The sequence below is a fragment of the Virgibacillus indicus genome, from assembly GCF_002266285.1.
GTDB lineage: Bacteria > Bacillota > Bacilli > Bacillales > Amphibacillaceae > Virgibacillus_K > Virgibacillus_K indicus.
Window position 1 is genome coordinate 1 of the sequence record NZ_NPMS01000012.1, and the last position, 57671, is coordinate 57671.

The window sequence follows — 57671 nt, forward strand, 5'->3', positions numbered from 1 at the left end:
TTAAGGAATGTCTGGCAGTAACAGCGGAGAGGTCACACCTGTTCCCATCCCGAACACAGAAGTTAAGCTCTCCAGCGCCGATGGTAGTTGGGGCTTTGCCCCTGCAAGAGTAGGACGCCGCCAGGCAAATACATAAAAGCGAAGAAGCAATTTAAGTTGTTTCTTTGCTTTTTTTGTTGTATAAAAAAACTGACCTGCATTCTAGAAAAAGGAGGTCACTTTTTCTGCATGTGATGTTTCCCACAGAAGCTCTCCTTTCACTGATGGAAGTAGCAGTACGTCGCTAAACGGATGTTAGCACTTTTGGCCATTTCAATTGTTCAACTATATATTTCTAAATTTGTTCATATATATAAATACAAATGAAAATCTCTTATCTATAATTTTCTAAGAAAATGCTGTAAAATAGTAAAATACAGAAAAAAGGGGTGATAAGGGAAATGGAAGTATTTATTGATCAATATCTTGGAGATCATTTTCTTATCATAATGACCCGTGTTCTTATAGCATTAGTACTATCCGGGATAATTGGATTTGAACGTGAATTAAAAAACCACTCTGCTGGCTTTCGCACACATATCCTTGTTGGAGTCGGAGCCTGTTTAATGATGCTGCTTTCTATATATGGGTTTGAGGCATTTATTGAAGCATATGATAATGTTCGGTTTGACCCTGCAAGAATTCCTTCTTATGTCATTAGCGGGATAGGTTTTCTTGGAGCTGGTACGATCATTGTTTATGGTGGAACGATTCGTGGGTTAACTACAGCGGCTTCTATATGGACAGTTGCTGGAATTGGTCTTGTTGTTGGTGCAGGAATGTATGCAGCAGCTATTTTTACAACGTTGGTTATTTTATTGAGCCTGGTTTTCCTAAATAACTTTGAGAAATTATTTACAAGAGGCAAAAGTTCAAATAACATAATTGAAATTGTGGCATTGCCCGAATTGAAAATTAATAATGTTGTTGCTATTTTTGAACAATATGATTTAACGATAAAAAATGTTGAAATTGTAAAAGTTGAAAATAATGTTAGAAATATCTTTATTAAAATTGAACGAAAACGGGATTTGGACCGGGTATCTTTATTTGCGGAGATTTCAAAGATTGATCATGTAAGAAATATTTCAGAACTGCAGTAAATTAAATTGATTGATCAGCAGGCAGTTTCCCTTACGTTGGAATCTGCCTCTATACTATACCAAAAATAAGCTGCCTGTTTTGTTTTCCTTTTTTTTGTCTAAAATAGAAGCAGGAACAGTCATTGGATTTGCATCTCGCATAATTTGGAGTATAATAAAAATATAGTCAAAGATAGTCAAAGTCAAAGACTCATCGATAGGATTGGAGGTGGGGGTTTTGAGTAATATTTCAGATATAATCGAGAAGCATTTAAAACAAATATTACAGTCCAAAGGGAAAAATGTGATTGAAATTAAACGAAGTGAAATTGCTGAACAGTTTCAGTGTGTTCCTTCCCAAATAAATTATGTGATTAATACGAGATTTACTGTGGAAAAAGGGTATATAGTAGAGAGTAAGCGAGGAGGGGGCGGTTATATACGCATCATGCGCATTATACATCAGGACCAATCTGAGCTCATCGATGAAATTATAGCAATGATTAATCCGACAGTAACACAGCAAGCCTCGTTAGATGTTTTGGAACGCCTCCTGGAACAAGATATAATTACGGAACGGGAAGCAAAAATCATGCTGAGTGCGATTGGCAGAAATACATTAGCTTTTCAGCTGCCGCTTCGGGATGAAGTCCGTTCACGTGTGTTAACTGCAATGCTGCATACTCTGAAATACCTAAACAAATAAGGGGGACGATAAAGTGAACTGTCAAGAATGCCAGGAACGGCCGGCTACACTTCATTTTACCCAGGTTATAAACGGCAACAAGACTGAAGTGCATGTTTGTGAAGTCTGTGCAAAAACGAAGGGGTATATGGCGTATCCCGAGGAAGGATACTCCCTTCATAATTTGCTTTCCGGGTTGTTTAATTTTGAATCGGTTAAAAAAGAAAACCAGCAAGGAAAAACATATAAACAAATGCAGGAACTACAATGTCCAAAATGCGATATGACATTTTCGGAATTTAAGCGGATTGGGAAATTTGGCTGTGCAGAGTGCTACGAAACATTTTCGAGCCGGCTGGATCCGATTTTCCGTCGAGTGCATTCCGGAAACACCAAACATTTTGGCAAGATTCCAAAACGCAAAGGCGGGGACCTGCACACAAAGAAACAACTGGACAGCTATAAGGCGGAACTGCAAAGTTTAATCGAAACAGAGGCCTTTGAAGAAGCGGCACAAGTGAGGGATAAAATCAAAGCATTGGAAAATCAAAAGGGAGATTCGAAAGGCGGGTGATCGTACATGACATTACAGCATTTTATGAATGAGGCAATCAGTCCATGGATGCGTGAGGAAGGGCCGGATAGTGATATTGTATTAAGCAGTCGGATTCGGCTCGCTAGAAACTTTTCAGATGTTTCCTATCCAATTTTGGCAGATTTGGAAAAACTTGAAGATATCCAGAGTTTTTTCAAAGAAGAATATGAACATCAAACATTTCAGGATTATGAGGATTTCGCATTTATTCCCATCAATGATTTAACCTCCACGGAAAAACGTGTTTTAGTGGAGAAACATTTAATCAGCCCACATCTTGCAAAAAATTCACAGGCAGCAGCTGCAATGATTTCAAAAAATGAGCAGGTGTCTGTTATGGTCAATGAGGAAGATCATATCCGTATTCAACTGTATTTTCCCGGATTTCAATTGAACAAAGCACTAGAGAAGGCGTTTGAGTTTGATGATTGGCTGGAGGAAAAAATTGATTATGCCTTTGATGAAACAAGAGGCTATTTAACAAGCTGTCCAACAAATGTTGGAACTGGCATGCGTGCCTCCGTTATGATGCATCTTCCAGCACTAACCATGACAAAACAGATTAACCGGATGATTCCGGCAATTAATCAACTAGGATTGGTAGTCCGCGGGATTTATGGTGAGGGCAGTGAGGCACTTGGAAATATTTTTCAAATATCCAATCAGATTACACTTGGGAAATCTGAGGAAGACATTATAGATGACCTGCAGAGTGTTGTCCGGCAGTTAATTGAGCATGAAAGAAAAGCACGCAGCCGGATCATGGAACAATCAAGCATAAAATTAGAAGACCGTATTTTCCGCTCCTATGGAGTGTTGAAATATAGCAGAATCATTGAATCTAAAGAGGCTGCAAGGTGTTTATCCAATGTCCGGCTGGGTATTGATTTTGGACTTATTCAAGATGTATCAAGGAATATATTGAACGAATTGATGGTTCTTACACAGCCGGGATTCCTGCAGCAGTATGCAAAAAAGACGTTATCAGCAAATGAACGCGATGTGTTAAGGGCATCACTGATCCGCGAACGATTACAATTGGAGAAATAGATAGGAGGAAAAATCTATATGATGTTTGGACGTTTTACAGAAAGAGCCCAAAAGGTATTGGCATTATCCCAGGAAGAAGCGGTGAGACTCGGTCACAATAATATTGGTACAGAGCATATTCTGCTTGGGCTTGTACGAGAAGGAGAAGGAATTGCTGCAAAAGCACTGCAATCATTAGGCCTTGAAGTAGCAAAAATTCAGGAAGAGGTAGAAAAATTAATAGGTGTTGGAAAACAGCCTATGCAATCCATTCACTATACACCAAGGGCAAAAAAAGTTGTGGAATTATCCCAGGATGAAGCACGTAAGCTTGGCCACTCCTATGTGGGGACAGAACATATTCTGCTTGGGCTGATTCGTGAAGGAGAAGGTGTCGCAGCGAGAGTATTAAATAATCTTGGGGTCAGCTTAAATAAAGCTAGACAGCAAGTGCTGCAGCTTTTAGGAAGTAATGAATCACAGGCAGGTAGACAGGGGCGCGGACAGCAGGCAAGTGCAAATACACCTACGCTAGATTCATTAGCAAGAGATCTGACTGTCAGTGCAAAAGAAGGAAATATTGATCCTGTAATCGGACGCAGCAAAGAAATTGAACGTGTGATACAAGTACTTAGCCGCAGGACAAAAAATAACCCTGTTCTGATTGGTGAGCCTGGTGTTGGTAAAACAGCTGTGGCTGAAGGGCTGGCACAGCAGATTATCGATAATGAAATACCTGAAACACTGCGTGATAAGCGTGTTATGACACTTGATATGGGTACGGTAGTTGCAGGAACAAAATACCGCGGTGAATTTGAGGACCGTCTGAAAAAAGTGATGGAGGAAATCCGTCAGGCAGGAAATATTATTCTGTTTATTGATGAACTGCATACATTAATTGGTGCAGGAGGGGCAGAGGGTGCTATTGATGCATCTAATATTTTAAAACCATCCCTTGCACGCGGTGAACTGCAATGTATTGGTGCAACAACCTTGGATGAATATCGAAAATATATTGAGAAGGATGCTGCACTTGAACGCAGATTCCAGCCGATTCAAGTGGATGAACCAACTTTGGAAGAAACGATTCAAATTTTAAATGGTCTGCGTGATCGTTATGAGGCCCATCACCGTGTCACAATTACAGATGAGGCAATTGAAGCGGCGGCAAATCTTTCTGACCGTTATATTACAGACCGATTCTTACCAGACAAAGCAATTGATCTGATTGATGAGGCTGGTTCAAAGGTTCGCCTCCGTTCCTATACCGTTCCACCAAATCTGAAAGACTTGGAACAAAAGCTTGAGGAAGTCAGAAAAGAAAAAGATGCAGCGGTTCAGAGCCAGGAGTTCGAAACAGCAGCTTCATTGCGTGATTCAGAGCAGCGGCTTCGCGAGGAATTAGAGGAAACGAAAAACGAATGGAAAGAGAAACAAGGGCAGACAGACTCGGAAGTAACAATGGAGGATATTGCAAGCGTTGTTTCCATCTGGACGGGTGTACCAGTTTCCAAGCTAACAAAGGATGAAAGTGAACGCCTGCTGAATATGGAAGAGATTTTGCATAATCGCCTGATTGGTCAGGAAGAGGCCGTTAATGCTGTATCAAAGGCCATTCGCAGAGCACGTGCAGGCTTAAAAGATCCGAAGCGTCCAATCGGCTCCTTTATCTTCTTAGGACCGACTGGAGTTGGTAAAACAGAACTTGCCCGTGCGCTAGCTGAGGTAATGTTTGGTGATGAGGAATCAATGATCCGGATTGACATGTCTGAATACATGGAAAAGCATGCTACCTCCCGCCTTGTTGGTTCACCTCCAGGTTATGTGGGATATGAAGAAGGCGGGCAGCTTACAGAGAAAGTTCGCAGAAAGCCTTACTCAGTAGTATTGCTTGATGAAGTTGAAAAAGCTCATCCAGAGGTATTTAATATTTTACTGCAAGTATTAGAGGATGGCCGATTGACAGATTCCAAAGGTCGTGTGGTAGATTTCCGCAATACAGTGCTGATTATGACATCAAACGTTGGAGCAAGTGAACTGAAACGCAATAAATATGTTGGCTTCAATCTTGAAGAAGAGGGTCAGGAATACAGCGACATGAAGAAAAAGGTAATGGATGAACTGAAAAAAGCATTCCGTCCTGAATTTTTAAATCGGATTGATGAAACAATTGTTTTCCATTCACTTGAGAAGAAACACATGAAGGATATTGTTGTTCTGATGGTTGAACAATTAAAACGCCGTCTAATAGAACAGGAAATAGACCTGTCTCTAACCGATAAAGCAATTGAAAAGATAGCAAATGAAGGATTTGATCCGGAATACGGAGCACGCCCGCTTCGCAGATCTATCCAGAAAAATATAGAAGACTTGTTATCAGAGGAAATGCTTAAAGAAACCATTGCTAAAGGCCAAAAAGTAAAAGTTGGACTGAACAATAAAGGAGAATTTATCGTTCTTCCATAGATTGAACTGAAAGCTAGAAGAAACTATTCTTCTAGCTTTTTGGCTATAAAATGACTGATAATACCATTAGAACTTACTTAACAGTTACTTTAGATTGCGACATACTGCCCTGTTGATTTCAAGTTTGGAAGGATGCTTCGCGGGTTAAATGGATTATCTGGATTTGGGGTATTTCTCTGAGCCCAACAGCTAGAAATCAATAGCCACTAGTCACATAGAGCGCCTCTCTAAGCCCAAATAGCCAGAAACAAGTAGCCACCGGTCACATAGAGAGTCTCTCTAAGCCCAAATAGCCAGAAACAAGTAGCCACCGGTCACATAGGGCGCCTCTCTGAGCCCATATAACCAGAAACAAGTAGCTACCAGTCACATAAAGGATATTTCGGTAGATGACATGATGACGGAAATGTGGTTATATTTCTTGAGCGGCCGATGGAATTATCATCGCTGATTTTAGTTCACGGTTTACATCAATCATGATGGCAAAACAGCATCATCATATAAATAATTTTCCTATAACCTGTGATACTATAAAATTGTGGCACGTCTATGGGATTTTTTAAATGAATTGATAGAAAGCTGTAACTTTAAGCTTGCGAATATCGTATATAATAGAGATATGGGAAGGGAACGAGAAATTTGGCTAAACGAAAAACGAAGTATGTCTGTCAGGAATGCGGATATGAATCACCAAAATGGATGGGAAAGTGCCCAGGTTGCAATAATTGGAATACATTTGTTGAAGAAATGGAAGCATCGAACACTGGAAAAAGGCATACATTTAATGTGGGCTTGAAATCAGCAGGCAAACCAGAAAAGATTACAGCAATTGAATCACAAAAGGAGCCGCGTGTTACCACATCGATGAAAGAATTCAACCGTGTGCTTGGTGGAGGGGTTGTTCCTGGATCTCTTGTTTTAATCGGCGGTGACCCAGGGATAGGGAAATCCACACTGCTGCTGCAAATCTCCTCTCAATTAGCAGACAAAGAGCTGCCTGTTCTTTATATCTCTGGTGAGGAGTCAACCAGACAAACAAAGCTTCGAGCCGACAGACTCGGTGTCAAAGCCGATTTATTATATGTGTTGTCCGAAACTAATTTATTTGATATTGCTAAACAAATTGAAGAGGTTCAGCCATCCTTTGTTGTCATTGATTCCATTCAGACAATTTTTCGTGAAGAGGTTTCAAGTGCGCCGGGAAGTGTATCACAGGTTCGTGAGTGTACAAGCGAGCTGATGAAAATAGCCAAAACCAATGGGATCCCGATTTTTATAGTTGGACATGTAACAAAGGAAGGTGCTATTGCAGGGCCCAGGCTGCTTGAGCATATGGTTGATGCTGTTCTTTATTTTGAAGGAGAGCGACATCATACCTTTAGAATTTTGCGGAGTGTAAAGAACCGTTTCGGCAGCACACATGAAATGGGTATTTTTGAAATGAAGGAAGAAGGCCTTCGGGAGGTCATGAATCCATCGGAAATATTTCTGGAGGAACGGTCTCAAGGGGCTTCCGGCTCCACTGTAGTTGCTTCTATGGAGGGTACAAGACCCGTTCTTGTGGAAATTCAGGCATTGATTTCGCCATCCAGTTTTGGAAATCCAAGAAGAATGGCTACAGGAATTGATAATAATCGTGTGCCGCTCTTGATGGCAGTTTTGGAAAAACGTGTGGGGTTAATGCTGCAAAATCAGGATGCCTATATCAAGGTTGCTGGTGGTGTGAAGCTTGATGAACCGGCAATTGATTTAGCGTTAGCTATAAGCATTGCATCCAGTTTCCGGGATCAGCCTACCCGACCGGATGATATTTTTATTGGAGAAGTAGGGCTTACTGGTGAGATAAGACGGGTATCGCGAATTGAACAGCGTGTTCAGGAAGCGGCCAAGCTTGGGTTTAAACGAGTCATTTGCCCGAAAAGAAACCTGGATGGCTGGACCATTCCTAAAAACATCGAAGTTATTGGGGTACAGACAGTCCAGGAAGCATTGGATGAAGGGCTTGCCCGGTAAAGCAATCTTTATTTGATATTGTCAAAAAGATGTGATAGAATATAACGTTTTACAAATTGAATGTTTGAGAAAGCTATGCTATGCTTTACTTGATATCATAGTCTTTTTCTCACTTTTGTAGGATTAATTTTATTTTGGAAGGCAATAATATAAGTTAGGAGGTGACAGTGGTGCTAAAAAAGATTGTTCATTTATTCTTTATTATATTAGGATGTACCATTGGTTATTTATATGTACCAGATATTATAAATTTATTAGATTTTACTGATGCAAATTGGGTGGCATCCCCATATTTAGGCACATTGATTGGTGCAATCATCTTTTTCATTCTTTCCTATTGGCTGGCTGATTATATTGTAGGGTTCTTGCGGTGGATTGAAGAAGCACTTATAAAAATACCAGCTATGGATTTGCTGTTTGGAAGTATCGGGTTAATTGTCGGTTTAGTTATCGCGTATTTTATCAATATGCCGCTGCAGGACATCAACATTGAAATCGTCTCACAGGTATTACCACTATTCATTATGATTTTATTAGGTTATTTCGGATTTCAGGTTGCTTTTAGAAGAAAAGATGAAATCGCAAATCTGATGAGCAAAAATAAAAAAGATCGCGACAAAAGAAAAGGGTCTGGAGAAGAGTCTGAAACGCAGCAGCCAAAAGCAAAAATACTTGATACAAGTGTTATTATTGATGGGCGCGTTGCGGATATCTGTCAGACTAACTTTTTAGAGGGAACGCTAGTTATTCCTCAGTTTGTACTAGGAGAACTTCAGCATATTGCTGATTCATCCGATGCGTTAAAGCGTAATCGGGGACGACGCGGCTTGGATGTGCTGAATCGTATTCAAAAGGAATTACCTGTTAAAGTAGAGATTTACGAAGGTGATTTTGAAGAGATTCATGAGGTTGACAGTAAACTGATTAAACTGGCAAAGGTAATCGACGGTATTGTTGTAACGAATGACTTTAATTTAAACAAGGTTTGCGACTTGCAAGGTGTGCCTGTGTTAAATATCAATGACCTTGCCAATGCAGTTAAGCCAGTTGTTCTGCCAGGGGAGGAATTGGTAGTTCAAGTGATTAAAGACGGTAAAGAACATAATCAGGGAATTGCTTATTTGGATGATGGTACGATGATTGTTGTTGAAGAAGGCAGAGATTATATTGGAAAAACAATTGAAGTATTAATTACAAGTGTTCTGCAGACATCTGCAGGGCGGATGATTTTTGCAAAACCAAAATTACTTGAAAAAGCACAATAAAAAGGGTATAACTTATAGAGGATACAGTAAAAGATGATAACAGAAATTGTTATCATTTTTTATTACCACTTGATAATGAAAAGAATAGATATATCTTTTAAAATACAGGAAGGGGCTCACGTCATGACAAAAGAAGTTCGCGTTAGGTACGCGCCTAGCCCAACAGGCCACCTGCACATTGGGAACGCTAGAACGGCATTATTTAATTATTTATATGCTAAGCATTTTGATGGGAAATTTATTATTCGTATTGAGGATACTGATGATAAACGAAATGTGGAAGGCGGCGAAGAAAGTCAGCTCACGTTTTTAAAGTGGCTAGGCATTGAGTGGGATGAAGGTGCTGATATTGGCGGAGATTACGGTCCATATCGTCAAACAGAACGACTGGAATTATACAATAATTATGTTAATGAATTGCTTGAGAAGGGCCTTGCTTACAAATGCTATATGACAGAAGAGGAATTAGAGGCAGAACGTGAAGAACAGCGTGCAAATGGACAAGTACCGAAGTATTCCGGTGCCCACCGAAATCTGACTTCTGAACAAATCGCTGCGTTTGAAGCACAAGGACTTAAACCGAGTATCCGGATGCGTGTCCCTGAAAATGTAACCTACACATTTAATGATCTGGTTCGAGGGGAAATTACGTTTGAGTCAAGCGACTTCGGCGATTGGGTTATTGTTAAGAAAAATGGTATTCCAACATATAATTTTGCTGTGGCGATTGATGATTATCTAATGCAGATCAGCCATGTGCTTCGTGGCGAAGAGCATATTTCAAATACACCGAAACAGATGATGGTCTACAATGCATTTGGCTGGGAAGCACCAACGTTTGGCCACATGACATTGATTTTAAATGAAGAACGCAAAAAATTAAGTAAACGCGATCAGCATATTTTGCAATTTATTGAGCAATACCGTAATTTAGGGTATTTGCCTGAAGCATTATTTAATTTTATTACACTGCTTGGCTGGTCACCGGTGGGCGAAGAGGAAATTTTCGATAAAGATACATTGATTGAAATATTTGATCCGGAGCGACTTTCGACTTCTGCAGCTATTTTTGACCGACATAAATTAAAATGGATGAACAACGAATATATAAAATCTACTGATCTAGACAAGGTTATTGATTTGGCATTGCCGCATTTAATTGAAGCAGGCAAACTCCCTGAAAACATGGGTGATGAGAAAAGAGAATGGGCCGAGAAGGTTATTTCACTCTACCGGGAGCAATTAAGATATGGTGCAGAAATTGTGGAATTGACAGAGATGTTCTTTACGAAAGAGCTTTCACTTGATGAAGGAGCGATGGATGTGCTTCAGGAGGAACAAGTTCCTGAAGTTCTCCAGGTCTTCGCGGATAAACTGATTCATTTGGATGAGTTCGACAAGGATTCCATTAAAGCACAGTTTAAAGCTACTCAAAAAGAAACAGGCCACAGAGGTAAAAGACTGTTTATGCCAATACGTGTTGCTACAACCGGACAAGCACATGGTCCGGAACTGCCATTTGCAATTGAACTGCTGGGCAAGGAAGTTATCCTGGATCGTTTGGATAAAATTTTAAAACAATTGGGAGCTTAATTAATTCACAAACCAGCAGATATGTAATATAGTAATAATACAATCTTGAACGTTGAAGAGGAAAAGTAGAAAACGAAAGACTTATCCAGAGAGAATCACCATTGGCTGGGAGTGATTCAAAGCATCGTTTTCGAAGTGCCCCTCTGAGTCCGTTATGGAAATTCAGTACATAACGGCGGCACTCTGCCGTTATCAGAGCTTGAGTTGGGAGGAGAATTATCCACCAAACAGAGTGGGACCGCGCTAACTATGAGCGTCTCTGTGTATATTACACAGAGGCGCTTTTTTTGTTTCCAAACGGAAGGAGGCTTACTAGAATGGGAATATTCAAACGGATGAAAGAAGATATGGATGTGGTATTTGAACAAGACCCCGCTGCAAGGACGTATGTCGAAGTATTTTTAACATATTCGGGTTTACATTCAATTTGGTCACATAGAATTGCCCATGCTTTTTATAATAAAAGATTATTTTTCCTGGCACGCGCAATTTCGCAGATAAGCCGATTCTTTACGGGGATTGAAATCCATCCCGGTGCGAAGATAGGCCGGCGTTTCTTTATCGATCATGGAATGGGTGTTGTTATTGGAGAAACCTGTGAAATTGGTGATAATGTAACTGTTTTTCAAGGAGTTACGCTGGGTGGAACCGGAAAGGAAAAAGGGAAGAGACATCCTACGATAGAAGATAATGCATTAATATCTACAGGCGCCAAAGTACTTGGGTCCATAACAGTTGGGGAAAGTGCTAAAGTAGGCGGAGGGTCTGTTGTATTAAAGGATGTGCCTGCACATGCAACAGTTGTCGGCATTCCTGGAAGAGTAGTCAAACAGCGTGGGGAAAAAGTAAGAAGAGATCTGGATCATCATAAAATCCCTGATCCAGTAGCTGATCGTTGTTCACAGTTGCAGGAGGAAATCGATGAATTAAGAGCAGAAATTGCAAAATTGAAAGAGGGTAATTCATATGCCGATCACAATTTATAACACATTAACTCGTAAAAAAGAAGAATTTACACCTTTGGAAGAAGGAAAGGTCAAGATGTATGTCTGCGGCCCAACAGTATATAACTATATTCATATAGGGAACGCCCGGCCAGCGATTGTTTTTGATTCGGTGCGCAGATATTTAGAATATAAGGGATATGATGTTGATTACGTATTAAATTTTACCGATGTAGATGACAAAATTATTAAAGCAGCGGAGGAAGTAGGGGAAGAGGTACCGGATATTGCAAATAAGTTTATTGATGCTTATTTGGAGGATGTTGGTGCCCTGGGTGTGAAGAAAGCAACACATAATCCACGTGTAATGGATACGATGGAGGACATTATCAGTTTTATTGATACGTTGGTTGGTAAAGGCTATGCCTATGAAGTGGATGGCGATGTTTATTTCAAACCACGTTCATTTGATGGCTATGGAAAGCTTTCCCATCAATCGATTGATGAATTGCGCTCCGGGGCGAGGATTCAAATTGGCGAGAAAAAAGCAGATCCCCTCGATTTTGCCTTGTGGAAAAAAGCAAAAGATGGAGAAATTTCATGGGATTCCCCTTGGGGCGAAGGAAGACCAGGATGGCATATCGAATGCTCAGCGATGGTTAAGAAGTATCTTGGTGAAACGATAGATATCCATGCAGGCGGACAGGACTTAACCTTCCCCCATCATGAAAACGAAATTGCCCAATCGGAGGCAATGACAGGGAAATCCTTCGCCAACTATTGGATGCATAATGGCTATATAAATATTGAAAATGAAAAAATGTCGAAATCACTTGGAAATTTTGTATTAACTAGAGATTTAATTGCTCAACATGATCCAGAGGTGCTTCGTTTCTTTATGCTTAGTGTACATTACCGTCACCCGATTAACTTTACACAGGAATTGCTGGAAGCTGCAAAAAACAGCTTGGATCGAATCAGAACAGCTTATTTGAATTTGGAACACCGGAAAAGTTCAAGTATGAATCTGGATAAAAATACAAATGAGTGGCTGACGCAAATAGAGGATTTTAAAGTGCGGTTTGAAGCGGAAATGGATGATGATTTTAATACAGCAAATGCTATTTCTGTTTTATTTGACTTAACCAAAGATGCGAACATTTACTTACTGTCTGAACAAACTTCAACGAATGTAATTGAGGCATTCCAAGGGACAATTTCTGCATTGCTTACAATACTCGGAATCAGTGTGCAGGAGGTATCTGGACTGGTTGACGCAGAAGTTGATTCACTTATCGAAGAAAGAAATGAAGCGAGGAAAACCCGCAATTTTGCCCGTGCGGATGAAATCAGAGATTTACTGAAGGAGAAAAATATCATTCTGGAAGATACAGCCCAAGGTGTTCGCTGGAAAAGGGGCTAGTGATGGAACTGAATGTTAAGCAAATGAAAAGTCTAGCACTGGCATATGTGGGAGATGCGGTATATGAATTGCATGTCCGAGAGTATCTCCTCCATACAGGTCAGGTAAAACCGAACCAGCTTCACCAAAAGGCAATTTCCTTTGTAGCCGGAAAGGCACAAGCATCAATCATATTGCACTTTCTGGATGCAAAACTTCTTACAGAAGAAGAAGAAAGAGTCGTTGCTCGCGGGAGAAATGCCAAGTCTGGTTCGATTCCAAAAAACACGAGTGTGCAAACCTATCGTTACAGTACGGCATTTGAGGCATTAATCGGCTATCATTATCTCCTGGGGAATCAGGAGAGGCTGACAGAATTGCTTGAAGCAGCTGTTCAATTTATAGAAGGGAGGAATGGATAGAATGGATCAGGAATTGATTATCGGAAAGAACCCTGTGATGGAAGCATTGAGAACAGGGAGATCGGTGAACAAGGTTTTTGTATCTGAACAGTTGAATTCAACCGCGCAGGCTAAACTGCATCAGCTGGCCAAACAAGCCGGAACGATTGTGCAAAAGGTACCAAGAAATAAGCTGGATCAGCTTTCAGATGGAAATCATCAAGGAGTGATTGCCTATGTCGCATCCTATGATTATGTATCATTGGAGGAACTGTTCCAGAAAGCGGAAGAAAGAGGCGAAGCTCCCTTTTTTATTATTTTGGACGAGCTTGAGGATCCCCATAATTTGGGATCCATTCTAAGAACTGCTGATGCCGTTGGTGCCCATGGTGTTATTATTCCAAAAAGACGTTCCGTCGGTCTCACAGCAACAGTTGCTAAAACTGCTGCAGGTGCACTGGAGCATATTCCAGTCGCAAGAGTAACCAATATTGCAAATACAATTGATGAATTAAAAGAACGAGATGTTTGGGTGGTTGGAACAGAAGCCGATGCAACAGAGGATTACCGTATGCTGGATGGTAATCTGCCGATAGCCCTCGTGATCGGAAATGAGGGAAAAGGAATAAGCCGGCTGGTTAAGAAAAAATGTGACTGGACCGTAAGTCTGCCGATGAAAGGTCATGTTTCATCCTTAAATGCATCTGTTGCCTGCAGTTTATTGCTTTACGAGGTTTACCGCAAAAGGTCTCCAATTGGTGATTAGGGATGATTGTACTGATAGTGGATGGATATAATGTAATCGGGGCATGGGATGAGCTGAATCAGCTAAAGGAAAAAGACATGGCTCAGGCTCGTGATCGTCTGATTGAGTTGATGGCAGAATATCAGGCATATTCCGGGCAGCGTGTGATTGTCGTTTTTGATGCATATTATGTAAAGGGTATGGCAAGCAAGCTGAAAGCACGCAATGTTGAAGTTATTTATACGAAAGAAAAGGAAACAGCGGATGAGTGCATTGAAAAGCTTGTAGGGAAAATAAAGAATGTACAGACTAAGGTGTATGTGGCGACCTCTGACTATGTGGAACAACGGACGATTTTTGGCCGGGGTGCTTTAAGGAAGTCTTCCAGAGAATTATATATTGAATTAACAGCGATCAAGAAAGAGATTGCCGAAAACATTAGAATCCATAAAAACGAACAGCCCCAAACAAAAATTGTATTGGATGAAGATATACTTAAAACATTTGAAAAATGGAGGCGGGGGGATATGTAAGAGGTCTCCCCGGGCAAACCTCACCGTAATAATAGATGATTTCCCAGGGACAGATCTGCTTCTTTATACTACAATAAATTGTATTTATTTTCCGAACTTGATACAAGATGTAGTAGGTGAAAAGATTTGTCCTTTAATTTATGGGTTTATTTTATGAAATCGCTTTTTTACTGTATTGACGCGGTTCGCAGGCTTATGTATAATGATTTTTAAAGTGACTGCATTGTAGTCAGGGGGTCTTTCTTGGTGAGTGTCAAGCAATTAGAGGGAGAAAATGACAGCTTAAGCATTCTTGATGATGATGAATTACTAAGTCTGATTCATCAGGGTAACAGCCATGCGCTCGATTTCTTAATACATAAATACAGGAACTTTGTCCGGGCAAAAGCGCGTACTTATTTTCTGATCGGTGCCGACAAAGAGGATATTATTCAGGAAGGGATGATTGGCCTCTACAAAGCGATCCGTGATTATAACGGGGACAAGCTTTCTTCGTTTAAAGGATTTGCGGAGCTGTGTGTAACACGGCAGATTATCACTGCAATCAAAACAGCAACCAGACAAAAGCACATTCCACTGAATTCATATGTTTCACTGGATAAACCAATCTATGATGAAGAATCTGACCGCACTTTATTGGATGTTATTGCAGGATCCAAAGCAATTGACCCACAGGAATTATTAGTTAACCGTGAGAAATTCGGAGATATGGAATTGAAGTTATCTGAATTATTGAGCGAATTAGAAAAGAAAGTTCTCCACTTATACCTTGATGGCCGCACCTATCAGGAGATTTCCGTCGAATTAAAGCGGCATGTCAAATCGATTGATAATGCACTTCAGCGTGTTAAACGCAAGCTTGAACAGCTGATGGAGGCAAATGAAGTGAGTTACTGACCAGTGTGCCAATGCACGGATAACGTTGACACACGAGTCAAGTCATGCTACATTTATTTAAGCAAAACCCTTTTGAGCGGGGTGTTAAAATGAGTAAGAAGATCACATTAGCGTGCGCCGTTTGTTCCAGCAGAAACTATGCTACGACAAAAAATGTATCCACAAATCCGGCAAGAATGGAAGTTAAAAAATACTGCAAAACCTGTGGGGAACATACACTGCACCGTGAGACAAAATAGATTGCGTATTTTTGCGAGTTGGGGGTACAAGCATGTTCAAGTTTTTAAAGAATGTTTCAAGAGAAATGAAGAAGGTCAGCTGGCCGAAAAGCAAGGAATTAACAAGCTATACGATAACAGTACTTGTAACCGTATCATTTGTTGCAATATTTTTCTTTTTAGTTGACCTCGGAATTACGCAGCTTTTAAACTTGCTTTAAAATATTAGTTGAATAATAATACAGTAATTATGCTATAATGGAAAATATAATATTGCTAATTGAAAAAACCCGGATTACCGGGTTTTTTAAATTGGTTAAAATATATGATTGAAAAATTTACTTAAAAATAAAATAAATTAAATAAAATTTACCTAAGGGAGGGAAGGACAAGCACATTGTCCTGTTCGAATGGAAAAAAACTGGTATGTTGTTCATACGTATTCCGGGTATGAAAACAAAGTAAAAATGAATTTGGAAAAACGTGTGGAAACTATGGGGATGGAAGATAAAATCTTCCGAGTGATCGTTCCAGAAGATGAAGAAACTGAAATTAAAAACGGGAAAAAGAAAGTAGTCAAAAAGAAATTCTTCCCTGGCTATGTATTAACAGAAATGGTCATGACTGACGATTCTTGGTACGTTGTGCGAAATACTCCTGGTGTAACAGGGTTTATCGGTTCAAGTGGCGGGGGAACGAAACCAACCCCATTACTTCCTGAGGAAGCAGAAACTGTTTTAAAACGAATGGGTGTAAATGAGTCGACTGTTCAGGTTGATTTCGAACTGAAAGAAAACGTTCGTGTTAAGGATGGCCCGTTTACTGATTTCGCAGGAACCATTGAACATATTGATGCAGATAAACAGAAGCTAAAAGTCCATGTTAATATGTTTGGAAGGGAAACGCCGGTAGAACTTGACTTTTCTCAGGTTGAGAAGATAGATTAAAAAATATTAGACAAAAACTTGCATTTTTTTTTGATTCATGCTAGAATTTTTTTGTTATTCCTGCCCTCAGCCATGAGGTTTGGGAATTAAAATTGAGTGGGAGGGGAGAAACCCCTATTACCACATCACGGACTTTAAGGAGGTGTGTCTCGTGGCTAAAAAAGTAATCAAGTTAGTGAAATTACAAATTCCAGCTGGAAAAGCAAATCCAGCACCGCCAGTAGGACCGGCACTAGGTCAAGCGGGTGTTAATATCATGGGATTCTGTAAAGAATTTAACGCACGTACGCAAGAACAAGCGGGTATGATAATTCCAGTTGAAATTACGGTATTTGAAGACCGTTCATTTACATTTATTACTAAAACTCCACCGGCAGCTGTACTGCTGAAAAAAGCAGCGGGTATTGAATCTGCTTCAGGTGAGCCTAATCGTAATAAAGTTGCTACAGTTAAACGCGATAAAGTAAAAGAAATCGCAGAAACTAAAATGCCTGATTTAAATGCCGCTGATGTAGATGCAGCAATGCGCATGGTTGAAGGTACTGCACGCAGCATGGGAATCGCAATTGAAGATTAATCTTCTGATTTAGCGGCGTACATTAGATTGGACGTACCTTGCTGCACAAAAATTTTAATACCGTACTGGTTGCGATTGTTTGCCTACTCGCAACCTTTTTCGTGAATATGATGACCGAATCGGAAATCATAGGTAAGCTTTGTAAAAGCTGATTTTAGCTTTTATAAGTGGGAGGTATTACCGTTATAACCACAATAGAGGAGGAAATAAAATGGCTAAAATAGGTAAAAAACATCAAGAAGCTTTGAAGCTTGTTGATCGTTCAAAAACGTATGAAATAGAAGAAGCTGTTACTTTAGCTAAAGAAACAGCGAGAGCAAACTTTGACGAAACGGTTGAAGCAGCTTTCCGTCTTGGAGTAGATCCAAAGAAAGCAGACCAGCAAATCCGCGGAGCTTTTGTTTTGCCTCACGGTACTGGTAAAACTCAGCGCGTGCTTGTATTCGCAAAAGGCGAAAAAGCAAAAGAAGCTGAAGCAGCTGGAGCAGATTATGTTGGAGAATCAGATTATATCAACCAAATCAACCAAGGGTGGTTTGAGTTTGATGTAATTGTTGCAACTCCGGACATGATGGCTGAAGTTGGTAAGCTTGGCCGAGTGCTTGGACCAAAAGGACTTATGCCAAACCCTAAAACCGGTACAGTTACTTTTGAAGTAGAGAAGGCTGTAAAAGATATAAAAGCCGGTAAAGTAGAATATCGAGTAGACAAACAATCTAATATTCATGTTCCAATTGGAAAAATTTCATTTGATAATGAAAAATTAGTGGAAAATTTTGCAGCTTTAACAGAACAGCTTGTAAAAGTAAAACCACAATCTTCCAAAGGGACTTACATGAAGAATGTTTCTATTTCTTCTACAATGGGACCTGGAATTAAAGTTGACGTATCTGATTATCGTTAATCAGATATTGACTTTTTCAAAAGTCTTAGTTATAATGAATTCCGTTGTATAAAAGAATACGTTGTACCGTAGACAGCAGGAGCGCTTGATGCGCTTAATATATCCTGCCGAGGTGTTTATAAACAGATTGAATGATCGGTAATGATTTTCAATTGATATAAAGAGCCTCCATGTCTAACGTGGGGGCTTTACTTATATGTCTATAATCATAGAGCCATGAGCTGAAACGGTATGATGAATCCTAATAGGAGGTGGAATAATGTCTGGTGTGATTGAGAAAAAGAAACAACTTGTTGAAGAAATTGCTGATAAATTCCGTGCAAGTCAAACAGTTGTTGTTGTTGACTACCGTGGTCTTGATGTTGCGCAAGTAACAGACCTGCGCAAACAGCTGCGTGATGCAGGAATCGAGTTCAAAGTTTACAAAAACACAATGACTCGCCGTGCGGTTGAAGCTGCAGAATTAAGTGAACTGAATGACACATTGGTTGGTCCAACTGCTGTTGCTTTCAGTAATGATGATGTAGTGGCACCTGCCAGAATTATTAATGATTTTGCAAAAGGCAATGATGCACTGGAAATCAAAGGTGGAGTAATAGAAGGCAAAGTAGCAACACTTGAACAAATCAATGAACTTGCAAGCCTTCCGAATTACGAAGGTATGGTTTCAATGCTGCTTAGCGTACTTCAAGCACCAATCCGCAACTTTGCATATGCAACAAAATCTGTTGCAGATCAAAAAGAAGAACAAGGCGCGTAAACGAACGCCTATATATTTAAAATAGAGGTTTAAAAGGAGGATAAAAAGGACCGAGAAGTTCGAGGCGACGTAGCTTTGAGTACCGGAACGTATGCAATTAATACGTGAGGAACGAAAAGCAAGTCAACGAAGAAATTCGAAGTGTCATTTTTACCGGACTTTTTAAACAACTGATAAAAACTAAAATGAAATCAGGAGGAAATATATCATGACTAAAGAACAAATCATTGATGCGATTAAAGAAATGTCAGTACTGGATTTAAACGATCTGGTAAAAGCAATTGAAGAAGAATTTGGAGTAACAGCTGCAGCACCAGTTGCAGTAGCAGGTGGAGCGGGAGCTGGAGAAGCTGCTGAAGAACAAACTGAATTTGATGTAGTACTTACAGGTGCTGGAGCATCAAAAATCAAAGTTGTTAAAGCTGTTCGTGAAATCACTGGTCTTGGTCTTAAAGACGCAAAAGACATGGTTGATAATGCACCAAAAGCAATCAAAGAAGCTGTATCAAAAGAAGAAGCTGAAGAAGTTAAAGAAAAACTTGCAGAAGCTGGCGCTGAAGTAGAAGTTAAATAAATTTATTTTCAATCTGAGCTCGTCGTCCTGCGGCGGGCTCTTTAACACAATTATGTTAACCCCATCCTTGGGGCATTACATATCTTCGCAAATCTATTAAAAAAGTAGGTGCCAAATGTCTGAGCATTACTTTTCGCAAAAACCTCAATCTAAAAGTTCACCCAAGAAATGGAATTATCAATTAAGAGGAAAAGTATATACATTTGCCAGTGATGTTGGTGTTTTTTCTAAAGATGAAGTAGATTTTGGCTCGCGATTACTGATTGAGCAGTTTCGTGCACCTGAAATTGCTGGTGACTTTTTAGACCTTGGATGCGGCTATGGTCCGGTAGGGATTGCACTTGCGGATCATTTTCAGGATCGTATGGTCATGATGGTTGATGTGAATGAACGCGCGCTGTCATTAGCCAAACAAAATGCTGAACACAACCAGGTTGAAAATGTTGAAATCGCAGAAAGTGATGGGTTATCCAATACAGGTAACCGCAAATTCGCTGCAGTTATAACAAATCCGCCGATCCGGGCAGGAAAAAAAGTAGTGCATCGCATGTTTGAAGACTCAAGAGATGCATTAATGGAAAATGGAGAATTATGGGTAGTTATTCAAAAGAAACAAGGAGCCCCATCTGCAAAAGAAAAACTGAAAGAGCTGTTTGGAAATGCAGAAGTTTCTGCAAGGGATAAGGGCTATTTTATATTGAAAGCTACTAAATATTTGACCCCGTAATTTCCTTGTGATAAGATAGGTAAATGCTAACATGGCGATTCTTTTGTCAAGGGGGATTTTCATGGTAAATGAAACGTATATTTAACAGGCTTTCGGGGACAATGGTAAAATCGAGAAAATTAAAGGATGGGGTTTTTTGTCTAAAAGCCTTTTTTCTATTTCATTTTATATGTTGAATCGGTTGCCAATGGGATATGCGAACCTCTCAGGTAAAAGATATTTATAGGGACGCTTGTAATTCTTTCAAATTACAGGTTTGTTCGGTATGTTTGTGAAAATTATAGGGTAATAAGTTATAGTAGGATTCGAAAAGCAGAACTGAAAAGGAACTTTCAGCAATGTTTTTCTTAATATAATAACCACATTAAACAGGTTTATCATCTGTAAAAATGTTTGATTTAAGGGGTGAAGCAGTTGACAGGTCAACTAGTTCAGTATGGACGGCACCGCCAGCGCAGGAGCTATGCGCGCATCAGTGAAGTGTTAGAGTTGCCAAATCTAATCGAAATCCAAACCGCTTCTTATGAATGGTTTATGGAAGAAGGTTTGAAGGAAATGTTTCAGGACATTTCTCCGATTGAAGACTTTACAGGAAACCTATCACTGGAGTTTGTTGATTATAGTTTAGGTGAGTCAAAATATCCTGTAGATGAATCAAAGGAAAGAGACGTCACTTACAATGCTCCGTTACGCGTGAAGGTTCGTTTAATTAATAATGAAACCGGCGAAGTAAAAGAGCAAGAAGTATTCATGGGAGATTTCCCGCTTATGACAGATACAGGAACGTTTATCATTAATGGGGCGGAACGAGTTATCGTTTCCCAGCTTGTACGTTCACCAAGTGTCTATTATAACGAAAAAATCGATAAAAACGGAAAAAGGGGCGTCGCAGCAACTGTTATTCCAAACCGTGGTGCATGGCTGGAATTTGAAACAGATGCGAAGGATGTTGTCTATGTCCGGATTGATCGTACCCGTAAGCTTCCAATTACCGTGCTTTTGCGTGCGCTTGGATTCGGAACAGATCAGGAAATTATCGATTTGCTTGGAGATAATGAATACCTTAAAAATACACTTGAAAAAGACAACACAGAAACTACTGAAAAAGCGTTGCTTGAAATCTATGAGCGCCTGCGCCCTGGAGAACCTCCAACGGTTGAAAATGCAAAGAGCTTATTAGTATCCCGCTTTTTTGATCCAAAACGATACGACCTTGCACATGTTGGTCGTTATAAGATAAATAAGAAACTGCACATTAAAAATCGTTTGTTTAACCAGGTTCTTGCAGAAACAGTTGTTGATTCGGAAACTGGTGAAGTTTTAGCGCAAAAAGGCGATAAGCTGGAGCGTAAACTATTAAATAAACTTATCCCATATTTTGAGAGAGAAGAAGAAAAACTTGGTGAAAGAATGCTTGAGCCACATGATGGGGTTCTTGAAGACCAGATTTCTCTTCAATCCATTAAAATTGTTGACCCAACTGACCCTGCTGGTGAAAGAGAACTCAACGTTATCGGTAACGGCAGTGTGGATAGAAGCATTAAGAATATAACCCCAGCTGATATTTTATCAGCCATCAGCTATTTCTTTAACTTGCTCCACCGTGTTGGTGATACAGATGACATTGATCATCTTGGAAACCGGAGACTCCGCTCTGTTGGAGAATTATTGCAGAATCAATTCCGTATTGGTTTGTCCCGTATGGAACGTGTTGTACGCGAAAGAATGTCTATTCAGGATACTTCCAGTGTAACACCACAGCAATTAATTAATATTCGTCCTGTGATTGCTTCGATAAAAGAGTTCTTTGGAAGCTCACAGCTGTCTCAATTTATGGATCAGACGAATCCATTAGCAGAACTTACACATAAACGCCGTTTATCAGCACTTGGACCTGGTGGTTTAACTCGTGAACGTGCCGGCTTTGAAGTGCGTGATGTTCACTACTCCCATTATGGCCGGATGTGTCCGATTGAAACGCCGGAGGGACCGAACATTGGATTGATAAACTCTTTATCAAGTTTTGCGAGAGTTAATAAATTTGGATTTATTGAAACACCATATCGAAGAATTGATCATGAAACCGGAAAAATAACAGCACACATCGATTATCTGACAGCTGATGAAGAAGATAATTATGTTGTTGCACAGGCAAATGCTCCTTTAACCGAGGAGAAAACCTTTGCCAACGAAGAGGTTATTGCCCGTTTCCGTGGGGAGAACACGATTGTTCCGCGAGAACAGATTGATTATATGGATGTTTCTCCTAAACAGGTTGTTTCAGCGGCAACCGCATGTATTCCATTCTTGGAAAACGATGACTCCAACCGTGCTTTGATGGGTGCAAACATGCAGCGTCAGGCTGTTCCATTGATGAACCCGGAAGCGCCAATTGTTGGTACTGGTATGGAGTATGTTGACGGGAAAGATTCTGGTGCTGCAATTATCTGCCGAGGCGAAGGTATAGTTGAACGTGTAGAGGCAAAAGAAATTCACGTCCGCCGTATATCTGAAGTGGATGGTAAAGAAGTACAGGGCGACGTTGACCGTTATAAAATGCAAAAATATATCCGTTCCAACCAGGGAACGTGCTATAACCAGCGCCCGATCGTAAGCGAGGGTGACCGGGTAACAAAAGGTGAAATCCTTGCAGACGGTCCTTCCATGGAAGACGGAGAGCTTGCATTAGGCCGCAACGTTCTTGTTGGATTCATGACATGGGAAGGCTATAACTATGAAGATGCCATCATCATGAGTGAAAGACTTGTAAAAGACGATGTGTATACATCTATTCATATTGAAGAATACGAATCTGAAGCTCGTGACACGAAGCTTGGACCGGAAGAAATCACAAGAGATATTCCAAACGTTGGGGAGGAAGCATTGAAGAACCTTAACGAACATGGAATCATCCGTGTCGGTGCAGAAGTTACTGATGGTGACATTCTTGTAGGGAAGGTTACTCCAAAAGGGGTTACGGAATTATCAGCAGAAGAACGCCTGCTTCATGCTATCTTTGGTGAAAAAGCACGTGAAGTTAGAGATACATCATTGCGTGTGCCGCATGGTGCCGGAGGAATCGTTCTGGATGTGAAAATTTTCAACCGTGAAGATGGAGATGAGCTTCCACCAGGGGTTAACCAGCTTGTTCGTGCATATATCGTTCAAAAACGTAAAATACACGAGGGAGATAAAATGGCTGGACGTCACGGTAACAAAGGTGTAATCTCGAAAATTTTACCAGAAGAAGATATGCCGTTCATGCCTGATGGCACACCTGTTGATATTATGCTTAACCCGTTGGGTGTTCCATCTCGGATGAATATTGGACAGGTATTTGAGATGCATCTGGGGATGGCAGCGAGACAGCTTGGTATTCATGTTGCATCACCGGTATTTGATGGAGCGACCGAGCAGGATGTTTGGGATACGCTTGAAGAAGCAGGTATGCCTAAAGATGCAAAAACAGTCCTGTATGACGGAAGAACAGGAGAACCATTTGATAACCGTGTGTCAGTTGGAGTTATGTATATGATCAAACTTGCTCACATGGTTGATGATAAATTACACGCACGCTCTACAGGTCCTTATTCACTTGTTACGCAGCAGCCACTTGGCGGTAAAGCACAATTTGGCGGGCAGCGTTTTGGTGAGATGGAGGTTTGGGCACTGGAGGCTTATGGTGCAGCATACACACTTCAGGAAATATTAACTGTTAAATCAGATGATGTTATCGGACGAGTGAAAACGTATGAGTCAATTGTTAAAGGTGACAACGTACCAGAACCTGGTGTACCAGAATCATTTAAGGTGCTGATTAAAGAACTGCAGAGTCTGGGCATGGATGTTAAAATGCTCTCCAGTGATGAAGAGGAAATTGACATGCGTGAACTGGAAGAAGAAGAAACCCAACAGGCAAGCAAGCTTAATTTAGAAGTGGAAGAAAGCTAAAAAGATAATATATGTGTCCGATAGAGATGAAAGGACGAAGGTTCATTCGCCATCGGACACAATTGCTGCAGTCAGGTTGATTTGTCAAAGGGCAACTGATTTCTTCGCTTTAAAAAGCTGCGGGTTGACTTAAAAAGCGTCAGCCCCCAGTTATATATAATGACAGCATATGCTGTGAGCTGTGGAAAAATCGGACACTAAAAGGGAGGTAGGCCCCTTGCTGGATGTAAATAACTTTGAATACATGAAAATTGGTTTGGCTTCACCGGAAAAGATCCGCTCTTGGTCCTATGGTGAGGTAAAAAAACCGGAAACAATTAATTACCGTACATTAAAACCAGAAAAAGATGGGTTGTTCTGTGAACGAATTTTTGGCCCGACTAAGGACTGGGAATGTCATTGCGGGAAATACAAACGGGTCAGATATAAAGGTGTTGTCTGTGATCGATGTGGTGTTGAAGTAACCAAAGCAAAAGTAAGACGTGAACGCATGGGTCATATTGAATTAGCAGCTCCTGTATCACATATTTGGTATTTCAAAGGAATACCAAGCCGTATGGGTCTCGTATTGGATATGTCTCCAAGAGCACTTGAGGAAGTAATTTATTTTGCCGCATATATTGTTACGGAAACCGGGAACACACCTTTGGAGAAAAAGCAGCTTTTATCTGAAAGGGAATACCGGGCATATTATGAAAAATACGGAAAATCCTTTAAAGCTCAAATGGGTGCCGAAGCGATTCGCAAGCTGCTTCAGGATATCGATATTAAAAAAGAAGTAGATGCATTAAAAGAAGAATTGAAAACTGCACAGGGACAACGCAGAACCCGTGCGATTAAACGACTGGAAGTACTCGAATCCTTCCGTAATTCCGGAAATGACACTTCCTGGATGGTGCTTGATGTTCTGCCTGTAATACCACCAGAAATACGCCCAATGGTACAGCTTGATGGCGGCCGTTTTGCGACTTCTGACTTAAACGATTTATACCGTCGCGTGATTAACCGCAATAATCGTCTGAAACGCTTATTGGATCTTGGGGCGCCAAGTATTATCGTACAGAATGAAAAGCGTATGCTGCAGGAAGCGGTGGATGCCCTTATTGATAATGGCCGCCGTGGACGTCCAGTTACCGGTCCAGGAAACAGACCATTAAAATCTCTGTCACATATGCTGAAAGGGAAACAAGGCCGTTTCCGCCAAAACTTACTCGGGAAACGCGTGGATTACTCTGGCCGTTCGGTTATTGTAGTAGGCCCTCATTTGAAAATGTATCAATGTGGTTTGCCGAAAGAAATGGCATTAGAGCTGTTTAAGCCGTTTATTATGAAAGAGCTCGTAGCTAAGGGACTTGCTCATAATATCAAATCAGCTAAACGTAAAATTGAACGTGTACACCCAGATGTTTGGGATGTGCTGGAAGAAGTAATCAAGGAGCACCCTGTCTTGTTAAACCGTGCACCAACTCTGCACAGATTAGGAATTCAGGCATTCGAACCAACACTTGTTGAAGGCCGGGCAATTCGCCTGCACCCACTTGTATGTACGGCATATAATGCTGACTTTGATGGTGACCAAATGGCTGTTCATGTTCCTTTATCTGCAGAAGCACAGGCAGAGGCAAGATTGCTAATGCTGGCTGCACAAAACATTTTGAATCCAAAAGATGGCAAGCCGGTTGTAACACCATCACAGGATATGGTTTTAGGAAACTATTACCTGACACTGGAAAGAGAAGGTGCTATGGGGGAAGGGAAAGTCTTCAAAGACCTTAATGAAGCATTGCTCTCCTATCAAAATGGATATGTGCACCTGCATACGAGAGTTGCAGTCCACGCGTCCAGTGTGAATAACATAACATTTAATGAAAAACAGCATAATCAGCTATTGCTGACTACTGTCGGCAAACTTATTTTTAACGATATTTTGCCGGATTCGTTCCCGTATATCAATGAACCTACAAAAGAAAACCTGGAAGTCAAAACTCCAGAAACGTATTTTGTGGAGAGCGGAACAGATATCAAAGAGGAAATTAAGAAGCGCGATCTTATCAAGCCGTTTAAAAAAGGATTCCTTGGAGATATCATTGCAGAAGTGTTTAAACGATTCAAAATCACAGAAACATCAAAAATGCTTGATAAAATGAAAGACTTAGGCTTCAAGTATTCTACAAAAGCAGGTATGACTGTTGGTATTTCAGATATCGTTGTACTTGCCGAAAAAGAAAAGATACTTGATGAGGCACAGGAAAAGGTTGATAGAGTATCCAAGCAATTCCGCCGCGGGTTAATTACGGACGAAGAACGCTACGACAGAGTTATCGCTATCTGGTCGCAGGCAAAAGATACGATTCAGGAAAAACTGATGAAATCATTGAGTGACAGAAACCCGATATTTATGATGAGTGACTCCGGAGCAAGGGGTAACGCATCTAACTTTACCCAGCTTGCTGGTATGCGTGGTTTAATGGCTAACCCGGCTGGAGAAATCATTGAACTCCCGATTAAATCAAGCTTCCGTGAAGGGTTAACAGTTCTGGAATACTTTATCTCCACGCACGGTGCACGTAAAGGACTTGCTGATACCGCGCTGAAAACTGCAGATTCTGGTTACCTGACACGCCGTCTTGTTGATGTTGCACAGGATGTCATCGTCCGTGAAGCGGATTGTGGAACAGATCGTGGACTGACGGTTTCAGCTTTAATGGATGGAACGGAAATGATCGAACCATTGCTTGACCGTTTGATCGGCCGGACTGCATTCCGTACTGTGAAGCATCCTGAAACAAATGAGGAAATTGTCGGATTTGATGAGCTTATTTCAGAGGATCAGGCAAAACAAATCATTGAAGCAGGAATTGAGGATGTAACAATCCGTTCGGCATTTACTTGTAATACGAAACATGGTGTTTGTCAGAAATGCTATGGACGAAACCTTGCAACAGGTTCTGATGTTGAGGTTGGAGAAGCTGTAGGTATTATTGCAGCCCAATCCATCGGTGAACCAGGTACACAGCTAACCATGCGTACTTTCCATACAGGTGGGGTTGCTGGTGACGATATTACACAGGGTCTGCCGCGTATTCAGGAACTCTTTGAAGCGAGAAATCCAAAAGGGCAGGCAGTTATCAGTGAGATTTACGGTACTGTCCATGAAATAAATGAAGTAAAAGATAAGCAGGAAATCGTCATCCAGGGTGAAGTGGAACAACGAGCATATGCCGTACCATATAATGCTCGTATGAAAGTCACTGTTGGCGATGAAGTAATTGCAGGTCAGGAGCTGACAGAAGGCTCTGTTGACCCAAAAGACCTATTACGTGTTCAAGGTGTCGAAGGTGTTCAGGATTATCTGCTGCGTGAGGTACAACGTGTATACCGCATGCAAGGTGTTGAGATTGGCGATAAGCACGTAGAAGTGATGGTTCGCCAAATGCTGCGGAAAATCCGTGTAACAGATGCTGGGGATACAGATGTTCTCCCAGGATCATTGCTTGAACTGCATCAGTTCAGGGATGCAAACAAAAAAGTATTAACTGATGATTTGCAGCCAGCAATAGGGAAGCCGGTATTGCTTGGTATCACGAAAGCTTCCCTGGAAACTGACTCATTCTTGTCAGCTGCATCCTTCCAGGAGACTACAAGAGTTCTTACAGATGCAGCGATTAAAGGCAAGCGCGATGAACTGCTTGGTCTGAAGGAAAATGTTATTATTGGTAAGCTTGTTCCAGCAGGCACCGGAATGCAGCGCTACCGCACTGTAAAAGGTTCTCTGGATGAGATAGAAGAGATTATTGAAGAAGCGGAAGAAACAGAAACGGTTCAATAACAAAAATAATGCGGAAGCGGCTGCGCCAAGATCAAAGGGGAAGCTCTTTGAGGGTCGGCTGCTTCCTTACCACATTATTTAGAAACAAGTAAATCAATCGAGAGTACTAAAAATATTGCCATTTTGTGTTGACATTAAAAAAAACGGATGGTAGAATATTCAAGGTGCTTCCGATAATGCTTGTTGCTTTGGAGGATATGAGGATGTCTTATGAAAAAGTAACACAAGTTAAGTCAAATGTAATTATCGGAACAAAACAAACGCTTAAAGCCATGAGAAATGGTGAAATAAGTGAAGTGTTTGTTGCTGGTGATGCTGATCAGCATATAACACAAAAGGTAGTTAGTTTAGCGAACGAGTTAGACATACCTTGTTGGCGGGTAGATTCTATGGAGAAGCTGGGTGCTGCCTGCGGTATTGAAGTCGGTGCATCTTCGGTGGCAGTTAAGCGGTAAGCTATTGACAGGATGATTTCTGTTGATGCTTTGTTTTTTGCCAAAAGATGAACCACCTGGATGTGTGGGATTACAAACTGGCTTCCTGGCCTGTACTGTCAGCTTTCATTTTCTAAACGAAACATGTATTTTTTCAGAAGGGAGGATAAATTCAATGCCTACAATTAATCAGCTTGTACGTAAAGGTCGCATAAGCAAACCTAAAAAATATGACTCTCCTGCACTTAACAGAGGGTACAATAGTTTTAAGAAAAAGATTACGAACCAAAACTCACCGCAAAAACGCGGCGTTTGTACTCGTGTTGGTACATTGACACCAAAAAAACCGAACTCTGCACTTCGTAAATATGCACGTGTTCGTTTGTCAAACAACATGGAAGTGACTGCATACATTCCTGGAATTGGACACAATTTACAGGAGCACAGTGTTGTATTGCTTCGTGGAGGCCGTGTGAAAGACTTGCCAGGGGTACGTTATCACATTGTGCGCGGTGCACTTGATACAGCAGGTGTAGAAGGCCGTATGCAAGGCCGTTCTAAATACGGTGCAAAAAAACCTAAAAAATAAGTTTTTAAAATAATATGCCGAAAAACCATTAGTTTTTAAGGCAGCACAGATAAGAAAGGAGGATGACATATGCCACGTAAAGGACCAGTACCTAAGCGCGATGTCTTGCCGGATCCGCTTTATAATTCAAAATTAGTAACTCGTTTAATCAACCAGATCATGATTGATGGTAAGCGGGGTAAAGCACAAAAAATTCTTTATAATGCATTTGAACTTGTTGGCCAAAGAAGCGGACAAAATGCAATGGAAGTTTTTGAACAAGCAATGAAAAATGTAATGCCAGTACTTGAGGTTCGTGCACGCCGAGTTGGTGGTTCAAACTACCAAGTGCCAATGGAGGTTCGTCCAGAACGCCGTCAAGCACTAGGCCTGCGCTATATCGTTAACTACTCACGCCTTCGCGGAGAAAAAACAATGGAAGAACGTCTTGCTAATGAAATCCTGGATGCTTCCAACAACACTGGAGCAGCAGTTAAGAGACGCGAAGAAATGCATAAAATGGCAGAAGCGAATAAAGCATTTGCTCACTATCGCTGGTAAAATAATCAATAGTTTTTTAATAGGAAGGAGAAGAATACATGGCTAGAGAGTTCTCCTTGGAAAAGACGCGTAATATTGGTATTATGGCTCACATTGATGCAGGTAAAACCACTACTACTGAGCGTATTCTTTTCTACACAGGACGCATTCATAAAATTGGTGAAACTCATGAAGGTGCTTCACAGATGGACTGGATGGAGCAGGAGCAAGAACGCGGAATCACAATTACTTCCGCCGCAACTACTGCTGCATGGAATGACCATCGTATAAATATTATTGACACACCTGGACACGTAGACTTCACAGTTGAAGTTGAACGTTCGCTTCGTGTGCTTGATGGAGCAGTAACTGTTCTTGATGCACAATCTGGTGTAGAACCACAAACGGAAACAGTATGGCGCCAGGCTACAACTTATGGTGTGCCAAGAGTTGTATTCATTAACAAAATGGATAAAATCGGTGCAGACTTCCTGTACGCAACAGGTACACTAAAAGAACGTTTAGGCGCTAATGCTCATCCGGTACAGCTGCCAATCGGTGCTGAAGATAATTTTGAAGGTATCATTGATTTGATCAACATGGAAGCACATTTCTATGTGGATGATTTAGGAACGAAAGATGAATCTCGCGAAATTCCTGCAGAATACATGGATAAAGCTCAAGAATTACGTGCTAGTTTAATCGAAGCTGTATCTGAACTTGATGAAGACCTAATGATGAAATTCCTCGAAGGTGAAGAAATCTCCAACGAAGAATTGACTAATGCTATTCGTCAAGCTACATTAAACGTTGAATTATATCCTGTATTTTGCGGATCAGCATTTAAAAACAAAGGTGTACAATTATTGCTTGATGGTGTAATTGAATATCTTCCTGCTCCAACCGACGTTGCTGCAATTGAAGGTATTGTCCCAGGCACTGAAGAAAAAGTTACACGTCCTTCAGATGATAATGCACCATTCTCTGCACTGGCATTTAAAGTAATGACAGATCCATACGTTGGTAAATTAACTTTCTTCCGCGTATACTCTGGAACTTTAGATTCTGGTTCATATGTGAAAAACTCTGTTAAGGATAAACGTGAGCGTGTCGGCCGTATCCTGCAAATGCATGCAAACTCCCGCGAGGAAATTTCAAGAGTTTACTCTGGTGAAATTGCTGCAGCAGTAGGCTTGAAGGATACTTCAACAGGAGACACATTATGTGACGAGAAAGATCTTGTTATTCTGGAATCAATGGAATTCCCAGAACCTGTTATTGGTGTAGCTATTGAACCAAAAACAAAAGCTGACCAAGATAAAATGGGTATTGCTTTGGCTAAATTGGCTGAAGAGGATCCAACATTTAAAACAGAAACAAACGTTGAAACAGGTCAGACAATTATCTCCGGTATGGGTGAACTTCACTTGGATATTATTGTTGATCGTTTAAAACGTGAATTCAAAGTAGAAGCAAATGTAGGTGCGCCGCAAGTAGCGTATCGTGAAACATTCCGTGCTAGTGCTGAAGTCGAAGGTAAATTCGTACGTCAGTCAGGTGGACGCGGGCAATACGGACATGTTTGGGTTAAATTTGAACCAAACGAAGAAGGTGCCGGTTTCGAATTTGAAAACAAAATCGTTGGTGGGGTAGTACCACGTGAATACATTCCTTCAGTAGAAGCAGGTATTAAAGAAGCGACTGAAAATGGTGTGTTGGCTGGTTATCCGCTTATTGACGTAAAAGCAACATTATATGATGGAAGCTACCATGATGTTGACTCGAACGAGATGGCATTTAAAATAGCTGGTTCTATGGCATTAAAAGCAGCGAAAAATAAATGTAATCCTGTTATTCTTGAGCCAATGATGAAAGTTGAAATCGTGATTCCAGAAGAATACATGGGTGACATCATGGGAGACGTCACTTCCCGTCGCGGACGAGTGGAAGGAATGGAAGCTCGTGGTACAGCTCAAGTAGTTAAAGGCTTTGTGCCATTATCTGAAATGTTCGGCTATGCTACAGCATTACGTTCAAACACGCAAGGACGCGGTGTCTTCACAATGTATTTTGACCACTATGAAGAAGTGCCAAAAAGCATCTCTGAAGAAATTATCAAGAAAAATGCTGGTGAATAATTGATTTTTTTGCAAATCTAACGTATAACATTTAGTGAAGGCTAAGAAATAATAGAAATTGTTATTTCTTAGCTGCACATAAATTTATAAAAAACTTTTATTTATTTAAAGGAGGAACTATAAATGGGTAAAGAAAAATTTGATCGCTCAAAAAGTCACGTGAACGTTGGAACTCTTGGACACGTTGACCATGGTAAAACAACTTTAACTGCTGCAATTACAACTGTACTTTCAAAAAGCGGTGGTGGAGAAGCACGTGGTTATGACCAAATTGATGGTGCTCCAGAGGAAAGAGAACGTGGTATCACAATCTCAACTTCCCACGTAGAATATGAAACAGAAACTCGTCACTACGCTCATGTTGACTGCCCAGGTCACGCTGACTATGTTAAAAACATGATCACTGGTGCTGCACAAATGGACGGAGCTATCCTTGTAGTATCTGCAGCTGATGGCCCAATGCCACAAACTCGTGAGCACATTCTTCTTTCACGCAACGTTGGGGTGCCTGCTTTCGTAGTATTCCTTAACAAAACTGATATGGTTGACGATGAAGAGCTGCTAGAATTAGTAGAAATGGAAGTTCGTGATCTATTAACTGAATATGACTTCCCTGGTGATGATGTACCAGTAATCAAAGGTTCTGCTCTTAAAGCACTTGAAGGCGAAGCAGAATACGAAGAAAAAATTCTTGAATTAATGGCTGCAGTTGACGAATATATCCCAACTCCAGAACGCGACAAAGAAAAACCATTCATGATGCCTGTTGAGGACGTATTCTCAATCACTGGCCGTGGAACAGTTGCAACTGGCCGTGTTGAGCGTGGAGAAGTTAAAGTAGGGGATGAAGTTGAAATCATCGGTCTTGCTGAAGCTGCTTCTAAAACTACTGTAACTGGTGTGGAAATGTTCCGTAAGCTTCTTGACTATGCTGAAGCTGGTGATAACATCGGTGCACTACTTCGTGGTGTTGCACGTGAAGATATCAACCGTGGGCAAGTATTGGCTAAGCCTGGTACAATTACTCCACACACTAACTTCAAAGCTGAAGTTTATGTATTGTCAAAAGAAGAAGGTGGACGTCATACTCCATTCTTCGCTAACTACCGTCCGCAGTTCTACTTCCGTACAACTGACGTGACTGGCGTTATTGAACTTCCAGAAGGAACTGAAATGGTAATGCCTGGTGATAACATCGAAATGGCAGTAGAATTAATCTCACCAATCGCTATTGAAGACGGTACTCGTTTCTCAATCCGTGAAGGTGGACGTACTGTTGGATCTGGTGTAGTATCATCAATCCAAAAATAATAAATTTAAATATAAAACGGGCAGCGTGACGACGCTGTCCGTTTTATATTGGTTTTGGAAAAGCTGTTTCCCCCGAGTAGATTTCACCTGATTAATGTGTCCTACGATACATTTCAATCAGAAATCAGCGCTCAAAGGTAACATAGCTCAGTTCTACGAGCCATTATCTAAGGAAACAATCGACCAAACTCATACCTCATAACCTATCCCTATTCAAAAATTAATACAACCATTAAACAAGATAATTTGTATTAGTTTTCTAAAAAGTATCATATACAAATGCAAAATAACATCATTGGATAAGAAACAAATCCATGTGAACAACGCATATTACTATAAAAACTCTCACATATTCCCTAAAACAAACCAAAAATACCAAGTCAGCTATTATCTCTGCAAAAAAACCAAAAAAAATTGCTTCAACCTCTTGCAATCACTGGAGAAAGTAAGTATAATACATAGATGTGCAATCACTATGTCTTTAAAAAAGGTATTGCATTGACTAATGTTTTTCTATATAATATGAATGTTGGTCATTTAAAGGCGATGATGCGGAAGGTTGTTGGCACACCCGGCCCCTTTGCCATGGCGGGATGCCAAGGAATTTTCGCGGAGAATGTCTATAATAATATGGGCGAAAAAGGAGGGAAAGTAATGGCAAAAGAAAAGATTAGAATCCGTTTAAAAGCATACGATCACCGCATTTTAGATCAGTCTGCTGAGAAAATTGTAGCAACTGCGAAACGTTCTGGTGCAAATGTATCCGGTCCGATTCCATTGCCTACAGAAAAATCTATTTATACAGTATTGCGTGCGGTGCACAAATACAAGGATTCACGCGAGCAATTCGAGATGCGTACACATAAACGTCTGATCGATATTGTTAATCCAACACCACAAACAGTTGACTCGCTAATGCGTCTTGACTTACCATCTGGTGTGGACATTGAAATCAAATTATAAAATTTATTGTTTATTATAGGAGGTGTAACGGATGACGAAAGGAATCTTAGGTCGTAAAATCGGCATGACTCAGCTGTTCTCGGAAACTGGTGAATTAGTTCCTGTTACTGTTATTCAGGCTGAGCCAAACGTAGTTATGCAAAAAAGAACATTAGAAAATGATGGTTATGAAGCACTACAAATCGGTTTTGCAGATGCGAAGGAATCACGTACTAACAAAGCGAGTAAAGGTCATGCTGAAAAAGCAAACACAGCCCCTAAGCGCTACGTTCGTGAAATCCGTAACGCAAAGCTTGATGAATATGAAGTTGGTCAAGAAATAAGCGTTGATGTTTTTCAAGCTGGAGACAAAATCGATGTAACTGGAACTTCCAAAGGTAAAGGATTCCAGGGCGCAATTAAACGACACAATCAACAGCGCGGTCCATCTTCCCACGGTTCTCACTTCCACAGAAGTGCAGGTTCAATGGGTATGGCAGCTGACCCAGCACGCGTATTTAAAGGTAAAAAATTACCAGGACAAATGGGATCTGAACAAGTAACCATTCAAAACCTTGAAGTAGTTAATGTAGATGCTGAAAAGAATCTGCTATTAGTTAAAGGTAACGTCCCTGGTGCAAAAAAATCATTCGTAAAAATCACGAGTGCAATTAAGGCTGACTAACACAATACGAAGGGAGGATATGTCATGACTAAAGTAGCACTATTAAAACAAGACGGAACTCAAGCCGGAGATGTGGAATTAAATGATTCCGTATTTGGTATTGAGCCAAACACACATGTTTTGCATGAAGCAGTAGTAATGCAGCGTGCATCATTACGTCAGGGAACTCATGCTGTTAAAAACCGTTCTGAAGTACGTGGCGGCGGTCGCAAACCGTGGCGTCAAAAAGGAACCGGCCGTGCGCGTCAGGGTTCTATTCGCTCGCCGCAATGGGTTGGCGGTGGAACGGTTTTCGGACCGACACCACGCAGCTACAGCTACAAGCTTCCGAAGAAAGTACGCCGTTTAGCTCTTAAATCAGCACTTTCTTCAAAAGTGAAAGAAAACAATCTAGTGGTTTTGGAAAGCATTGCAATCGATGCTCCAAAAACAAAAGAAGTAATTAATATGCTGAATGCACTTAATGTGGATTCAAAAGCTTTAATCGTAACTGCTGAGAAAAATGACACAGTCATTCGTTCTGCAAATAACCTTCAATCAGTAAAAGTACTTACTGTTGATGAAATTAACGTACTAGACTTGCTTTCGCATGACAAGCTGATCATTTTGAAAGATGCAGCTGAAAAAGCAGGGGAGGTGCTTGCATAATGAAAGATCCACGTGATATTATTAAGCGCCCTGTCATCACGGAAAATTCCGCAGATTTGATGGCAGAGAAGAAATATACGTTCGAAGTATATCCGAAAGCAAACAAAACAGAGATCAAAGATGCTGTTGAATTAGTTTTCGGTGTGAAAGTTGTAAAAGTAAACACTATGAACCTTAAAGGTAAATTCAAGCGAATGGGTCGTTACGGTGGATACCGCTCAGATCGCAAAAAAGCTATTGTACAGCTTTCAGAAGACAGTAAAGAACTGGAATTCTTCGAAGGCTAAGAAAAAGAAACTCGTGAAGGAGGGAAAACAAGATGGCGATTAAAAAATTCAGACCAACTTCAAATGGTAGACGTAATATGTCTATATTAGATTTTGCAGAGATAACTACGGATACTCCGGAAAAAACTTTGCTAAGCCCGTTGTTCAAACGTGGCGGCCGTAATAACCAAGGTAAGTTAACTGTTCGTCATCAAGGCGGCGGTCATAAGCGCCAATACCGTATTATCGACTTTAAGCGCGATAAAGATGGTATACCAGGACGCGTTGCTACGATCGAATATGATCCAAACCGTACTGCTAACATCGCATTAATTCATTATGCAGATGGTGAAAAACGTTATATTTTAGCTCCGAAAGGACTTAAAGTAGGACAACAAATTGAGTCAGGTGTGAATGCGGACATTAAATTAGGTAACGCACTTCCACTTGCAAACATTCCAGTTGGTACAATAATCCATAACGTGGAATTAAAACCAGGCCGCGGCGGTCAGCTGGCACGTTCAGCTGGTGCAGAAGCGCAAATCCTGGGACGTGAAGGAAAATATACACTAGTTCGTTTAGCTTCAGGTGAAGTTCGTTTGATTCTGACTACTTGCCGTGCATCAATCGGCCAGGTTGGAAACATTGAACATGAGCTTATCCGTGTTGGTAAAGCAGGACGTTCCCGCTGGTTAGGCAAACGCCCAACTGTACGTGGATCTGTTATGAACCCGAATGATCACCCACACGGTGGTGGTGAAGGACGCGCGCCAATCGGACGTAAATCACCAATGTCACCATGGGGCAAACCGACACTTGGTTACAAGACACGTCAACGCAACAAACCATCAGATAAATATATCGTTCGTAAACGTAAAAAGTAACAGGATTAGCGGACGGGAAGTAAAACCCGTCTCTGAACTCTGAAAGGAGGTTTATCCATGGGTCGTAGTTTAAAAAAGGGACCTTTTGCAGATGACCATCTATTGACAAAAATCGAGAAACTTAATGAAACGGACAAGAAACAAGTTATTAAAACTTGGTCTCGCCGTTCAACAATTTTCCCTACTTTTGTTGGTCATACACTTGCTGTATATGATGGACGCAAACACGTTCCAGTTTATATCACAGAAGACATGGTCGGACATAAATTAGGTGAATTCGCACCAACACGTACGTACAAAGGACACGCTGGTGACGATAGAAAAACAAAACGCTAATGAGAGGAGGCAACTCAAATGCAAGCAAAAGCCATTGCGAAATCGGTTCGTATTGCTCCTCGTAAAGTACGATTAGTCGTTGATTTAATTCGAGGAAAAAATGTTGGTGAAGCTATTGCAATACTACGCCATACACAACGTGGTGCTTCTCCAGTTGTAGAGAAAGTATTAAAATCTGCTGTCGCAAACGCAGAGCATAACTATGAGATGGATACTGACAATCTTGTCATTTCCGAAGCATTTGTAAATGAAGGTGCTACATTGAAACGTTTCCGTCCACGTGCACAAGGACGTGCAAGTAAAATAAACAAACGCACAAGCCACATTACGGTGGTTGTAACAGAAAAGAAGGAGGGATAGTCAGTGGGTCAAAAAGTAAATCCAACAGGTCTTCGCATAGGCGTCATTAAAGACTGGGAGTCAAAATGGTATGCAGGCAAAGACTATGCAGACTTACTACATGAAGATATTAAAATCAGAGAATATCTTGAAAACCGTTTAGCGATAGCTGCTGTTTCTTCTATTGAGATCGAACGTGCAGCAAACCGTGTAAACATTACGATTCATACTGGTAAACCAGGTATGGTAATTGGTAAAGGCGGTTCTGAAGTAGAAGCTCTACGTAAATCATTAAACAGCTTGACTGGCAAACGTGTTCACATTAATATCGTTGAGATCAAGAAAGTTGATCTTAATGCGAAATTAGTTGCTGACAATATTGCTCGTCAATTAGAAAACCGTGTTTCATTCCGTCGTGCTCAGAAGCAGGCAATTCAACGTACAATTCGCGGAGGAGCAAAAGGAATCAAAACTCAAGTATCCGGACGTCTTGGCGGAGCGGATATCGCCCGTGCGGAACATTACAGTGAAGGAACCGTACCACTACACACTTTGCGTGCTGATATTGACTATGGTACAGCAGAGGCTGATACTACTTATGGTAAATTAGGTGTTAAAGTGTGGATCTACCGTGGAGAAGTCCTTCCAACTAAAAACAACAAATAAGGAAGGGGGCAACGTGTTATGTTAATGCCTAAACGTGTTAAATATCGTAGACAACATCGTGGTAAAATGAGAGGCCAAGCAAAAGGCGGTACTACCGTATCTTTTGGTGAATATGGTCTGCAGGCAGTTGAGGCTTCTTGGATTACAAGCCGTCAAATCGAAGCTGCCCGTATTGCAATGACTCGTTACATGAAACGTGGCGGTAAAGTTTGGATTAAAATATTCCCGGATAAACCATACACTGCAAAACCCCTTGAAGTTCGAATGGGTTCCGGTAAAGGGGCACCTGAAGGATGGGTAGCAGTAGTAAAACCAGGGAAAATCATGTTTGAAATCGCAGGTGTTGAAGAAGAAGTTGCTCGTGAGGCACTACGTCTTGCTTCTCATAAACTGCCGATCAGAACTAAATTTGTAAAACGTGAAGAAATTGGTGGTGAAAGCAATGAAGGCTAATGAAATTAGAGAACTAACCACTGCCGAAATTGAACAAAAAGTTAAATCATTAAAAGAAGAACTATTTAATTTGCGCTTTCAGCTAGCAACTGGTCAACTTGAAAATACTGCACGTATTCGTGAAGTAAGAAAATCAATTGCCCGCATGAAAACTGTTGTACGTCAACGTGAACTAAGCGTAAATAACTAGAACCTGAGAGGAGGTTAGCCTCATAATGACTGAGCGTAATAATCGTAAAGTGTACACAGGCCGTGTTGTATCTGACAAAATGGATAAAACTATTACTGTTTTAGTTGAAACATATAAATTCCACAAGTTATACGGTAAACGTGTTAAATACTCTAAGAAATTTAAAACTCATGATGAAAACAATCAAGCGAAAAACGGTGATGTTGTTCGCATAATGGAAACTCGTCCACTTTCAGCAACTAAGCGTTTTCGTCTGGTTGAGATCATTGAAGAATCGGTAATTATATAATTAAAGTTCGCTCGGAAGGTATCCGAAGGGAGGTCACAGTGTTATGATTCAACAAGAATCTCGTTTAAAAGTTGCAGATAACTCTGGTGCTCGTGAAGTATTAGCCATCAAAGTATTGGGTGGATCAGGACGTAAGACTGCTAACATTGGTGATGTAATTGTTTGTTCCGTGAAACAAGCAACACCAGGAGGCGTTGTCAAAAAAGGTGAAGTTGTAAAAGCTGTCATCGTGCGTTCTAAATCTGGTGCACGCCGCAAAGATGGGTCTTATATTCGTTTTGATGAAAATGCAGCGGTAATTATCCGTGATGATAAAAGTCCTCGAGGAACTCGTATTTTTGGACCAGTCGCACGTGAATTGCGTGATGCAAAATTCATGAAAATCGTATCTCTAGCTCCAGAAGTTTTATAAGCTTATATTTTAGCCTTGCAAGGAGGTGCGTCAAGCATGCATGTAAAAAAAGGTGATAAAGTCAAAGTAATATCCGGTAAAGACCGTGGTAAACAAGGCACAGTATTGGAAGCATACCCTAAAAAGGAACGCGTTCTGGTAGAAGGGATCAACATGATCAAAAAACATGCGAAACCTTCACAAGATAACCCACAAGGTGGAATTCTTAACCAGGAAGCAGCTATTCATGTTTCTAATGTAATGCCAATTGATCCTAAATCCGGTGAACCAACTCGTGTTGGGTATGAAGAACGTGATGGAAAGAAAGTCCGCATCGCTAAAAAATCCGGTGAAGCATTAGATAAATAATTTTTGGGCGAAAGGAGGACTACATGATGAATGAATTAAAACAAAAATACCAAGATGAAGTAGTATCATCTCTGATGAATAAATTTAACTATAAATCTGTGATGCAAGTGCCGGCAATCGAGAAAATTGTAATCAACATGGGTGTTGGTGATGCAGTTCAGAATTCAAAAGCACTGGATGCAGCAGTTGAAGAACTTGCTTTAATTTCCGGTCAAAAACCAATGGTCACTCGTGCTAAAAAATCAATCGCTGGTTTCCGTCTTCGTGAAGGGATGCCTATCGGGGCAAAAGTAACCCTTCGCGGTGAGCGTATGTACGAATTCCTTCAAAAGCTTATTGCAGTATCACTTCCACGTGTTCGTGACTTCCGTGGTATCTCCAAAAAAGCATTTGATGGCCGTGGTAACTATACACTTGGTGTAAAAGAGCAATTGATTTTCCCGGAAATTAACTATGATAAGGTAAACAAAGTGCGTGGTATGGATATTGTCATCGTTACAACATCTAATACTGACGAGGAAGCTCGTGAACTGTTAGCTCAGTTTGGCATGCCTTTCCAAAAATAACAAGGAGGGAAAATTGTGGCTAAAAAATCGATGGTTGCAAAACAGCAACGTCCACATAAATATAAAGTGCAAGAATATACTCGCTGTGAACGCTGTGGTCGTCCACATTCTGTAATTCGTAAATTTAAACTTTGCCGTATTTGTTTCCGTGAACTTGCCTATAAAGGTCAAATTCCTGGTGTCAAAAAAGCAAGCTGGTAAACCCCGATTCGGGAAGGAGGTAATTAGTAATGGTTATGACAGATCCAATCGCAGATATGCTAACTCGTATTCGTAATGCTAACATGGTAAAACATGAAAAGTTAGAGCTCCCGGGTTCTACAATGAAAAAGGAGATCGCTGATATCCTGAAACGTGAAGGTTTTGTTTCTGATTATGAATTTGTTGAAGACAACAAACAAGGTATTCTGCGTATTTTCCTTAAATACGGTACAAACGAAGAGCGTGTAATTACAGGTATCAAACGTATTAGTAAACCAGGACTGCGCGTTTACGCGAAAGCTGACGAAGTACCTCGCGTACTTAACGGTTTAGGTATCGCTATCGTATCAACATCAAAAGGTGTGTTATCTGATAAAGAAGCACGTTCCCAAGCTGTTGGTGGCGAAGTTCTAGCGTATGTCTGGTAATTAACATTTTTTGATGAGGAGGTGCATGAAATGTCTCGTATAGGACTAAAACCAATTGAAATTCCACAAGGTGTAGAAGTAAAACAAGACGGTAATACTGTTTCTGTTAAAGGGCCAAAAGGCGAATTAAGCAGAGACTTACACCAAGATATTAAAGTTAATATTGAAGATAACGTGATTACATTGGAGCGTCCAAGTGATCATAAAGATCATCGTGCGCTGCACGGTACAACTCGCAGTCTGATTAACAACATGGTTGAAGGCGTGAGTAAAGGATTTGAAAAAAACCTTGAAATTATTGGTGTTGGATATCGTGCACAAAAGCAAGGAAATAAAATTGTGATTAACGCAGGTTATTCACATCCCGTTGAACTCGATCCAATCGATGGCATTGAAATCGAGGTTCCTAAAAACACACAAGTAATCGTAAAAGGTATTGATAAAGAATTAGTTGGTGCAATTGCTGCTAACATCAGAGCAATCAGACCACCAGAGCCTTATAAAGGCAAAGGTATTCGCTACGCTGACGAATATGTACGCCGTAAAGAAGGTAAAACTGCTAAGTAAGGTTAGTTAGGGAGCAGAAAGGAGTGACCTAGATGATCACAAAGCCTGACAAAAATACGACACGCAAAAAAAGACATGCACGTGTTCGCAGAAACCTTTTCGGAACTGCAGAGCGTCCTCGTCTAAACGTGTACCGTTCAAATAAACACATCTATGTACAATTAATTGATGATAATAACGGAGCTACAGTTGCAAGTGCTTCAACAAAAGATAATGAGTACAATGCAGATGCATCGAACAATGTAGATGCGGCTAAAAAAGTTGGAGAAATGATTGCTAAACGTGCCCAGGATAAAGGTTACAAATCAGTTGTTTTTGACCGTGGAGGCTACCTTTATCATGGACGTGTAAAAGCATTGGCAGACGCTGCAAGAGAAGCAGGTCTTGAATTTTAATCGATAAAGGAGGGACATACATGAATACAAACATTGATCCGAACAAATTAGAACTTGAAGAACGTGTTGTTACGGTCAACCGTGTTGCAAAAGTAGTTAAAGGTGGACGTCGTTTCCGCTTTGCAGCGTTGGTCGTAGTCGGAGATAAAAATGGTCATGTAGGCTTTGGTACAGGAAAAGCACAGGAAGTACCAGAAGCAATTAAAAAAGCAGTAGATGACGCGAAGAAAAATCTAATTACTGTACCAATCGTTGGAACAACAATTCCACATGAAATTCATGGAAGATTCGGTTCCGGTAATGTATTAATGAAACCTGCTGCAGAAGGTACTGGAGTTATCTCTGGTGGCCCTGTCCGTGCAATTCTTGAACTTGCAGGTGTTGGTGATATTTTAACTAAATCATTGGGATCAAATACACCAATTAATATGATTCGTGCAACATTAAATGGCTTAACAAACTTGAAACGTGCAGAAGAAGTAGCAAAACTACGTGGAAAGTCTGTAGAAGAACTGTTAGGATAAGGAGGGAAAAACTATGTCTAATAAATTAGAAATCACCCTCACACGCAGTGTTATCGGTGGAAATGAAACACAACGTAAAACTGTTGAAGCATTAGGACTTAAAAAAATTCGTCAATCCGTAGTTCGTGAAGATACACCTGCCGTACGCGGTATGGTCAACAAAGTATCCCATTTACTAGCGGTAAAAGAAGTTTAATTATACATTAGCGTAAAGGGAGGTGCTCGCATGAAACTTCATGAATTGAAGGCATCAGAAGGAAGTCGCAAAAACAGAAACCGTGTTGGTCGCGGAATGTCCTCAGGTAACGGAAAAACTTCCGGAAGAGGACATAAAGGTCAAAAAGCACGTTCAGGTGGTGGAACTCGCCTAGGCTTTGAAGGTGGTCAAATGCCACTATTCCAACGTCTGCCAAAACGCGGATTCACTAACATCAATCGTAAAGAATTTGCTATTGTGAACTTAGATGCATTAAATCGTTTTGAAGACGGCACAGAAATTACACCTGAGCTCTTACTGGAAGAAGGTGTCGTAAGCAAACCTAAAGCTGGCATTAAAGTATTAGGTAACGGTACGATCGAAAAGAAACTAACAGTAAAAGCTCACAAGTTCTCTGCTTCAGCTATTGAAGCAATTGAGGCAGCGGGCGGTCAAACAGAGGTGGTTTAATGTTTAGGACGATCTCCAATTTTATGCGCGTAGGTGATATTAGACGGAAAATAATATTCACATTGTTGATGTTGGTTGTCTTCCGTCTAGGCACATTTATTCCAGTGCCATTTACAGATAAATCAGCAATTGACTTTATGAACAGCCAGCAGAATGTATTTGGATTTCTAAACACATTTGGCGGGGGAGCATTGCAGAACTTCTCCATATTCGCGATGGGGATCATGCCCTACATTACAGCATCCATTATTATGCAGTTATTGCAAATGGATGTAGTTCCGAAATTTGCTGAATGGAAAAAACAAGGTGAAATGGGCCGTAAAAAGTTAGCACAGGTAACTCGATACGGCACAATCGTGCTTGCGTTTATCCAGGCAATCGCAATGTCAATCGGTTTTAACGCCATGGCAGGCGGTATGCTGATACAGGATCCTGGAATTTTAAAATTCTTGGTAATTGCCATTATTTTAACAAGTGGTACAGCATTCCTGATGTGGCTTGGTGAACAAATTACTGCAAATGGTGTTGGTAATGGTATTTCCATTCTGATCTTTGCAGGTATCGTAGCGGCGGTGCCAAACGGTGTGAAACAATTATACAGCCAGTATTTTGTTAACCCTGGTGATGAGTTGTTTATCAACATTATCATTGTTGCTATCATTGTACTGGTAGTTATTGCAGTAACAGTTGGGGTTATTTTCATCCAGCAGGCATTGCGTAAAATACCGGTTCAATATGCGAAGAAACTTGTGAACCGTTCTCCAGTAGGTGGACACTCTACACATTTACCTTTAAAAGTAAATGCTGCAGGTGTTATCCCGGTAATCTTTGCGATCGCATTTATTATTGCACCAAGTACTGTTGCCGGCTTTTTTGAAGGTAACAGCATTGCAGATACAATCAGGGTGATTTTTGATTATACACAGCCTATTGGTATGGTAATCTATGTGATATTAATTATTGCCTTCACCTATTTCTACACGTTTGTTCAGGTAAACCCGGAACAAATGGCTGAGAATTTACAAAAACAAGGTGGATATATTCCGGGAATTCGTCCTGGTAAAAATACAGAAACATACCTTACACGTGTTATGTACCGATTAACATTTGTAGGTTCAATCTTTTTAGCAGCTGTTTCTGTGCTGCCTATCGTTCTAGGTGGTCTTGCAAATCTGCCTCAAGCAGTACAAATCGGCGGCACAAGTTTACTGATTGTTGTCGGTGTGGCATTACAGACGATGAAACAACTCGAAAGTCAGTTAGTGAAGCGGCACTACAAAGGCTTTATCAGATAAAACTTACCTGCCAATGAGAGCGAGGGAATTAGCTTGAATTTAATCCTAATGGGGCTGCCTGGTGCTGGTAAAGGTACACAGGCTGAAAAAATAAATGAAAAATATAACATCCCCCATATTTCTACAGGAGATATGTTCCGGTTAGCTATCAAAGAAGGCACTGACCTTGGAAAGAAAGCAAAGGAATATATGGACCAGGGAGAACTTGTACCTGACGAAGTAACGATTGGGATTGTTAGAGAACGTTTGAGCAAAGATGACTGCAGCAATGGGTTCTTATTGGATGGTTTTCCAAGAACGATTGCACAGGCTGAAGCTTTGCAGAATCTGTTAAAAGACATGAATCAAACAATTGATTTTGTGTTGCACGTAGATGTGCCGGAAGAAAAATTAGTGGAGCGCCTGACAGGTCGCAGAATTTGTCCAACATGTGGAGCAACTTATCATGTATTGTATAATCCACCTGCAAAAGAGGGTATATGTGATAAAGACGGCTCTCAGTTAATTCAACGTGATGATGATAAAGCCGAAACGGTTAAAAAGCGCTTGGCAGTGAATATTGAACAAACTAAGCCGTTATTGGACTTTTACCAGGATAAAGGATATCTTGTAACATTGAATGGTGATCAGCAAATTGATCAGGTATTCGAGGATATTCAATCCAAAATTGAAGGGTAAATTTGACTTTATTTCAGGCACAGATAGATGCAATTCTATTTGTTAAAAGTTATAATAAGTCGAGAGTAAGTAAAGAAAATACGTGTATTACTTCATATATAGTGACACATGGTTAAAAAGCTGGAAACCCCCTTTAGGAGAGGGAGCAATCTAAACTATAGCCTAAGTGAAGGTGATCGTTGTTGAACGAAGATGATTCGATTCCGCTAATAGGTCAAGTTGTTCGTATTTTGCAGGGACGCGAAGCAGGACAATATATGGTAGTCATAAAGATGGTTGACGAAAGGTATGTTCTGTTAGCAGACGGGGAAAAACGTAAATATGATCGACCAAAGAAAAAGAATCTGCATCATATTGAGCAAATGGATTTTATTTCTCCGGAAGTCCAAAACAGCCTTCTAGAAACTGGTCGTGTCACAAATGGCAAATTGAGATTTGCCCTGGCAAAATTTTCAAGTGAGGTTGTGACTGATTTGAAGAAGGGAGATCAACACGATGGCGAAAGACGATGTAATTGAAGTGGAAGGCACCGTAACAGAAACATTGCCGAACGCGATGTTTAACGTAGAGCTTGAAAATGGCCATACGGTCTTGGCACATGTATCTGGTAAAATCCGTATGCATTTTATCCGTATACTGCCAGGCGATAAAGTAACGGTGGAACTTTCTCCGTATGATTTAACCAGAGGACGAATTACGTACCGTTATAAATAAGCGAGCTCCGATATTAAAGGAGGTAAAGATGATGAAAGTAAGAGCATCTGTAAAACCAATTTGCGAAAAATGTAAAATTATCAAACGCAAAGGCAAAGTAATGGTGATTTGCGAAAACCCGAAACACAAGCAAAAACAAGGCTAATAATCAAGGAGGTGCTAGTGTAAATGGCACGTATTGCAGGTATAGATATTCCACGTGAAAAACGTGTAGTAATTTCATTAACTTATATTTATGGAATTGGAAAAACTACCGCACAGAAAGTCCTTAAAGAAGCAGGCGTTTCAGAAGACACTCGTGTACGCGATTTAACAGAAGACGAGTTAGGTAAAATCCGTAAAGCAGTTGACGAATTTACAATTGAAGGTGATCTTCGCCGTGAAGTTTCCCTTAACATTAAACGTTTGACTGAGATTGGTTCATACAGAGGAATGCGTCATCGCCGGGGACTTCCAGTTCGTGGACAAAAAACAAAAAACAATTCACGTACTCGTAAGGGGCCGCGTCGCGCGATCGCAGGTAAGAAAAAGTAAGTGAAGGAGGTAAGCTAATCAATGGCACGTAAAACAAATACACGCAAACGTCGTGTGAAAAAGAATATTGACACAGGTATAGCACATATCCGTTCTACGTTTAACAATACAATTGTAACTATAACGGATAAACAAGGTAATGCGATTGGATGGAGTTCTTCCGGTGCATTAGGCTTTAAAGGCTCCCGTAAATCTACACCATTTGCTGCACAAATGGCTGCAGAAACAGCTGCAAAATCAGCTGTCGAAGCTGGAATGAAAACACTGGAAGTAACCGTAAAAGGCCCAGGAGCTGGACGTGAAGCAGCAATCCGTTCACTTCAGGCAGCAGGACTGGAAGTTACTGCAATTGTGGATGTAACACCGGTTCCTCATAATGGCTGCCGCCCACCAAAACGTCGTCGTGTATAATTAGACCGTATAGAATTTGTCACCCTGTCTATAATGGGTTATGATGGCTAAAAGTGTGAAGGTGTTAAAACCTTTGGCAAACAGCATCCGAGAGACAAGAAGTACGTATTAAATTAGGGTAGTGCAGAAACGCCAACTGCCTATTTGAGGAATTTCGGTTAGACCTGATGTCTAACCGGGGTTTCGACGTTTTAAAGGAGGGTTTTATTGGATGATCGAAATTGAAAAGCCAAAAATTGAAACGGTTGAAATCAGCGAGAATGCTACATTCGGGAAATTTGTAGTCGAACCGCTTGAACGTGGATATGGTACCACTCTAGGAAACTCCTTGCGTCGTATCCTACTATCCTCACTTCCAGGTGCTGCTGTTACATCAGTTCAAATTGACGGAGCACTTCATGAGTTTTCAACAATTGATGGTGTTGTTGAAGATGTAACAACAATTATTTTGAACCTGAAAAAACTAGCTCTAAAAATTTACTCTGACGAAGAGAAAACATTAGAGATTGATGTCCAGGAAGAAGGAAAAGTTACGGCTGCAGATCTAACTTACGATAGTGATGTAGAAGTATTAAATCCAGATCTACCTATAGCTACATTGAACAGCAAGGGTAACTTGCATATGAAAATCACCGCAGAACGTGGTCGTGGCTACCGTCCAGCTGAAGAAAATAAACATGATGACCAGCCAATTGGTGTTGTACCAATTGATTCTATTTTCACACCAGTATCACGTGTTACCTATCAGGTTGAGAATACCCGGGTAGGACAAGATGCGAATTTCGACAAATTAACTTTTGATGTATGGACAGACGGAAGCATCCGGCCGGAAGAAGCCGTTTCATTAGGTGCGAAAGTCTTTACAGAGCATCTCAATATTTTTGTAGGTTTAACAGATGAAGCACAAAATGCAGAAATTATGGTAGAAAAAGAAGAAGATCAAAAAGAAAAAGTTATGGAAATGACGATTGAAGAACTTGATCTATCTGTTAGATCTTACAATTGCCTGAAACGTGCTGGAATTAATACAGTTCAAGAGCTTGCAAATAAATCTGAAGAAGATATGATGAAGGTCCGTAATTTAGGCCGCAAATCCCTGGAAGAAGTTAAAGTAAAATTAAATGACCTGGGGTTAGGCTTACGTAACGATGACTGATAAAAGAAACACCTGAGAAAGGGAGGGATAGTCCATGGCTAGAAAGCTAGGTCGTGCAACAGACACTCGTATGGCACTACTTCGTAACCTTGCATCTGATTTAATAATCCATGAACGGCTTGAAACAACAGAAGCAAAAGCGAAAGAGCTTAAATCCGTAGTAGATAAAATGATTACACTGGGCAAACGTGGTGATCTTCACGCACGTCGTCAGGCTGCAGCATTTCTTTACAACCAGGAAGCAAATGAAAACGAAAGTGTTATTCAAAAACTTTTCGATGACGTTGCTGCACGCTATGAAGACAGACAAGGTGGATACACACGTGTTCTTAAACTGGGTGCTCGTCAAGGTGACGGCGCAAAAATGGCAATCATTGAACTAGTTTAATGAATTAATACGCGTCAAGGGCAGGACTGAATCTCTCTCACGAGGTGAATCCAAGCCCTTTTTTTGTAGTATTGAAAGGCGAAAGGAACCGTTTAGGGGCGTATGGGCTGGACTGGACCGCAGGAGATAAAGGAAACACGGTGAACGAAGGTGAACCGATGTTGACTTATCGTACGGAGGTCTCAGGAAGCCCAATAGCCCCTGGTTCCTTGAGCTAGATCACGAAAAGTGCAGCGGGCTTGCTCAGAGACGCAGGTCATAAGCAGGAGACCGCAGAGCGGGTGGTTTTGCCGCTCGGAGTGTCTAATGCTTATGGCCGGAGTCTCTAGCCCACGCGGTACTAGACAGGAAAAGTATAGCGGCTTGCCCAGCTCCAAATATATAAAAATATTTGTTGAAAATGATTTGACTGGCTTTAGTTGAGAGGGATTGCCGTAAAGTTGAGAGACACTAGGTTAAAGTTGAGAGAAGATGAAGAGAAATTTAATTATCTCTCAACTTTACGGATTTATCTCTCAACTCCTCACAGTTTTCTCTCAACTAATTAGGCCTATCTCTCAACTTTAACTCTTCCACTCCACAGCGAGCGGACAAACTATGCAAATCATTATACATAAAAAATCCCAGGCAGGAGAGACAGAGGAGGAACTAGCATGAGAAAGAAAATAATTGAGTTTAGAAATGTATCGTTTCGATATGGAGATGAGCAGCCCTGGGTGCTAAGAAATGTTTCCTTTGACGTTTATGAAAAGGAATGGCTTGCGATTATTGGCCACAATGGTTCTGGAAAGTCGACCATTGCTAAACTGATGAATGGTTTATTATTCCCCCAGGAAGGAGAAATTATCATTGATGGGCAGCAGGTGAATGATGAGAGTATCTGGAGTATTCGCAGGGATGTGGGAATGGTTTTTCAAAATCCGGATAATCAGTTTGTCGGAACAACGGTACAGGATGATGTAGCATTTGGCATGGAAAATCGTGGTATTCCGCGAGAAGAAATGATTAAGCGCATTAATGAAACACTGTCAGCAGTGGGTATGCAGGAATATCACATGACAGAACCACACCGGCTTTCCGGCGGGCAAAAACAGCGTGTTGCCATTGCAAGTGTATTGGCTATTTCGCCAAAGGTGCTCATTTTGGATGAGGCTACCGCGATGCTTGATCCAAAAGGGCGTACCGAGATTATGAGCACCGTATCCGAAGTACAGGATAAAAATGATCTTTCCCTAATAACAATTACACATGATTTGCATGAGGTTGTTCAGGCTGAGCGTGTGATTGTAATGAATAATGGCGAGATCTGGGATGAAGCTGTGCCTCGTGAAATCTTTGCAAAAAAAGATGAGCTGCGGAAGATAGGTCTAGATGTGCCATTTGTAACCATTTTAGCGGATGAATTAAATGCGGCAGGTATAAACATTGAAAGGGAACCACTAAACCAAGAAGAATTGTTGGAGGGCCTATGGACATTACATTCAAGAACGTAACCTATATTTATCAGCGTAATACACCATTTGCGCATAAAGCAATTGAGGATTTATCATTCCATATTCCATCCGGTTCATTTGTCGCAATAATCGGACATACCGGTTCTGGTAAATCCACGCTTATCCAGCATTTGAATGGTATGGTGATTCCAAGTGAAGGTGAGGTAACCGTTGGTGATTTTCATTTAACCCAAGGAAAAAAGCCGGAAAGCATGAAAGAATTGCGCAGTAAAGTTGGGGTTGTATTTCAATATCCGGAGCATCAGTTATTTGAAGAGACGGTTGGAAAAGACATTGCTTTCGGCCCTGAGAATTTTGGCGTTCCAGAAGATGAAATTAAAAGGAGAATTCAGGAGATCATACCAGCGGTTGGGCTGCCAGAGGAACTGCTTGAAAGATCCCCATTTGATTTAAGTGGCGGACAGATGCGAAGGGTAGCGATTGCAGGTGTCCTGGCCGTTAAACCAGATGTGCTTGTTCTGGATGAACCAACAGCAGGCTTAGATCCCCGTGGACAAAAAGATATAATGGACATGTTTTATAACCTGCATAAGGAACAGGGATTAACAACCGTACTTGTAACACACAGCATGGAGGATGCGGTGAAGTATGCTGATCATGTCATCATCATGAATAAAGGGACCAAGTATATGGAAGGAAAACCCGAGGAAGTTTTTATACAAAAGGATGCACTTAACAAAGTGCAGCTTGATGTTCCAGAAATGGTTCAGTTCTTAAATTTATTTGAAGCAAAATTCGGGAAGCCGATTCCATTTGAAAGACAGTCAATCAAAGAAATCGCCCAATCAATTCAAGGCATTGTTAAGGGGGCGGCGCCTCATGAATAACTCGATGATTATCGGCCAGTATGTTCCAGGTAATTCGCTGATCCACCGGCTTGATCCAAGAACAAAAATAACGATTATTTTCTTTTTCGTCTTTATTGTATTCTTTGCGAATAATCTGGTCAGCTATACCATATTAACAGTTTTCGCACTATCAAGTATGTTTATATCACGTGTGCCAATACGTTTTATTTTAAAGGGTCTGACCCCGGTATGGTTTTTAATTGTTTTTACATTTATTCTGCACTTATTCGTAACAAAAGAAGGAACTGTCTTCTTTGATTTATATTTATTTCAATTTTATACCGGCGGGCTTATTCAGGGGATTGCTATTTCGATGAGGTTCTTCTTGCTCATCCTGATGACTTCAATGTTAACCCTGACGACAACACCGATTGAAATTACAGATGCAATCGAGGACATGCTTCACCCGTTGAAAAAGGTTAAATTCCCGGTACACGAGCTTGCTTTAATGATGTCCATTTCACTGCGCTTTATCCCAACACTTATGCAGGAAACGGATAAGATATCAAAAGCACAGGCCTCACGTGGAGTTGATTTTCGGACAGGGCCAATTAAAGAACGGGCAAAAGCGGTTGTTCCATTACTGGTTCCACTTTTTGTCAGTGCCTTCAAACGTGCCGAGGAATTGGCAATGGCCATGGAAGCCAGAGGTTACCAGGGCGGTGAAGGCCGTACAAAGCTAAGGGAACTGAAAATAGAAAAACGGGATATTCTGGTCTATCTGCTGTTTGCATGTGCAATTGCCGGGCTGTTCCTTACAAGAAATTATTGAGAGAGGCTTTAGGAAATGGAAAAAGTAAAATGTATTATCAGCTATGATGGATCTCAATTTTCCGGATTCCAGATCCAGCCCAAAAAACGTACGGTACAGGGTGCACTGGAACAAGCACTAACTACGATGCACAAGGGTGCTCATGTACGAATACAAGCCTCTGGAAGGACAGATACTGGCGTTCATGCCAAAAGGCAAACGATTCATTTTGAAACGCCCTACAGCATCCCAAAGGCTAATTGGAAGCAAGCGTTAAATACACTTCTTCCTGGTGATTTATTTGTACAGGATGTTTCCTTTGTGCCAGATTCGTTTCATGCACGGTACGATGTAATGGAAAAGGAGTATCGCTATTATGTCTGGAATGAAAAAGAACCGGATGTATTTAAACGAAATTACGCCTATCACTTTCGCTATAATATAGATATGGCAGCTGTTCAGGAGGCTTGCTTGTATATTGAGGGCACACATGATTTCACAACCTTTTCCTCAGCAAAAGCAACAACAAAAGGCAGCAAAGTAAGGACACTGTTCCAAGTAACTTGCGAGAAGCAAGGATCAGAAGTCGAGTTTATTTTCCGGGGGAGCGGCTTTTTATATAACATGGTGCGAATTATTGTTGGAGTTTTACTTGACGTTGGCCAGGGCAGAAGAAAGCCTGAAGATATTACTGCACTGCTTGGAAAAAAAGACCGCCAGTTTGTGGGAGAAACGGTCCCGCCACAAGGTTTATATTTATGGAATGTGAAATATAAATCTTTGGATTAAATTAAATGTAATAGAGTATGGAAAATCCGCAGAAAAGCTTGACAAACAGTCCTCATATGATATATTATGATTTATGGCATTTTATTTCTAAACCATGATTAGCCCCGGAATCTAATTATGTTGAAATATAAAATAACAAATGAATCGAATGATTGAAATATGGAGGGAAACTATCATGCGCACAACATTCATGGCGAATGAAAATAATATTGAACGCAAATGGCTCGTTGTGGATGCTGAAGGCCAACGTCTTGGTCGCTTAGCAAGTGAAGTTGCTGCAATCCTTCGCGGAAAGCACAAACCAACTTACACACCACATGCTGATACTGGTGATAATGTAATCATCATCAACGCTGAGAAAATAGAACTTACTGGAAACAAAATTAATGACAAAATGTACTATCGTCACACTAACCACCCAGGTGGATTGAAAGAACGCAATGCTGACGAAATGCGTACAAAATACCCTGAGCAAATGCTAGAGCTTGCTGTCAAAGGTATGCTTCCTAAAGGTCCATTAGGCCGTAAAATGGGTAAGAAATTGCACGTATTCAGAGGTTCTGAACACAATCATCAAGCACAAAAACCAGAAGTTTACGAGCTTCGTGGATAATTAAAAGGAGGTAAAACAATTGGCACAAGTACAATATTACGGTACAGGTCGACGCAAGAAATCAACTGCACGTGTACATTTAGTACCTGGTACAGGAAATATAACAATCAATGGTCGTGAAGCAAAAGACTATTTTCCATATGAAACACAGCTTTTAATTCTAAATCAGCCACTAGCGGCTACAGAAACTCAAGGAACTTATGACGTTGAAGTAAACGTTCATGGTGGAGGATTCACTGGTCAAGCTGGTGCAATCCGTCATGGTATCGCTCGTGCTCTTTTAGAAGCGGATCCTGAATATCGCGCTTCTCTAAAACGCGAAGGATATCTGACTCGTGACTCTCGTGCTAAAGAACGTAAAAAATACGGTCTTAAAGGCGCTCGTCGTGCACCTCAGTTCTCAAAACGTTAATCAAACAAACAATCAAAAACAGCCTTTTTTCCATTTTGGAAAAAAGGCTGTTTTTTTGGTGGAGTGTGCTGAGTTGAGAGACAACCATATAAAGTTGAGAGACAGCCCTTACTAGTTGGGAGATAACCATATAAACCTTGGTTATCTCTCAACTCCGTAGCGTTATCTCTCAACTCTCCAGCCACAGTACAATCACTACTAAAATTGCCTACTGATCATTCTTCTTATCCCTTGCATCCTGTATCTTTTCATTTCCTTCATCCACATAGTCACTCCATTCGTCGTTGCCGCTCTTAACACTTTCACTCCACAATTCATTTCCAATATCAACCGCATAGCTCCACTTCTCATTTGCATAATCCACAATTGGAGAGAAGGTTTTCCGAGCAGGGTGATCATAATCATCGAAACGATCTTCCAGGTATTCCTGAGCAGCTTTTAATCGTTCTTTTTCCTGTCTGCTTTTATCCTTCATGCTTTCTTTTGTTTCTCTTGCCAGAGCTTTCTTTTCTTCCTTAATTTCTCTGGACTGCTTTTTTCCTTCTTCCTTCCACTCTCTCCATTCCTTTTCCAACTGTTCGTATTGCTCTCTCATATAATCTTTTAATTGTGTTTCTGATCCTACATAAACGAATTCACCATTGCCGGCAGTTGCTACATCTTTTAAAAGCTTTTGCCCTTCATTATCCACATCGAAGCCGATAATGTTTACAGCGGTCTGAATATCAGCATCTACCAGCTCACTGGCGGCTTTGACTGGGTCACCATCGCATGTCTCTATCCCATCACTGACGACATAGACAATTGATTCATCAGCTGATTCCGGAATATCTTCCTTCACCGTTTCTAGGCCTAGTGCAATTGGTGTCCATCCGGCTGGTTTTGCTTTGTTTAAAGCCGTTTTAAAAGTTTCTGCTTCATATTGATCATTATAAAAGCTTTCCGTGCTTTCACAAGACAATGCTTTATCTGCGTCGGACCCTGTTCCTTCATGTCCATATACCCTCAAAGAAATGGTTGCATTCTCAGGAATTTGTTCGGCAAACTCCGTAACGGCCTCCTGCGCTGCTTGCCATCTTGTTTTTCCGCTCGTCTCTGCTGCCATACTGCCGCTTGCATCGATTAGAATGGCATAGTGTGCCGTTTTCATTTCAGGCTGATTTATGCTGCCATCAGGGCTTGCTACGGAAGTTTCCACTTCTGAGTTAAAATTAACGAAAATTTCTACTTCTTCATGATAATCTTCTACAAGTAAATGAATCATTTCTTCGGTATATTGTTCTGTTGTAAGGTCTGCAGGCAATTTATCAAGCTCCGCCTGAACAGCTGCCTCATCGTAATTATCACCACTATATGGACCAGGTTTACGCAGGAGTTCTTTCTCATAATCTGTTAAAGGACGAGCGGTGCCTGTTAGCTCGTAATACTCAATTTCCTTAGGTTTGTATTCATTAGCTTCTGTCTTCGCCGCTACCTCCTCTTCAATGGATTCTTCCTCTGGTGCATCTGCTGTTTTTTCAGAAGCTGCCTCCGTTGTATCCTCTTTATCAGAAGAGCAAGCAGTCAATACAAAAAGCAACAGTACTAATACAATATATTTCCTATGTTTATTCATGTAAGCTCTCTCCTTATTTCCTATGTATTTTTTAGTTTACCATGAGGAAATACCTAATTCATCGGTATTAATAACTAAATTGTCAAAATTGGACAATTTTACTTACAACAATTAATTTTTCATTTATCATGGTAGAAAGAGAACCTGTCTGTAAGGAGGATTTCACATTGAAAAATATTAAAACACTAACCGAAGAAAATTATGATGCAATTTTTTCTCTGTCCCAGTTTGCATTTCAATATGAATTGTCCGAGGAGGAAATGCATGATAAAAAAGAAGAGGTGAAGCGACATAAGGTTTGGGGCTGGATGGATGGAGATAACCTCGCGGCCAAGCTGCATCTTATTCCATTGTCATGCTATATAAATGGTAAGATCTTTAACATGGGCGGAATCAGCGCAGTGGCTACATGGCCGGAGTACCGAAGACAGGGAATGGTAAAGGATCTGCTGCATCATTCATTAAAATACATGAAGGAAAATGGTCAAATCATTTCCTATCTTCATCCTTTTTCTTTTCGATTTTACCGTAAGTATGGCTGGGAACATGCTTTTAATGAATTGCAACTTACTCTTCCAATAAACAAGTTGAAAAAGAAATGGGATGCAAAGGGCTATGTAAGGCGCATACAGCCCGATGTTCCTTTACTCCATCATTTATATACCAATTATGCAAAGTCATTTAATGGCATGCTTGAACGTGACGAAAAATGGTGGGAACAGCGAGTGTTAAACCGAAAACATCAGATTGCAGTTGCTTATAATGAACAGGATCAGGCAGAGGGCTATGTTTTATTTAAGGTAAAAGATAATGTTGTGAAGATAACGGAATTGGTGCATAGCAATTTAAATGGGTGGAAGCTGCTGCTCGGATTTATCGCGAACCATGATTCCATGGCGGAAAAAGTTAAAATGGTGGTTCCGGAAAATGATAAACTATCACTTCTGCTGGACGAGCCACGATTTGAACAAAAACTGGAGCCGTATTTTATGGCACGAATTGTCGATGTACAGAAGTTTCTGCAGGAATATCCATTTGCGGCTGATGAGAAATTTGCGGTCACCATTCTGGATGACTTCTTTCCGGAAAACAATGGAACCTACCAGGTCCGAGCAGAGACTGGAGTGAACAGTGTCAGCCACATTCAATCACATAAGGGGAATGGCATCCAATGTTCCATACAGGTTCTAACGGGAATGCTTCTGGGCTTTAAACGGCCAAACGATTACCATGAGCTTGAATTGCTTCAAGGAGATGAAGCGGCTGTCGTACAGCTTGAAAGGCTTATTCCAGAAAACCAAGCATTTTTCGCGGATTTTTTCTAAAATCTGCGAGAATCCTATTAGACATAATTAACTATTATGCAAAAAGTGATAGAATTATATCAATTTATACGTTAAAATTAATGCAACCTGAAATACGACCTAAAAAAGGAATGTAATCGAAAATATGACATATTACGTTAATGTATTTAGAATGCTTTTTTCCCTGGATGACCATCTGTTTCGGATACATAAGGCAGAAAAGATACATAAATTATGGAAAGCTACTGTCTTACTTATCCTTTTATGTATTGTAGTATATACCTGGATGGCAATGCTTGGAATCGGTACAGATATGATTTCATCAACAGCAGTACAGGGAGGTCAACTGGAGTATGAGCAAAGTAAGTTCTGGTTTATTATTGGACGAATGGTCTATGCGATTGTGTTTGCCTGTATTATTTTATTTCTGCCATCATTGCTTTTTTATTTATTGACAGGCATACCTTATCGAAAATTGCTGATCATGCAGCAGCTTGTCTTATTCGTGATGCTGATCGAGCGAATCATCTGGATTCCGCTGGTTACTTTAAATGGGCTTGACTGGTATGTTTCGCCATTATCATTTGGAATTATAGCCTCCTATTTGACAGAAGTTTCATGGGCTATCTACTTTTTCGGAGCAATTTCGCTATTTCAATTATGGATTATTTGGTTCCAGGTAAAATACTTGAACGGATTCTCATCCATTAGGAAACGCTGGATCTGGATTAATGTAATTGGTTTGCACATTTTATTCTGGTGTGTTGCCGCGTTGCTTGCCTATGCTGATACATACATCGTAAGTGGGTGGTTTGCATGAAGCTGAAAAAAATTATATTAGCAGCAATTGCACTATTTATTGGAGTAAATGTTTTATTGGTTTTTCTTGATGATGAAAATAAGATTAATCGAACTTCCTATATCAAGGACTGGTCCGAGGCCTTTGAAACAGACATGGCTGATAAGCTTTTTAAAGAGGGCGTCCTGGCATATGCAGAGAAGGAACAGGTTTATTTTGATAAAACATTAGGAAGTTTTCAGGAATTTCTGATTGATGAAGGAAATGAAGTAAAGGTTGGGGACGAGCTGTATTCGTATACCGTGACCAATTATTATGAAACCGAAGCTATGCTCATGCAGGAGATGGAAACATTAAGTGGCGAAATAACGGCAATCCAATCGGCAATTACACAGATGAATGGATACAGGATTCCAAGTACGTCTACCTCGAGTTCAGCTCCATTTCAAGCAGATCTTTCAGAAGGGAACATTATTATTGAAAATCAGCAGGAACCGGTGGAAGCAGAAGTGATGAAGGAGCAGTACCTGATTGAAAAGGAAAAAGAATTGAATCAGAAAAATGCTCAGGTTGATAGCGTTCAGTCACAGCTGGATGAGCTTAGAGCAACAGGTAATACCATCACAGTTGAAAGTCCTTATGAGGGGATTGTAAAGGAAGTATCCACATCGCTGGATGATCCCATAATCACCATCGAAAGCACACAGCTATTTGCAGAAGGTGAGCTGACTGAACAAGAACGAACAGAAATAGAGCAGGGCATGAAAACAGAGGTAAGGGTAACAGAAAAGTCTCTCTTGGCTGAAGGTGCAGTTAATGATGTGAAGAATTCTCCTAAGGAAATCAGCGTAGAGGGAGAAAGTATTTATCCTTTCAA

Annotated in this window: 68 protein-coding genes, 1 rRNA gene, 1 pseudogene and 2 other annotated features (1 of these 72 running past the window's edge); of the genes and pseudogenes, 69 read left to right on the forward strand and 1 reads right to left on the reverse strand. The window is 40.7% G+C overall.

Annotated features, from left to right (window positions below):
• Positions 1–10: 10 nt before the first annotated feature.
• The 66 genes and pseudogenes from rrf to rpsI all read left to right on the forward strand — a co-directional run bounded on the left by rrf (position 11) and on the right by rpsI (position 53076).
• Positions 11–126: ribosomal RNA gene (rrf, locus tag CIL03_RS17520) — 5S ribosomal RNA — on the forward strand.
• Positions 127–440: 314 nt separating this feature from the next.
• On the forward strand, positions 441–1142 hold the full coding sequence (locus tag CIL03_RS17525) for an MgtC/SapB family protein (protein WP_094887177.1): 702 nt from the start codon (positions 441–443) through the stop codon (positions 1140–1142).
• Positions 1143–1359: 217 nt separating this feature from the next.
• Positions 1360–1827: a CtsR family transcriptional regulator gene (locus tag CIL03_RS17530; protein WP_094887178.1), complete on the forward strand. Its 468-nt coding sequence runs from the start codon at positions 1360–1362 to the stop codon at positions 1825–1827.
• A 13-nt stretch (positions 1828–1840) separates the two neighbouring features.
• Positions 1841–2380: a protein-arginine kinase activator protein McsA gene (locus CIL03_RS17535; RefSeq protein ID WP_094887179.1), complete on the forward strand. Its 540-nt coding sequence runs from the start codon at positions 1841–1843 to the stop codon at positions 2378–2380.
• 6 nt (positions 2381–2386) lie between these two features.
• Complete coding sequence (locus CIL03_RS17540) at positions 2387–3451, forward strand: protein-arginine kinase McsB (RefSeq protein WP_094887180.1); 1065 nt, start codon at positions 2387–2389, stop codon at positions 3449–3451.
• An 18-nt stretch (positions 3452–3469) separates the two neighbouring features.
• Complete coding sequence (clpC, locus tag CIL03_RS17545) at positions 3470–5896, forward strand: ATP-dependent protease ATP-binding subunit ClpC (RefSeq protein ID WP_094887181.1); 2427 nt, start codon at positions 3470–3472, stop codon at positions 5894–5896.
• Between the two features lie 639 nt (positions 5897–6535).
• Positions 6536–7909, forward strand: coding sequence for a DNA repair protein RadA (gene radA / locus CIL03_RS17550; RefSeq protein ID WP_094887182.1), 1374 nt, complete (start codon positions 6536–6538; stop codon positions 7907–7909).
• Positions 7910–8079: 170 nt separating this feature from the next.
• Entirely contained in the window at positions 8080–9174 is a 1095-nt protein-coding gene (locus tag CIL03_RS17555; protein WP_094887183.1) for a PIN/TRAM domain-containing protein, read from the forward strand.
• A 123-nt stretch (positions 9175–9297) separates the two neighbouring features.
• Entirely contained in the window at positions 9298–10767 is a 1470-nt protein-coding gene (gene gltX, locus CIL03_RS17560) for a glutamate--tRNA ligase (RefSeq protein WP_094887250.1), read from the forward strand.
• Between the two features lie 43 nt (positions 10768–10810).
• Positions 10811–11031, forward strand: a binding site (T-box leader).
• Positions 11032–11084: 53 nt separating this feature from the next.
• The gene (cysE, locus tag CIL03_RS17565; RefSeq protein WP_206207719.1) at positions 11085–11753 is read left to right on the forward strand and encodes a serine O-acetyltransferase; all 669 of its coding nucleotides are present in this window, start codon (positions 11085–11087) and stop codon (positions 11751–11753) included.
• Positions 11734–13134 carry a cysteine--tRNA ligase gene (gene cysS, locus CIL03_RS17570; RefSeq protein WP_094887184.1) on the forward strand — a complete coding sequence of 467 codons (1401 nt, stop codon included), beginning with the start codon at positions 11734–11736 and terminating at the stop codon, positions 13132–13134. Before cysE ends, cysS begins: the two co-directional genes overlap by 20 nt.
• Before the next feature lie 2 nt (positions 13135–13136).
• On the forward strand, positions 13137–13535 hold the full coding sequence (locus tag CIL03_RS17575) for a Mini-ribonuclease 3 (RefSeq protein WP_094887185.1): 399 nt from the start codon (positions 13137–13139) through the stop codon (positions 13533–13535).
• Between the two features lies 1 nt (position 13536).
• The gene (gene rlmB, locus CIL03_RS17580; RefSeq protein ID WP_094887186.1) at positions 13537–14280 is read left to right on the forward strand and encodes a 23S rRNA (guanosine(2251)-2'-O)-methyltransferase RlmB; all 744 of its coding nucleotides are present in this window, start codon (positions 13537–13539) and stop codon (positions 14278–14280) included.
• Between the two features lie 2 nt (positions 14281–14282).
• Positions 14283–14792: an NYN domain-containing protein gene (locus tag CIL03_RS17585; protein WP_094887187.1), complete on the forward strand. Its 510-nt coding sequence runs from the start codon at positions 14283–14285 to the stop codon at positions 14790–14792.
• Positions 14793–15038: 246 nt separating this feature from the next.
• Positions 15039–15689, forward strand: coding sequence for an RNA polymerase sporulation sigma factor SigH (gene sigH, locus CIL03_RS17590; protein WP_094887188.1), 651 nt, complete (start codon positions 15039–15041; stop codon positions 15687–15689).
• Positions 15690–15778: 89 nt separating this feature from the next.
• On the forward strand, positions 15779–15928 hold the full coding sequence (rpmG, locus tag CIL03_RS17595) for a 50S ribosomal protein L33 (protein WP_094887189.1): 150 nt from the start codon (positions 15779–15781) through the stop codon (positions 15926–15928).
• A 32-nt stretch (positions 15929–15960) separates the two neighbouring features.
• Positions 15961–16128 carry a preprotein translocase subunit SecE gene (secE, locus tag CIL03_RS17600; protein ID WP_094887190.1) on the forward strand — a complete coding sequence of 56 codons (168 nt, stop codon included), beginning with the start codon at positions 15961–15963 and terminating at the stop codon, positions 16126–16128.
• Between the two features lie 189 nt (positions 16129–16317).
• Complete coding sequence (gene nusG / locus CIL03_RS17605) at positions 16318–16854, forward strand: transcription termination/antitermination protein NusG (RefSeq protein ID WP_094887191.1); 537 nt, start codon at positions 16318–16320, stop codon at positions 16852–16854.
• Positions 16855–17005: 151 nt separating this feature from the next.
• Positions 17006–17431, forward strand: coding sequence for a 50S ribosomal protein L11 (gene rplK / locus CIL03_RS17610; protein ID WP_165767999.1), 426 nt, complete (start codon positions 17006–17008; stop codon positions 17429–17431).
• Between the two features lie 211 nt (positions 17432–17642).
• Complete coding sequence (gene rplA / locus CIL03_RS17615) at positions 17643–18335, forward strand: 50S ribosomal protein L1 (RefSeq protein WP_094887192.1); 693 nt, start codon at positions 17643–17645, stop codon at positions 18333–18335.
• Between the two features lie 48 nt (positions 18336–18383).
• Positions 18384–18537, forward strand: a sequence feature (ribosomal protein L10 leader region).
• 57 nt (positions 18538–18594) lie between these two features.
• Positions 18595–19095 carry a 50S ribosomal protein L10 gene (gene rplJ / locus CIL03_RS17620; RefSeq protein WP_094887193.1) on the forward strand — a complete coding sequence of 167 codons (501 nt, stop codon included), beginning with the start codon at positions 18595–18597 and terminating at the stop codon, positions 19093–19095.
• Between the two features lie 208 nt (positions 19096–19303).
• Positions 19304–19669: a 50S ribosomal protein L7/L12 gene (gene rplL / locus CIL03_RS17625; protein WP_094887194.1), complete on the forward strand. Its 366-nt coding sequence runs from the start codon at positions 19304–19306 to the stop codon at positions 19667–19669.
• Positions 19670–19784: 115 nt separating this feature from the next.
• Positions 19785–20396, forward strand: coding sequence for a class I SAM-dependent methyltransferase (locus CIL03_RS17630; protein WP_094887195.1), 612 nt, complete (start codon positions 19785–19787; stop codon positions 20394–20396).
• Between the two features lie 414 nt (positions 20397–20810).
• Positions 20811–24347, forward strand: coding sequence for a DNA-directed RNA polymerase subunit beta (gene rpoB, locus CIL03_RS17635; protein ID WP_094887196.1), 3537 nt, complete (start codon positions 20811–20813; stop codon positions 24345–24347).
• Between the two features lie 217 nt (positions 24348–24564).
• On the forward strand, positions 24565–28176 hold the full coding sequence (gene rpoC / locus CIL03_RS17640) for a DNA-directed RNA polymerase subunit beta' (protein WP_094887197.1): 3612 nt from the start codon (positions 24565–24567) through the stop codon (positions 28174–28176).
• Between the two features lie 203 nt (positions 28177–28379).
• Positions 28380–28631: a 50S ribosomal protein L7ae-like protein gene (locus CIL03_RS17645; RefSeq protein WP_094887198.1), complete on the forward strand. Its 252-nt coding sequence runs from the start codon at positions 28380–28382 to the stop codon at positions 28629–28631.
• A 154-nt stretch (positions 28632–28785) separates the two neighbouring features.
• On the forward strand, positions 28786–29199 hold the full coding sequence (gene rpsL, locus CIL03_RS17650; RefSeq protein WP_094887199.1) for a 30S ribosomal protein S12: 414 nt from the start codon (positions 28786–28788) through the stop codon (positions 29197–29199).
• Positions 29200–29268: 69 nt separating this feature from the next.
• A complete protein-coding gene (rpsG, locus tag CIL03_RS17655) occupies positions 29269–29739 on the forward strand; it encodes a 30S ribosomal protein S7 (protein ID WP_094887200.1) in 471 nt (156 codons plus the stop codon).
• A 38-nt stretch (positions 29740–29777) separates the two neighbouring features.
• On the forward strand, positions 29778–31856 hold the full coding sequence (gene fusA, locus CIL03_RS17660; RefSeq protein ID WP_094887201.1) for an elongation factor G: 2079 nt from the start codon (positions 29778–29780) through the stop codon (positions 31854–31856).
• 123 nt (positions 31857–31979) lie between these two features.
• Positions 31980–33167: an elongation factor Tu gene (gene tuf / locus CIL03_RS17665; protein WP_094887202.1), complete on the forward strand. Its 1188-nt coding sequence runs from the start codon at positions 31980–31982 to the stop codon at positions 33165–33167.
• Positions 33168–33821: 654 nt separating this feature from the next.
• Entirely contained in the window at positions 33822–34130 is a 309-nt protein-coding gene (gene rpsJ / locus CIL03_RS17670; protein ID WP_094887253.1) for a 30S ribosomal protein S10, read from the forward strand.
• Between the two features lie 31 nt (positions 34131–34161).
• Positions 34162–34794, forward strand: coding sequence for a 50S ribosomal protein L3 (rplC, locus tag CIL03_RS17675; RefSeq protein WP_094887203.1), 633 nt, complete (start codon positions 34162–34164; stop codon positions 34792–34794).
• Between the two features lie 24 nt (positions 34795–34818).
• Positions 34819–35442: a 50S ribosomal protein L4 gene (gene rplD, locus CIL03_RS17680; protein WP_094887204.1), complete on the forward strand. Its 624-nt coding sequence runs from the start codon at positions 34819–34821 to the stop codon at positions 35440–35442.
• Positions 35442–35729 carry a 50S ribosomal protein L23 gene (gene rplW / locus CIL03_RS17685; protein ID WP_094887205.1) on the forward strand — a complete coding sequence of 96 codons (288 nt, stop codon included), beginning with the start codon at positions 35442–35444 and terminating at the stop codon, positions 35727–35729. Before rplD ends, rplW begins: the two co-directional genes overlap by 1 nt.
• 32 nt (positions 35730–35761) lie before the next feature.
• On the forward strand, positions 35762–36592 hold the full coding sequence (gene rplB, locus CIL03_RS17690) for a 50S ribosomal protein L2 (RefSeq protein ID WP_094887206.1): 831 nt from the start codon (positions 35762–35764) through the stop codon (positions 36590–36592).
• Between the two features lie 57 nt (positions 36593–36649).
• Positions 36650–36928: a 30S ribosomal protein S19 gene (rpsS, locus tag CIL03_RS17695; protein WP_094887207.1), complete on the forward strand. Its 279-nt coding sequence runs from the start codon at positions 36650–36652 to the stop codon at positions 36926–36928.
• 18 nt (positions 36929–36946) lie between these two features.
• Positions 36947–37288 carry a 50S ribosomal protein L22 gene (rplV, locus tag CIL03_RS17700; RefSeq protein WP_094887208.1) on the forward strand — a complete coding sequence of 114 codons (342 nt, stop codon included), beginning with the start codon at positions 36947–36949 and terminating at the stop codon, positions 37286–37288.
• A 3-nt stretch (positions 37289–37291) separates the two neighbouring features.
• Positions 37292–37958: pseudogene (gene rpsC / locus CIL03_RS17705) on the forward strand (30S ribosomal protein S3).
• Entirely contained in the window at positions 37952–38386 is a 435-nt protein-coding gene (rplP, locus tag CIL03_RS17710; protein ID WP_094887210.1) for a 50S ribosomal protein L16, read from the forward strand. Before rpsC ends, rplP begins: the two are co-directional and overlap by 7 nt.
• Positions 38376–38576 (forward strand): 50S ribosomal protein L29, encoded by a 201-nt coding sequence (rpmC, locus tag CIL03_RS17715; protein ID WP_026680241.1) that lies wholly within the window; start codon positions 38376–38378, stop codon positions 38574–38576. The genes rplP and rpmC overlap by 11 nt, the downstream gene beginning before the upstream one ends.
• Before the next feature lie 25 nt (positions 38577–38601).
• The gene (rpsQ, locus tag CIL03_RS17720) at positions 38602–38865 is read left to right on the forward strand and encodes a 30S ribosomal protein S17 (protein WP_094887211.1); all 264 of its coding nucleotides are present in this window, start codon (positions 38602–38604) and stop codon (positions 38863–38865) included.
• A 43-nt stretch (positions 38866–38908) separates the two neighbouring features.
• Positions 38909–39277: a 50S ribosomal protein L14 gene (gene rplN / locus CIL03_RS17725; protein ID WP_094887212.1), complete on the forward strand. Its 369-nt coding sequence runs from the start codon at positions 38909–38911 to the stop codon at positions 39275–39277.
• Between the two features lie 36 nt (positions 39278–39313).
• The gene (gene rplX, locus CIL03_RS17730; protein ID WP_094887213.1) at positions 39314–39625 is read left to right on the forward strand and encodes a 50S ribosomal protein L24; all 312 of its coding nucleotides are present in this window, start codon (positions 39314–39316) and stop codon (positions 39623–39625) included.
• A gap of 26 nt (positions 39626–39651) precedes the next feature.
• Positions 39652–40191, forward strand: a complete 540-nt coding sequence (gene rplE / locus CIL03_RS17735; protein ID WP_094887214.1) for a 50S ribosomal protein L5 — start codon at positions 39652–39654, stop codon at positions 40189–40191.
• 15 nt (positions 40192–40206) lie between these two features.
• Positions 40207–40392 (forward strand): type Z 30S ribosomal protein S14, encoded by a 186-nt coding sequence (locus CIL03_RS17740; RefSeq protein ID WP_094887215.1) that lies wholly within the window; start codon positions 40207–40209, stop codon positions 40390–40392.
• 29 nt (positions 40393–40421) lie between these two features.
• The gene (gene rpsH, locus CIL03_RS17745) at positions 40422–40820 is read left to right on the forward strand and encodes a 30S ribosomal protein S8 (RefSeq protein ID WP_094887216.1); all 399 of its coding nucleotides are present in this window, start codon (positions 40422–40424) and stop codon (positions 40818–40820) included.
• A gap of 30 nt (positions 40821–40850) precedes the next feature.
• Positions 40851–41387, forward strand: coding sequence for a 50S ribosomal protein L6 (gene rplF, locus CIL03_RS17750; RefSeq protein WP_094887217.1), 537 nt, complete (start codon positions 40851–40853; stop codon positions 41385–41387).
• 32 nt (positions 41388–41419) lie between these two features.
• Positions 41420–41782 (forward strand): 50S ribosomal protein L18, encoded by a 363-nt coding sequence (gene rplR / locus CIL03_RS17755; protein ID WP_094887218.1) that lies wholly within the window; start codon positions 41420–41422, stop codon positions 41780–41782.
• A 20-nt stretch (positions 41783–41802) separates the two neighbouring features.
• Positions 41803–42306, forward strand: a complete 504-nt coding sequence (gene rpsE, locus CIL03_RS17760; protein WP_094887219.1) for a 30S ribosomal protein S5 — start codon at positions 41803–41805, stop codon at positions 42304–42306.
• Positions 42307–42319: 13 nt separating this feature from the next.
• Positions 42320–42502 (forward strand): 50S ribosomal protein L30, encoded by a 183-nt coding sequence (gene rpmD / locus CIL03_RS17765; protein ID WP_094887220.1) that lies wholly within the window; start codon positions 42320–42322, stop codon positions 42500–42502.
• 30 nt (positions 42503–42532) lie between these two features.
• On the forward strand, positions 42533–42973 hold the full coding sequence (gene rplO / locus CIL03_RS17770; RefSeq protein ID WP_094887221.1) for a 50S ribosomal protein L15: 441 nt from the start codon (positions 42533–42535) through the stop codon (positions 42971–42973).
• Positions 42973–44268, forward strand: coding sequence for a preprotein translocase subunit SecY (gene secY, locus CIL03_RS17775; RefSeq protein WP_094887222.1), 1296 nt, complete (start codon positions 42973–42975; stop codon positions 44266–44268). The genes rplO and secY overlap by 1 nt, the downstream gene beginning before the upstream one ends.
• A gap of 33 nt (positions 44269–44301) precedes the next feature.
• The gene (locus CIL03_RS17780) at positions 44302–44946 is read left to right on the forward strand and encodes an adenylate kinase (protein WP_094887223.1); all 645 of its coding nucleotides are present in this window, start codon (positions 44302–44304) and stop codon (positions 44944–44946) included.
• A gap of 182 nt (positions 44947–45128) precedes the next feature.
• Positions 45129–45464: a KOW domain-containing RNA-binding protein gene (locus CIL03_RS17785; RefSeq protein WP_094887224.1), complete on the forward strand. Its 336-nt coding sequence runs from the start codon at positions 45129–45131 to the stop codon at positions 45462–45464.
• On the forward strand, positions 45442–45660 hold the full coding sequence (infA, locus tag CIL03_RS17790) for a translation initiation factor IF-1 (RefSeq protein ID WP_010095735.1): 219 nt from the start codon (positions 45442–45444) through the stop codon (positions 45658–45660). Before CIL03_RS17785 ends, infA begins: the two co-directional genes overlap by 23 nt.
• Before the next feature lie 31 nt (positions 45661–45691).
• Positions 45692–45805: a 50S ribosomal protein L36 gene (gene rpmJ, locus CIL03_RS17795; protein WP_029267374.1), complete on the forward strand. Its 114-nt coding sequence runs from the start codon at positions 45692–45694 to the stop codon at positions 45803–45805.
• Positions 45806–45828: 23 nt separating this feature from the next.
• Entirely contained in the window at positions 45829–46194 is a 366-nt protein-coding gene (gene rpsM, locus CIL03_RS17800; RefSeq protein ID WP_094887225.1) for a 30S ribosomal protein S13, read from the forward strand.
• A 21-nt stretch (positions 46195–46215) separates the two neighbouring features.
• Entirely contained in the window at positions 46216–46605 is a 390-nt protein-coding gene (rpsK, locus tag CIL03_RS17805; RefSeq protein WP_094887226.1) for a 30S ribosomal protein S11, read from the forward strand.
• Positions 46606–46816: 211 nt separating this feature from the next.
• Complete coding sequence (locus CIL03_RS17810) at positions 46817–47761, forward strand: DNA-directed RNA polymerase subunit alpha (protein ID WP_094887227.1); 945 nt, start codon at positions 46817–46819, stop codon at positions 47759–47761.
• A gap of 34 nt (positions 47762–47795) precedes the next feature.
• Positions 47796–48149 (forward strand): 50S ribosomal protein L17, encoded by a 354-nt coding sequence (gene rplQ / locus CIL03_RS17815; protein WP_094887228.1) that lies wholly within the window; start codon positions 47796–47798, stop codon positions 48147–48149.
• Positions 48150–48802: 653 nt separating this feature from the next.
• Positions 48803–49642, forward strand: coding sequence for an energy-coupling factor ABC transporter ATP-binding protein (locus CIL03_RS17820; protein ID WP_094887229.1), 840 nt, complete (start codon positions 48803–48805; stop codon positions 49640–49642).
• Positions 49618–50490: an energy-coupling factor ABC transporter ATP-binding protein gene (locus tag CIL03_RS17825; protein WP_094887230.1), complete on the forward strand. Its 873-nt coding sequence runs from the start codon at positions 49618–49620 to the stop codon at positions 50488–50490. The genes CIL03_RS17820 and CIL03_RS17825 overlap by 25 nt, the downstream gene beginning before the upstream one ends.
• Positions 50483–51283: an energy-coupling factor transporter transmembrane component T family protein gene (locus tag CIL03_RS17830; RefSeq protein WP_094887231.1), complete on the forward strand. Its 801-nt coding sequence runs from the start codon at positions 50483–50485 to the stop codon at positions 51281–51283. Before CIL03_RS17825 ends, CIL03_RS17830 begins: the two co-directional genes overlap by 8 nt.
• A gap of 15 nt (positions 51284–51298) precedes the next feature.
• Entirely contained in the window at positions 51299–52051 is a 753-nt protein-coding gene (truA, locus tag CIL03_RS17835) for a tRNA pseudouridine(38-40) synthase TruA (RefSeq protein WP_094887232.1), read from the forward strand.
• A gap of 175 nt (positions 52052–52226) precedes the next feature.
• Entirely contained in the window at positions 52227–52664 is a 438-nt protein-coding gene (gene rplM / locus CIL03_RS17840; RefSeq protein WP_094887233.1) for a 50S ribosomal protein L13, read from the forward strand.
• A gap of 19 nt (positions 52665–52683) precedes the next feature.
• Entirely contained in the window at positions 52684–53076 is a 393-nt protein-coding gene (rpsI, locus tag CIL03_RS17845) for a 30S ribosomal protein S9 (RefSeq protein ID WP_094887234.1), read from the forward strand.
• Between the two features lie 208 nt (positions 53077–53284).
• Here rpsI and CIL03_RS17850 read toward each other — a convergent pair whose 3' ends face one another.
• Positions 53285–54691 carry a vWA domain-containing protein gene (locus CIL03_RS17850; protein ID WP_094887235.1) on the reverse strand — a complete coding sequence of 469 codons (1407 nt, stop codon included), beginning with the start codon at positions 54689–54691 and terminating at the stop codon, positions 53285–53287.
• Positions 54692–54858: 167 nt separating this feature from the next.
• Here CIL03_RS17850 and CIL03_RS17855 point away from each other — a divergent pair, with 167 nt between their 5' ends.
• From CIL03_RS17855 to CIL03_RS17865, 3 genes are all read left to right on the forward strand, one after another.
• On the forward strand, positions 54859–56016 hold the full coding sequence (locus tag CIL03_RS17855; RefSeq protein ID WP_240508143.1) for a GNAT family N-acetyltransferase: 1158 nt from the start codon (positions 54859–54861) through the stop codon (positions 56014–56016).
• 124 nt (positions 56017–56140) lie between these two features.
• Positions 56141–56815: a hypothetical protein gene (locus CIL03_RS17860; protein WP_094887237.1), complete on the forward strand. Its 675-nt coding sequence runs from the start codon at positions 56141–56143 to the stop codon at positions 56813–56815.
• Positions 56812–57671, forward strand: the 5' portion of a protein-coding gene (locus CIL03_RS17865; protein ID WP_094887238.1) for an efflux RND transporter periplasmic adaptor subunit. Its footprint extends 382 nt past the window's final position; the window shows 860 of its 1242 coding nt (coding positions 1–860); the start codon lies at positions 56812–56814; the stop codon falls past the right edge of the window. The genes CIL03_RS17860 and CIL03_RS17865 overlap by 4 nt, the downstream gene beginning before the upstream one ends.

What these genes read in the sequence shown, in the direction of transcription:
- CIL03_RS17525 (WP_094887177.1), top strand. Translation starts at nt 441, where the DNA reads ATGGAAGTATTTATTGATCAATATCTTGGAGATCATTTTCTTATCATA.
- CIL03_RS17540 (WP_094887180.1), top strand. Translation starts at nt 2,387, where the DNA reads ATGACATTACAGCATTTTATGAATGAGGCAATCAGTCCATGGATGCGT.
- clpC (WP_094887181.1), top strand. Translation starts at nt 3,470, where the DNA reads ATGATGTTTGGACGTTTTACAGAAAGAGCCCAAAAGGTATTGGCATTA.
- gltX (WP_094887250.1), top strand. Translation starts at nt 9,298, where the DNA reads ATGACAAAAGAAGTTCGCGTTAGGTACGCGCCTAGCCCAACAGGCCAC.
- cysE (WP_206207719.1), top strand. Translation starts at nt 11,085, where the DNA reads ATGGGAATATTCAAACGGATGAAAGAAGATATGGATGTGGTATTTGAA.
- cysS (WP_094887184.1), top strand. Translation starts at nt 11,734, where the DNA reads ATGCCGATCACAATTTATAACACATTAACTCGTAAAAAAGAAGAATTT.
- CIL03_RS17575 (WP_094887185.1), top strand. Translation starts at nt 13,137, where the DNA reads ATGGAACTGAATGTTAAGCAAATGAAAAGTCTAGCACTGGCATATGTG.
- rlmB (WP_094887186.1), top strand. Translation starts at nt 13,537, where the DNA reads ATGGATCAGGAATTGATTATCGGAAAGAACCCTGTGATGGAAGCATTG.
- CIL03_RS17585 (WP_094887187.1), top strand. Translation starts at nt 14,283, where the DNA reads ATGATTGTACTGATAGTGGATGGATATAATGTAATCGGGGCATGGGAT.
- rpmG (WP_094887189.1), top strand. Translation starts at nt 15,779, where the DNA reads ATGAGTAAGAAGATCACATTAGCGTGCGCCGTTTGTTCCAGCAGAAAC.
- secE (WP_094887190.1), top strand. Translation starts at nt 15,961, where the DNA reads ATGTTCAAGTTTTTAAAGAATGTTTCAAGAGAAATGAAGAAGGTCAGC.
- nusG (WP_094887191.1), top strand. Translation starts at nt 16,318, where the DNA reads ATGGAAAAAAACTGGTATGTTGTTCATACGTATTCCGGGTATGAAAAC.
- rplA (WP_094887192.1), top strand. Translation starts at nt 17,643, where the DNA reads ATGGCTAAAATAGGTAAAAAACATCAAGAAGCTTTGAAGCTTGTTGAT.
- rplJ (WP_094887193.1), top strand. Translation starts at nt 18,595, where the DNA reads ATGTCTGGTGTGATTGAGAAAAAGAAACAACTTGTTGAAGAAATTGCT.
- rplL (WP_094887194.1), top strand. Translation starts at nt 19,304, where the DNA reads ATGACTAAAGAACAAATCATTGATGCGATTAAAGAAATGTCAGTACTG.
- CIL03_RS17630 (WP_094887195.1), top strand. Translation starts at nt 19,785, where the DNA reads ATGTCTGAGCATTACTTTTCGCAAAAACCTCAATCTAAAAGTTCACCC.
- CIL03_RS17645 (WP_094887198.1), top strand. Translation starts at nt 28,380, where the DNA reads ATGTCTTATGAAAAAGTAACACAAGTTAAGTCAAATGTAATTATCGGA.
- rpsL (WP_094887199.1), top strand. Translation starts at nt 28,786, where the DNA reads ATGCCTACAATTAATCAGCTTGTACGTAAAGGTCGCATAAGCAAACCT.
- rpsG (WP_094887200.1), top strand. Translation starts at nt 29,269, where the DNA reads ATGCCACGTAAAGGACCAGTACCTAAGCGCGATGTCTTGCCGGATCCG.
- fusA (WP_094887201.1), top strand. Translation starts at nt 29,778, where the DNA reads ATGGCTAGAGAGTTCTCCTTGGAAAAGACGCGTAATATTGGTATTATG.
- tuf (WP_094887202.1), top strand. Translation starts at nt 31,980, where the DNA reads ATGGGTAAAGAAAAATTTGATCGCTCAAAAAGTCACGTGAACGTTGGA.
- rpsJ (WP_094887253.1), top strand. Translation starts at nt 33,822, where the DNA reads ATGGCAAAAGAAAAGATTAGAATCCGTTTAAAAGCATACGATCACCGC.
- rplC (WP_094887203.1), top strand. Translation starts at nt 34,162, where the DNA reads ATGACGAAAGGAATCTTAGGTCGTAAAATCGGCATGACTCAGCTGTTC.
- rplD (WP_094887204.1), top strand. Translation starts at nt 34,819, where the DNA reads ATGACTAAAGTAGCACTATTAAAACAAGACGGAACTCAAGCCGGAGAT.
- rplW (WP_094887205.1), top strand. Translation starts at nt 35,442, where the DNA reads ATGAAAGATCCACGTGATATTATTAAGCGCCCTGTCATCACGGAAAAT.
- rplB (WP_094887206.1), top strand. Translation starts at nt 35,762, where the DNA reads ATGGCGATTAAAAAATTCAGACCAACTTCAAATGGTAGACGTAATATG.
- rpsS (WP_094887207.1), top strand. Translation starts at nt 36,650, where the DNA reads ATGGGTCGTAGTTTAAAAAAGGGACCTTTTGCAGATGACCATCTATTG.
- rplV (WP_094887208.1), top strand. Translation starts at nt 36,947, where the DNA reads ATGCAAGCAAAAGCCATTGCGAAATCGGTTCGTATTGCTCCTCGTAAA.
- rplP (WP_094887210.1), top strand. Translation starts at nt 37,952, where the DNA reads ATGTTAATGCCTAAACGTGTTAAATATCGTAGACAACATCGTGGTAAA.
- rpmC (WP_026680241.1), top strand. Translation starts at nt 38,376, where the DNA reads ATGAAGGCTAATGAAATTAGAGAACTAACCACTGCCGAAATTGAACAA.
- rpsQ (WP_094887211.1), top strand. Translation starts at nt 38,602, where the DNA reads ATGACTGAGCGTAATAATCGTAAAGTGTACACAGGCCGTGTTGTATCT.
- rplN (WP_094887212.1), top strand. Translation starts at nt 38,909, where the DNA reads ATGATTCAACAAGAATCTCGTTTAAAAGTTGCAGATAACTCTGGTGCT.
- rplX (WP_094887213.1), top strand. Translation starts at nt 39,314, where the DNA reads ATGCATGTAAAAAAAGGTGATAAAGTCAAAGTAATATCCGGTAAAGAC.
- rplE (WP_094887214.1), top strand. Translation starts at nt 39,652, where the DNA reads ATGAATGAATTAAAACAAAAATACCAAGATGAAGTAGTATCATCTCTG.
- rpsH (WP_094887216.1), top strand. Translation starts at nt 40,422, where the DNA reads ATGGTTATGACAGATCCAATCGCAGATATGCTAACTCGTATTCGTAAT.
- rplF (WP_094887217.1), top strand. Translation starts at nt 40,851, where the DNA reads ATGTCTCGTATAGGACTAAAACCAATTGAAATTCCACAAGGTGTAGAA.
- rplR (WP_094887218.1), top strand. Translation starts at nt 41,420, where the DNA reads ATGATCACAAAGCCTGACAAAAATACGACACGCAAAAAAAGACATGCA.
- rpsE (WP_094887219.1), top strand. Translation starts at nt 41,803, where the DNA reads ATGAATACAAACATTGATCCGAACAAATTAGAACTTGAAGAACGTGTT.
- rpmD (WP_094887220.1), top strand. Translation starts at nt 42,320, where the DNA reads ATGTCTAATAAATTAGAAATCACCCTCACACGCAGTGTTATCGGTGGA.
- rplO (WP_094887221.1), top strand. Translation starts at nt 42,533, where the DNA reads ATGAAACTTCATGAATTGAAGGCATCAGAAGGAAGTCGCAAAAACAGA.
- secY (WP_094887222.1), top strand. Translation starts at nt 42,973, where the DNA reads ATGTTTAGGACGATCTCCAATTTTATGCGCGTAGGTGATATTAGACGG.
- infA (WP_010095735.1), top strand. Translation starts at nt 45,442, where the DNA reads ATGGCGAAAGACGATGTAATTGAAGTGGAAGGCACCGTAACAGAAACA.
- rpmJ (WP_029267374.1), top strand. Translation starts at nt 45,692, where the DNA reads ATGAAAGTAAGAGCATCTGTAAAACCAATTTGCGAAAAATGTAAAATT.
- rpsM (WP_094887225.1), top strand. Translation starts at nt 45,829, where the DNA reads ATGGCACGTATTGCAGGTATAGATATTCCACGTGAAAAACGTGTAGTA.
- rpsK (WP_094887226.1), top strand. Translation starts at nt 46,216, where the DNA reads ATGGCACGTAAAACAAATACACGCAAACGTCGTGTGAAAAAGAATATT.
- CIL03_RS17810 (WP_094887227.1), top strand. Translation starts at nt 46,817, where the DNA reads ATGATCGAAATTGAAAAGCCAAAAATTGAAACGGTTGAAATCAGCGAG.
- rplQ (WP_094887228.1), top strand. Translation starts at nt 47,796, where the DNA reads ATGGCTAGAAAGCTAGGTCGTGCAACAGACACTCGTATGGCACTACTT.
- CIL03_RS17820 (WP_094887229.1), top strand. Translation starts at nt 48,803, where the DNA reads ATGAGAAAGAAAATAATTGAGTTTAGAAATGTATCGTTTCGATATGGA.
- CIL03_RS17825 (WP_094887230.1), top strand. Translation starts at nt 49,618, where the DNA reads ATGGACATTACATTCAAGAACGTAACCTATATTTATCAGCGTAATACA.
- CIL03_RS17830 (WP_094887231.1), top strand. Translation starts at nt 50,483, where the DNA reads ATGAATAACTCGATGATTATCGGCCAGTATGTTCCAGGTAATTCGCTG.
- truA (WP_094887232.1), top strand. Translation starts at nt 51,299, where the DNA reads ATGGAAAAAGTAAAATGTATTATCAGCTATGATGGATCTCAATTTTCC.
- rplM (WP_094887233.1), top strand. Translation starts at nt 52,227, where the DNA reads ATGCGCACAACATTCATGGCGAATGAAAATAATATTGAACGCAAATGG.
- CIL03_RS17850 (WP_094887235.1), bottom strand. Translation starts at nt 54,691, where the DNA reads ATGAATAAACATAGGAAATATATTGTATTAGTACTGTTGCTTTTTGTA.
- CIL03_RS17860 (WP_094887237.1), top strand. Translation starts at nt 56,141, where the DNA reads ATGACATATTACGTTAATGTATTTAGAATGCTTTTTTCCCTGGATGAC.